This window comes from Streptomyces sp. S.PB5 (assembly GCF_030403745.1).
Lineage (GTDB): Bacteria > Actinomycetota > Actinomycetes > Streptomycetales > Streptomycetaceae > Streptomyces.
Genome location: NZ_JAQMWP010000028.1, coordinates 1 through 55594 on the forward strand (window position 1 = coordinate 1; position 55594 = coordinate 55594).

Genomic DNA, 55594 nt, shown 5'->3' on the forward strand with positions numbered 1-55594 from the left:
CGACGAACCCGCCCTGCCCACCGAACTCACCGCATAGCCTCAAAACCGAGATCACCGAGTGGCCGTCAATACACCACTTCGGCGGACGTGACCCCATGTGCGCCACTCCTCAACCGGCCTCGATGGCTGTGTCGTTGGCCTCTTGAGCCCTCTGGTGCGACCGCATCGCGGTTCGCAGAGCTTCGAGTTCGATTCGGGGAAACGGCCGGCCCCATTGGGCTTCGTAGTCTTCCTCGCCCTGCTCGTAGTCGATCCGGTCGAAGGCCCGGACGGTGGACCGTGCCAGCGTCGTGACGGTGTGGCGGCCTGACCAGAGAACTATCCCTGAGCTTTCCGGGGCTTGGGCGTCGTCGGCCAGAACTAGACGTGCATCGACCGCTGATCGGTCTCTGCGGAAGAACCACCGGTACACCTCTGGCTCCCCGTTGAACTCGGCGCGCGTTTCCTCGTCACCGAGGACGAGGCGGGCAACGGCGTAGAGGAACTCCTCGGGCGCATCGGTGATGTAGGAAGCGACGGCCTCTGCCTCACCGCGATCGTCCGACACCTTGATGTCGGCCCACCCGTGGCTGCACAGCTTCCAGGTGATCGCTAGAGACGACATCTCCCCTCCCCTGGGCGATTTTGTGGTCGTGAGCGCAGTGCTGCTGCTCTCTCAGCTGAGGAAGCGGCGAACGGCTGAACTGGGCGTTCACCTGACTCCCAGGTCTCAGCGCCCTTGGCCGCCTTCACCACTGCTCCCGGCTGTTCTTCGCTGTGTCTGGTCCGATTGTGGTGCGTCGGTCGCGTCCGGGCCTGGTGCCGTCGACTCGCCGGCTCCCCGTACAGATCAGCACGGAGACGCTCCTTGGCCGCTTCAAGGTGCCGGCCGTAGTCAGACACAGTTGGAAAGCGTGTTGGTGCGCAAAGGAGCTCGGCCCAGGACACCGCCATGAGACGGGAACTGAGACGGAAGCGCGCCCCTCAGCTTCAGGGCCTGAGCCGGTTCTCTTGAGGATCGAAGCAGATCAGCCCCATGGAGTGTGCGAGCGCCGCCGCATAGGTGGATGCCTCCTCAGCCATGCTCCACCGCGTCGGGAAGTAGATGAGCGGGCCGCGCGCTTCTCCGATCAACGGTCCCGTCGACCACGGGGAGGTGTCCTCCACGTCCTCGGTCAGGTCACACCACCGTGCCAGCAGCGCAGCGACGTATGCCGCTATGCGCTCGGTCGGTGAATGCTCCTCATCCGTGTCGACGTAGCGGTCATAGAGGTCCGTGAACGCTCGTCCGGCCGCCTTGTCGTCCGTCGGGCGCTCGCCTTCCCACACAGCCAAGTCGTAGCTCGTGCCCGGAGGCTCTCACACCGCACAGACAGGCTGGCCTTGCTGACGGAACGGGCAGGACTGGCCAGGGCGGCGCCTGCGCACGCCGAGTCTTGCGTGGCGCTCACCCGGTTGGCGGATCCTCACGAGCCCAGTCGAAGGGCATCGGCGCGTCCTGCGGGATCACCCAAGGGTGGGGGTAGGAAGCGTGACAACCGGTGCAGCGCGCGGCGAATGGACCGACCTCGGGGTTCGTGAGAACGCTGTAGTGGCTGGAGGGCTGAGCCGGAAGCATGTGCCCGTTCGCCGTCGTCTCCAAGCCGGGCCATGCCGGCGCGCATTGGCACGGGCGCTGTACCGCGAACGGGGCACCGTCAGGAGTCTTGGCTGTCCTCTTGAAGAGCTTGGCCAAGTTCTCGCTTATCGACACGGCAGTGGTCTCCCGTTCCCTGTTCCCGACTCTCGGGCCTCCAGACTGTAACCGAGGGTCGAGTTGAGTCAGTGGGCGCCGTTCTCCGGCCGAGGGATTACGCCCGCACTGGGGCACAGAGTTTGCGATCGAACCTCATCCTCATCATCCTCATCAGGTCGATCGAGGTGCACTCTCGACCGTGATGAAACGTCTGCTGAGACCTGGTCCGGCTGCCGCTGAGGTTCGACGTTGATCGGGCCGTACGCCCTTGTCGGTGTCAGCCGCTGGTGTCAGACGACCCAGGCGCCCTTGACATGAAGGGCAGTGTGGGTCAGGCCCGGGATACCAGCTCGATGGTCAACGGGGCCGCCGAGTCGAGGTCGATCGTGTCTCCGTCGTCCTCGGACAGGGCCTCGTCGGGATAGTCGGCGGGCACGACGCCCAGCATCGTGTGGGGGCGTGGAAGCCAGCCCACGTCCTGTGGAGGGTCGTAGCGGCCGATATCGATGATCCGCACCAGCGTCTCAGGTATGCCCACGAGGCAGCTGTCACCGACATGCAGATTCCACGGCTCGGGGGTGGTCTTGAACAGGCTCATGGTCCAGTCGGGGGAGTCGGGCGACACCGCGAAGGCTCGCTGGCCGTTCCACCTGAACTGAGATTCCGGATCGATCTGGGCCCATGGCCACTCGACCGAGGCGTAGGAACGAGACACGTGGGCCACTCGGGCCGGCGTCTGCGGGCAACTCACACGCAGGATGTCGCCGATCTGGAAGTCTTGATGCGGTTCGTTCTCGCCCATGTCATCCCTGTCGTCGTCCGCTCCGAGAGCTGCACGTTACCGATAGCCTCACCCACCACTCACCCCAGCTCCCATCCCGTCCGCCGTCGACCCACACACCGTGGAGCGGACGTGGTTCATGGCGTCCAGGTGGAGCGCGCCACTGTACGAACGACCTGGACGCCATGGGCCGCGTCTGCTCGGCTCTGCCTGCACCGCCGAAGGATGGCAAGCTCCGGGACGTACCGCTTCCCGGGCCGGTCGCGGATGCACTCCGGGCGCACATGAAGCGGTTCCCGCCGGTCGAGATCACCGAGGTGTGGAAGCGGGCGCTCTCTGCGGCCGGTGTCATCCCCGAACGGCAGCCAGGCGGGTCGTACGCCGAGTCTCGCGAGAACGGCATGCACGCGCTTCGGCACTTCTACGCCTCGGTGCTCCTCGACGCCGGGGAGAACATCAAGGCCCTCGCCGAGTACCTCGGCCACTCGGACCCGGGTCTGACCCTCCGCGTGTACGCACACCTCATGCCGTCCAGCCAGGAGCGCACCCGAAAAGCCGTGGCTGCCGTTTTCGAGGGCGCATACGCTCCCGTTCGCTGAGGCAGGAGGGCGAGATGTCGGACGAAGAGTCCACCGCGTACTACACGCTGCTCTGCGACGACCCGTCCCACGAGGTGGTGCTCGTCGACTGTGGGCCCCGCGAGATGGATGTGATCCTGGCGGTGCGAAAGGTGACCGGGCAGAGCTTGTGGCACAGCCGGGTCCTGGCGCGCCAAGCCCCCGTGACCCTCCTTGGGGGTCTGTCTGCGTACAGGGCCCAGTCCGCTGTCGCTGTGCTCCAGAGCGCCGGCGCCAGAGCGGAGTGGAGACAGGAGCCGGAGCCCGGAGAGCGCACGGCCCCATCGCCCTGACGGCCCGGAGACGGCCCGGAGGCAGCGAAAAGGGCAGCGAAAAGCCCCCTCCCGGCGGAGAAATCGCAGGCAGGGGGCTTTTCGGCGTCGCGTTACTTCTTCTTGCCCTGGTTCTTGACCGCCTCGATGGCCGCCGCGGCCGCCTCGGGGTCCAGGTAGGTGCCGCCCGGGTTCAGCGGCTTGAAGTTGGTGTCCAGTTCGTAGGACAGGGGGATGCCCGTGGGGATGTTCAGGCCCGCGATGTCGGCGTCGGAGATGCCGTCGAGGTGCTTGACCAGGGCGCGCAGGGAGTTGCCGTGGGCGGCGACGAGGACCGTGCGGCCTGCGAGGAGGTCGGGGACGATGCCGTCGTACCAGTACGGGAGCATGCGGATGACGACGTCCTTGAGGCACTCCGTGCGGGGGCGGAGCTCCGGCGGGATCGACGCGTAGCGCGGGTCGGCCGACTGGGAGAACTCCGTGCCGTCCTCGAGCGGGGGCGGCGGGGTGTCGTACGAGCGGCGCCACAGCATGAACTGCTCCTCGCCGAACTCGGCGAGGGTCTGGGCCTTGTCCTTGCCCTGGAGGGCGCCGTAGTGGCGCTCGTTGAGGCGCCAGCTGCGGTGGACCGGGATCCAGTGACGGTCCGCGGATTCGAGGGCCAGCTGGGCCGTGCGGATCGCGCGCTTCTGGAGGGACGTGTGGACCACGTCGGGGAGGAGGTCGGCGTCCTTCAGGAGTTCGCCACCGCGGACCGCCTCCTTCTCGCCCTTCTCGTTCAGATTGACGTCCACCCAGCCGGTGAACAGGTTCTTCGCGTTCCACTCGCTCTCGCCGTGGCGGAGGAGGATCAGCTTGTACGGTGCGTCGGCCATGCGTATGAGCGTAATCCACCCTCCTGATCGCTCGCGCCTCCGCTCGGCAGGCGGACGGTTGACCAGATCTGTTAATTGAGTGGCCCTCGGCGATGTCGGGTTTGTAAGTTGTGCCTGCCTTCAGCGACGCTTACATCTTCCGGGGGATCCACCATGTCACCAGCCACGTTGAGACGCGCCGTCCGGGAGTCCGTCTCCGGGCTCCCCCGCGAGTTCTGGTGGCTGTGGACCAGCACGCTCGTCAACCGGCTCGGCGCCTTCGTCGCCACCTTCATGGCGCTCTATCTGACCCTGGACCGCGGATACTCCGCCGCGTACGCCGGGCTCGTCGCCTCGCTCCACGGGCTCGGCGGGGTCGTCTCCTCCGTCGGGGCGGGAGTGATGACGGACCGGCTCGGGCGGCGGCCCACTCTTCTCGTCGCCCAGGCGTCCACCGCCGGCTCCGTCGCGCTGCTCGGGTTCATGCACCATCCCGTCGCGATCGCCGCCGTCGCCTTCCTCGTCGGCATGACCAGCAACGCCTCGCGGCCCGCCGTGCAGGCGATGATGGCCGACATCGTGCGGCCCGAGGACCGGGTGCGGGCCTTCTCGCTCAACTACTGGGCCATCAACCTCGGGTTCGCCATCTCCTCCATGGGCGCCGGGTTCATCGCCGAGTTCAGCTATCTCGCCGGGTTCCTCATCGAGGCCGCCATGACGGCCGTCTGCGCGGTGGTCATCTTCCTGAAGCTGCCCGAGTCGCGGCCCGAGCGCACACCCAGCGAGAAGGCGGCCCCGGAGGTCGGGCTCGGGACCGTGTTGCGCGACGGGCGGTTCATGGGCGTCGTAGGACTGTCCTTCCTCGTCGCCGTCGTCTTCCAGCAGGGGGCCGTCGGACTGCCGGTCGCCATGGGCGAGGCCGGGTTCACGGCCGCCGACTACGGCATGGCCATCGCCGTCAACGGTGTGCTGATCGTCGCGCTGCAGATCCCCGTCACCCGGTTCATCCAGCACCGCGATCCGCGCCGGCTGCTCGTCATCTCGTCCGTGCTCGCCGGATACGGCTTCGGACTGACCGCCTTCGCCGGTTCCATCGGCGTCTTCGCCCTCACCGTCTGCGTCTGGACCCTCGCCGAGATCGTCAACGCGCCCACCCAGACCAGTCTCGTCGTCCGGCTCTCCCCGACCCACGGCCGTGGCCGCTACCAGGGCATGTACACCCTGTCCTGGGCCGTCGCCTCCCTCGTCGCCCCGCTGATGTCCGGCCTGGTCATCGACCACTACGGCGCGGAGTGGCTGTGGGGGATGTGCGCGGTCGTCGGCACGGTCGCCGGCGTCGGGTACGCGGTGCTGATGCGGCGGCTCCCGGAGGAGGAACCGGCGTCCGCCGAGCCGGCCACCACCAGTACCACCACCGTCGGTACCAAGCCCGAGGTCAGCGCGGCCTGACGGCCGAACGGCGACAGGCCCTCTGCCCGCACGGAACTGCGGGCAGAGGGCCTGTCACGTGAGCAATGAGCGGTGAGCAGTGAGCAGTGAGCGCCGGGCGGAGCTCAGAAGCCCAGGGCCCTACAACAGGGCCCAGAGCCCAGGCTCAGAAGCCGACCGTCACGCCGACCTGGCTGGGCAGCGCGGCGAGCGTGCCGTCCAGGGTGCCCAGGGCCGTGGCCTTGACCGAGTCGAGCTGGGCCAGCACGTCGGCGCTGCTGAGCGTGGTGTCACCGGCGGTGACGGTGACCTGCGGCGACACACCACCGGAGACGGCATCGAGGTCGGCGTCGGAGATCTCGAGGGTCTGGACCTGGGGAGCGGAGTTCATGGGGAAACTGCCCTTCGCATGGGGTGCACAGCACAGGGGGGACCGCCCCGCGGGGACAGCTGAGAGCAGCTGACGGGGCTCGGTGCGCAGGATCAAACCACGGAGCGTGCCCGGCATCCAGTGCGGCACCGCTCGTGGCAGGGCAGTTGAGCGGGGCTGCGAGCGAACCATGGGGGAACGCACACGAATTGGGGCCGGGTTCTCTACACACCGGCACACACCGGTACACCACAGGAAACCGACAGCCGCCGGCCAGGGTCGCCCCGGTGTCCGCGAACGGGACACTTCCGCATCAACAGCCCCCGCCCGCCCCACGGTTGCGCATGCCCTGTGCAGATTCCGTCACGGATGCATCCGCGCCCCCTTCAGCACCTTGTCCACGGCGTTGCGCGGGCCGTGCACGGCGATCCCCACGAGGTCCAGCTCCGCGGTCCCCACAGCCCGTACCGCCGCCCGGTTGTCGCGGTCGTTGCCCGTCGAGAACAGGTCGCTCGTGAACACCGCGCGCGGGAGCGCACGGGACAGCACGCGCGCGTGCGCCGCCTTCAGCGTCTCCTTCGTGCCCTCGAACACCAGCACCGGCTGGCGCAGCATCGGCAGATAGGGCACACCGTCGGCGTCCTCGTACGGCTCCCCGATCACCTCGGGAGCCGCGGTGCCGAGGCCGCTGACCAGGAACGCGGTGACGTTCAGGCGCTGCCAGGTCTCCAGGTCCTCGCGCAGCAGGACGGCGATCTTCGTGTCGAAACGGATGGGTGCGTCGCTCATGCCACGAGACTGCCGGGCGGCGTACGACACCGTCTTGTACGTTCTTTGCATGGCGGCCAAACCAGCGGCCCGGCAGAGCGTCTCGGCCTGGCGCCCCGCCGTTCCGGGCGTCGTGGAGGTCTTCCACGCGCATTTCACCGGGTACGAGTATCCGATGCACGTCCATGAGGCGTGGACGCTGCTCATCGTGGACGACGGCGCCGTACGGTACGACCTCGACCGGCATGAGCACGGCACCCCGCACGACACGGTCTCCCTGCTGCCGCCGCACGTCCCGCACAACGGCTCCCCCGCCACGCCGGACGGTTTCCGCAAGCGGGTCATCTACCTCGACACCTCTCTGCTGGGCGAGGAGCTCGTCGGGTCCGCCGTCGACACCCCCGATCTGCGGGACCCGTTGCTGCGGCAGCGCGTCGGGCAGCTGCACCAGGCCCTCGGCCATGCCGGCGACGAGTTGGAGGCGGCGAGCAGACTGACGTTCATCGGGGAGCGGCTCACCGGCCTGCTGCGGCCGCACCTTGTCACCGAGGTCCCGCGCACCGATCCCGCGCTCGCCCGTCGGCTGCGGGAGTTGCTCGACGAGCGGGTGGTGGAGGGCGTCTCGCTGGAGGAGGCCGCCGCGCTCCTGCATGCCCATCCGGCGCATCTGGTACGGGCGTTCAGCACCGCGTACGGCATCGCGCCGCACCAGTACCTGAACTCCCGCCGCGTCGACCGGGCCCGGCGACTGCTGCTCGACGGGCGCCGGCCGGGAGAGGTCGCGGTGGCGGCCGGGTTCTTCGACCAGTCCCATCTCACGCGGCACTTCCGGAAGTTGGTGGGGGTCACTCCGGGACGGTTCGCGAAGTACCCGTAAGAGCGGGTATGGGCGGGGCGGTTCGCGAAGTACCCGTAAAGCGGAAGTCCCCGTAAAGCGGGTGAGGGCGGGGCGGTTCGCGATCTACCGTCGCCGGCATGGACTGGCACGCGTGGCACGACACGTACGACTCCCCCGGCTCCTGGCTCGGCCGGCGCCTCGCGCTCGTGCAGGAGCGGGTGCGGCTCGCCCTCGACGAGGCCCCGCCCGGCCCGCTCACCGCCGTCAGCCTCTGCGCGGGTCAGGGTCGGGACCTGATCGACGTACTCGTCGGTCATCCGCGGCGGGACGACGTACGGGCGCGGCTGGTGGAGCTGGACGAGCGGAACGTGGCGGCGGCCAGGGCGGCGGTGGCCGGGCTGCCCGGGGTCGAGGTCGTCGCCGGGGACGCCTCGTGGAGCGACCGGTACGTCGGTCTCGTACCGGCTGATCTTGTGCTGATCTGCGGGATCCTCGGGAATGTCACCGACGCCGATGTCGAGCGGCTGCTGGATCACTGCACGCGGCTGTGCCGTACGGGCGGGACGGTGGTGTGGACGCGGAGCCGGCACATCGAGCCGGATCTGGTGCCGCAGGTGTGTGCGTGGCTGGAGGAGCGGGGGTTCGAGCGGGTGTGGGTGTCCGACCCGGAGCTGGGGTTCGGGGTGGGGGCGCATCGGTTCGGCGGTGAGCCGCGGCCCCTGCTGCCTGGGGAGCAGATGTTCGAGTTCGTGGGGTACGACGTGCTGCGCTGAGGCTCGTCGTCACCGCTCGCGCTGCGTCAGATGCGCGAACGCGTCCAGGTTGCGGGTCGATTCGCCGCGGGAGACGCGCCACTCGTACTCCTTGCGGATGGCGCTCGCGAAGCCGAGTTCGAGGAGGGTGTTGAAGCTGCCGTCCGCCGCTTCCAGGGTCTGGCCGAGGAGGCGGTCGATCTCGTCGGGGGTGACGGCGGCGAGGGGGAGCTTCGCGGTGACGTAGACGTCGCCGAGCTGGTCGACGGCGTAACTCACGCCGTACAGCTTGAGGTTGCGCTCCAGGAGCCAGCGGTGGACGCCTTGTTCGTTCTCGTCGGGGTGGCGGATGACGAAGGCGTTGAGGGAGAGGGAGTGGCGGCCGACGAGGAGGGAGACGGTCGTCTTGAGTTTGCGGGTGCCGGGGAGCTGGACGACGTAGTTGCCGGGGGCGGGGCTCTCCCACTCCAGGTCGTTGTCCGTCAGGACGGACTCGATGACCTGTGCGGTCCTCTGCGCATCGGCCGGTGCTTCACCCATGGTGGGAGCGTACGCGACGGCGGTGCGCCTGCAGCGCGGCCGTGTAGACGTCGGCCGTCGCCGCCGCCGCGGTGTCCCAGCCGAAGTTCTGGGCGTGGCGGGCGGCGGCCTCGCCCATGCGGGGGGCGAGGTCCGGGTCGTCGGCGAGGTCGCGGAGCACGCGCGCGTAGTCGGCGGGGTTGTGGCCCCGTACGAGGAAGCCCGTCTGCTGGTCGCGGACGGCCACCGGGAGACCGCCGACCGCTGCCGCGAGGACGGGGGTGCCGGCCGCCTGGGCCTCTATCGCCACCAGGCCGAAGGACTCGCTGTAGGAGGGCATGACGAGTACGGACGCCGCCCTGAACCAGTCCGCGAGCTGGTCCTGGCCCACGGGCGGGCGGAAGCGTACGACGTCGGTGATGCCGAGCCTCGCCGCCAGCTTCTGCAGGCCCTCGGGCTTGGCGAGACCGCTGCCGCTGGGGCCGCCGACGATGGGGACGACGAGACGGGAGCGGAGTTCCGGGCGCTCGTCGAGAAGGACGGCGACGGCCCGGAGGAGGACGTCCGGGGCCTTCAGGGGCTGGATGCGGCCCGCGAAGACGGGGATCAGGGCGTCCTGAGGGAGGCCGAGGCGGGCGCGGGCGGCTGCGCGGCCGTCTGCCGGGGAGAAGCGGTCGAGGTTGACGCCGGGGTGGACGACGGCGACCTTGGCGGGGTCGGCGTGGTAGTGGCGTACGAGTTCGTCGGCCTCCTCGGCGGTGTTGGCGATGAGGCGGTCGGCGGCGTCGACGATCTGCGTCTCGCCGATGACCCGGGCGGCGGGTTCCGGGGTGTCGCCGTCGGCGAGGTTGGCGTTCTTGACCTTGGCCATGGTGTGCATGGCGTGGACCAGGGGGACGCCCCAGCGCTGGGCCGCGAGCCAGCCGACGTGGCCGGAGAGCCAGTAGTGGGAGTGGACGAGGTCGTAGTAGCCGGGGCGGTGGCCGGCCCATGCCTGCATGACACCGTGGGTGAAGGCGCAGAGCTGGGCGGGGAGGTCCTCCTTGGCGAGGCCCTCGTAGGGGCCGGCGTCGACGTGGCGGACCAGTACGCCGGGGGCCAGCTGGACGGCGGGTTCCAGGGCGGCGGTCGTGGCTCGGGTGAAGATCTCCACCTCGATACCGATGGCGGCGAGGCGCTGCGCCAGCTCGACGATGTATACGTTCATGCCGCCCGCGTCGCCGGTGCCGGGCTGGTGGAGGGGGGACGTGTGCACGGAGAGCATCGCGATCCGGCGGGGCCGGCGGTGGAGCCTGAGCCGCGGGGGCGTGGCCGGGGAGCGTCGCCCGAGCCTGCTGACGTACTGGCTCACGTGGCGGTCCTCCTTGCTGCGGGCATGCCTGACGGAGGGTGTGGGGCGCCCTCCAAGGGGGTGCAACATCGGTGGGGCGGGTTCCCATTCCGGGCGGGGTGATTTTTGCCAGAGCATTACCGGGTGTCGCTCAACTGTTCGGGGCCGGGATGCGTCCGGAGTCGACCGCCCGGAGCCAGGCTGGGACACAGGCCCGGAGCTGAATACCCGACCCGAGACCAGAAGCCCGGCCCAGGGGTGGAGGCCCGGTCCGGGGTCGGAGGATCAGCCCAGGGGCGGAGGATCAGCCCGGAGTCAGAGGCCCGGTCCGAGGGCGAGGACCAGCTGGGGGGGCGGAGGACCGACCCGAGGGCGAACCACCCCCAGGGCCAGGCCGGAACACAGGCCCGGAACCGGACACCCGGCCCAGGGCCGGAAGCCCGGACCGACGTCAGAAGCCCGGCCCGAGATCACCCCCCGGCCCCGGACCGCCCAGCCTCGGGCTGCCGCCGCATACCCTCATAGGTATGACATCCCGCGCCACCTCCCGCCCCGTGGGCACGGTCACGCGCGGGACCACCAATCCCAACCGGCTGCGGCGGATGGACCGGTGGATCGCGGCGACGCACGGCGCGGAGCTGCGGCGGGCCGGGGAGCCCGTCGCCGTCGATCTCGGGTACGGGGCCGCGCCCTGGACCGCCGTCGAGCTGCTCGCGCGGCTGCGGACCGTCGCTCCACGCGCGCGTGTCGTCGGTGTGGAGATCGAGCCCGCGCGCGTGGCGGCTGCGAAGCCGTACGAGCGGGAGGGGCTGGAGTTCCGGCACGGCGGCTTCGAGATCCCGGTGCCGCAGCGGCCGGCGCTGATCCGGGCCGCGAATGTGCTGCGCCAGTACGACGAGGGCGAGGTCGCCGAGGTCTGGGCGCGGCTGTGTGCGCGGCTCGCGCCGGGCGGGCTGCTGGTCGAGGGGACCTGCGACGAGATCGGGCGCCGGCATGTGTGGGTCGCGCTGGGGGCGGAGGGGCCACGGACCGTCACCTTCGCCACCCGGCTGGGGTCGTTGGAGCGGCCGTCGGATCTTGCTGAGCGGCTGCCCAAGGCGCTGATCCACCGGAACGTTCCCGGTGAGCCAGTGCACACCTTTCTGCGGGACTTCGACCGCGCCTGGGCCGCCGCCGCTCCCTACGCCTCGTACGGCGCCCGCCAGCGCTGGATCCGTGCGGTGCGGGACCTGCGGGGCGACTGGCCGGTCGTGGACGGGCCGGGGCGGTGGCGGCAGGGGGAAGTGACCGTGGCGTGGGGGGCGTTGGCGCCGCGCGGCTGAACTTGCCTGAGCCTCTGACCTGCCCGACCTCTTACCTGTCCGCACCCGTACCTTGCCCGCGTCCCTGACTTGCCCGTACCCCTGACCTGCCCGTACCCCTGACCTGCAGGGAACGATCTCCAAGAGTCGTTCGTCACAAAGGTGGGGAGATCGTCATGAGGCGGACCGATCAAGGGGAGGGATGTACTGCCTCTGTCGTTTTCTGTCACGACATGGCACGATCCCCCAGACGTCCGTAAGTTACTGACGGTAAATCAGCTTTGGGGGCAGAGGTATGGGTGCGGGCAAGCGCGGGCTGCTGACAGCTGCCGTGACCGTCGTCTGCGCGGTCACCGTGCTGGCGGCGCCCGGTACGGCGTTCGCGGCACCGAAGCCCACCCCGTCACCCTCGGCATCCGCCACCGCATCCGCATCCGCAACTGCCACCGCCGGGACCGACAAGGACCTTGAGGACGTACGCAAGCGGCTGGACGACCTCTATCACGCCGCCGCCGTCGCCACCGACGAGTACAACGCCGCCGAGGAAGCCGCCGACCAGCAGTCGGCCGCGATCGTGGCGTTGGCGAAGAAGATCGTCAAGGGACAGGAGCGGCTCGCCCAGTTGAAGAGGCGGGCGGGTGCGGCGGCCGCCGCCCAGTACCGCACCGGTGGACTGCCCGACGAGGCACAGCTGATGCTCAGCGACGACCCGCAGGAGTTCCTCGACGGGACGGGCCGGGTGCTGCAGGGACAGCGCGCCACCAAGGGGCTCATCGAGGAAATGACCCGCACCCAGCAGGACTTGGAGCAGTACGCCAGGGACGCCTCCGCGCAGTGGGACAAGCTGGAGGCCAATCGCAAGACCAAGGCCACCGCCAAGAAGAAGATCAAGAAGCAGATCGCCGCCGCCGAAGAGCTCGAGTCCAAGCTGGAGAAGGAGGAGAAGGAGCGGCTCGCCCGGCTGGAGCAGGAGGCCACCTACAAGGCGCAGACCGCCTGGCTGGACTCGGGAATTCTCGACGAGATCAACGGCAAGGCGTCCGCGCAGGGCAAGAAGGCCGTCGAGTACGCCACCGCACAGATCGGCCTGCCGTACGAGTGGGGCGCGGAGGGGCCGGGGTCGTTCGACTGCTCGGGGCTCACCTCGCAGGCCTGGGCCAGTGCCGGGCAGGCCATTCCGCGTACCTCGCAGCAGCAGTGGAAGCAGCTGCAGCGGGTGGACGTAAAGGACATGCGGCCCGGCGACCTCATCATCTACAACTCCGATGCCAGCCATGTCGCGATGTACATAGGCGACGGCGCGATCGTGCACGCGCCGCGGCCGGGGCGGACGGTGACGATCGCGGGGGCCGGTTCGATGAAGATCCTGGCGGTCGTGCGACCGGACGCCTGAGACGGCCATGGGCGGTTGAGACGGCCGCGGGTGATTGAGACGGTCGCGGGTGGTTGAGACCGGGGTCACGTGACGCAGGGCACCCCGGGCGTCGGATAAACCCGCCGCGGACGTGACGTTCGTCATTCCCGCACCTCGGGCGGGGTGTCCAACTGCGGTAGGGAACGCGGCATATGACAGCGGCCGCCTGCCGAGAGGGGTGCCGTACACCATTCCGCTGCGGCGCCGAGTACCGCTATGGTCCCCGTCGGTGGGTCGAGGTCCCTCGTACCCGCCATGCCCTCGGGGGGAGGGAAGGAACCCAAGACGATGCCCGTACCCGTACCGCGGCAGAGAGCGATCCCGGCCGTGGAAGGTGGTCAGGCGCAGGCCGCTACCGCAGTCGGCGGCCCTTCATCAAGGGAAGAGGCCCCGCGCAAGGACGTCACGGCCGAGAAGAACAACGGCACCCATCTGACGCTGCTGGTGATCGAGGACGATCCCGGCGGCTCCACGGTCCTGCCCGAGCTCCTCGACTCGGCCGGCAACCCCGTCCGCGTCCGCACCGCCCGCAACCTCACCGAGGCCGAGCGGCTGCTCACCGACGACGTCCACTGCATCCTGCTGGACCTCGCCCTGCCCGTCCCCGTACGCGGAGCCGCCGACGACGAGCTGGCCGTGCTCAAGCACGTCCTCGAACTCGCGCCCCGGCACGCCGTACTCGCCCTCACCGCCTCCGGCGACGCCGAGCGCGGGACGGAGGCGGTGCGCGTGGGCGCGCAGGACTATCTCTTCCGGGACGAACTGGACGGGCGGCTGCTGAGCCGGGCGATCCGGTACGCCGTCGAGAGGAAACGTTCCGACACCGCTGAGCGGCGGCTCGCCGAGAAGCGGGTGCAGGCTCAGGAGAACCGGCGGCTTGAGCGCGGGCTGCTGCCCACACCGCTGCTGGAGGGATCCCCGCTGCGGTTCGCCGCGCGATACCGGCCCGGGCGCTCGCGTGCGCTGCTCGGCGGTGACTTCTACGACGTCGTACGGACCCCGGACGGCACCGTGCACGCCATGATCGGCGACGTCTGCGGGCACGGGCCCGACGAGGCGGCGCTCGGCGTGGAGCTGCGGATCGCCTGGCGGGCGCTGACCCTCGCGGGGCTGTGCGGGGACGAGCTGCTGGGCACGTTGCAGCAGGTCCTCGAGCACGAGCGGTCCGACGAGGAGATCTTCGCGACGCTCTGCACGGTCGACATCGCGCCGGACGGGCGTCGCGCGGGGCTGTGCCTCGCCGGGCACCCGGCCCCGCTCGTGGCCCGGCCCGGACGGCCGGCCCGGCTCCTGCCGTACGACAACAACGGGCCGGCTCTCGGGCTGCTGCCCGGTGCGCGGTGGCCCCGTATGCAGGTCGACCTCGGACGGGAGTGGAGCCTGATGCTCTACACCGACGGGCTGATCGAGGGACGGATCGGCTCGGGCGGGGAGCGGCTCGGTCAGGACGGCATGGTGGAGATGATCCGCCGTCAGCTCGCCGAGGGGCTGAGCGGCGAGGCGCTGCTGCGGGCGGCCGTCAGTGAGGTACGGGAGCTGAACGGCGGCGAGCTGACGGACGACGTGGCTGTGCTGCTGCTGGACCGGCTGCCGTAGACGGACGTAGGCGGGCGTGGCCGGACATGGTCGGACGCGCTGGACCGGCTGCCGTAGCGGACGCGGTCGGGCGGGGCCGGACGTGGTCGGGCGTGGCCGCTCGTACGACGGTCAGCGGCCTCCGTTGTACGGGCCGTAGGGGCCGTCGCTGCTGGAGCCGCCCCTGCCGCCCCTGCCTCCGCCGCCGGACACCTGGCGCAGGGCCGGGCGGACGTCGACGAGGAACACGATCGACGCGACCAGGCCCGCGATCTGCAGGAAGAGCATCGGGACCAGGAGATTCACGGCGACCGCGACGCCGAGGATGATCAGCCAGAAGCCCTTGTTCTGCTTGTCGGCTGCGCGGTATGCGTCCTCGCGGAAGAGGGCGGCCATCACGAAGGCCACCACCGCGAATCCCAGCATCGCGAGGTAGATGATCCACATCAACCCCGCGAACCCCTGCATCAGCACAACGTCCACCACCTGACTCGGCTCGTCGTTACGCGGTCACCGTACCCGTAGAACGGGCCGGACACCCCAGGGGTGCCCAGCCCGTCACAGAAGTACTGCCAAGCACTGCCAAGCCCTGCGAAGTACTCGAAGTACTCGAAGTACCGCTCGCGCCGCTTACTTGGCGGGCGGCGTCGTCTTCTTGGCGGTGGTCTTCTTCGCCGGAGCCTTCTTGGCGGCGGTCTTCTTCGCCGGAGCGGCAGCCGGGGCGGCCGCGGCGGGCTCGGCCGGCTTCGGCTCCTCCTTGACCTCGACGGGCTCGGCCTTGGGCTCCACGGCCACGGCGAGCTCCTCGATCTCCTCGGCGGCCTCGCCACGCCAGGTCTTCACGGCCTGCTCGCCGTGCTCGGCGACCTTCTCGTAGGTCTCGCGAGCCTTGACGGCGTACTCGGCGGCGAAGCCGACGCTGCGCAGGGCGAGGTCCTGGGCGTTCTCACCGAGCTTCTTGAGGTCGGCGTCGATGGTGGAGCCGAGCTTCTTGATGTCGCCGTCGAGGGTCGCGATGAACTCGTTGACCTTGGCCTGGATGGTCTCCTGGGCCTCCTTGGCCTTGGCACCGGCCTCCTTGGCACGGGCCTGGGCCTTCTCCTGGACCGCCTTCGGGTCGGTGCTGCGCACGGCCTCGATCCGGGCCGGGGCCTCGGCGCGCAGCTGCTCGACGATGGCGGGGACCTTCTTGGCTTCCTGGAAGGCGAGGTCACCGGCGCCGGCGAGGAAGTAGAGCGGGGTCGGGTCGGTGACGGCCTTGCGGATGTCGTCGGTGATGGCCATGGTGATGGTCCTCCCGGGTCGCTTGCGTTTGAGGGTTTTGGGTTGAGCTGGTTCCGCGGTCAGCAGGCCTTGGGTCTCGACGTCAGGTCTCGATGCCGGGTCTCGACGTTGTGTCTCGACGTTGCCTCTCGTCCTCGCGTCTCGTCCTTGTGTCTCAACTGGCCGTCTGCTGCGGGTCGGCGTCGCTGCCGTCGGTCGTGCGGGTGCTGGGGGCGGCGGTCTTCCTGCTCTTGCGAGTACGCCGCTCGGTGGCGCTGCCCTGGGCCTCCTCGCCCGGCACGGCGGCCTCCGTGGTGTCCGGGGCCTCGGTCTCCTCGGGGTCGATCCCGAACCCGTTCTCCTTGCGGAAGGACTCGTAGATCTGGAGCAGCACCTGCTTCTGCCGCTCGTTGAGCGTGGGGTCGGCGATGATGACGGCACGCGTCTCCACCTCGTCCCGGTCACGCTCGGCGTCGAGGATGCCGGCACGGACGTACAGCGTCTCGGCGGAGATCCGCAGCGCCTTGGCGACCTGCTGCAGCACCTCCGCGCTCGGCTTGCGCAGCCCGCGCTCGATCTGGCTCAGATACGGATTGGACACCCCGGCGGCGTCGGCGAGCTGCCTGAGCGAGAGCTGGGCGTTTCGCCGCTGCTCGCGCAGGTACTCACCGAGATTGCCGACGTTGAGCGATGCCATGCCTCTACTGTGCCGCACCCTTGCTAACTATTGCAAGCAGCCGCTTGCAAAAGTGCGCCACGCCACTTGGGGGCGGGCTTGAGCCTGAGCACGACAGGTGTCGTATGCGCACGACAACCGTCGTCATCCGGATCCGGCCTCCTGGTGCAGGCACTCTCGGGACGCCCTCCACGGGTCGCTCACGCGCCAGCGCTCCTGGCGGATCACCCGGGTGTACATCTCGGTGCCGCCGCGGACGTTCTCGCACTTCCGGGAGCCCGTGACGGACGTGCACTTCCTGACCGTGTGCGGGCGCGTGACCTTGGTGGTCTTCCTGGAGACGTGGCGGACGGCGTCGCGGAGTCCGGTGACGGTGGCCGCCTCCGCCCCCGTCGGCGGTGGGGTCCTCCCATGGGTTGCCGTATTGCCCGCTTCCGCTTCCGCATGCGCCGAGCCCGGCCATGAGGGCCATCGTCAGACCGGCCACCATCAGGCGTCTCTCGCTGGACATGCCTTGTTCCCTGTCCGCCGATGTCCCAAAAAAAGACGGTCAGCGCACCTCCCACCCGCTTCTCGCGCCCCGGTCGTCATTGACAACCGCCCTCGCACCCCTCCATCATCATTCCACTAATCGAGTAGTGGAATGGTGGTGGTGATCGTGGAGTACCGCATCGACAGGCGGAGCGGGGTCCCCGCCTTCCAGCAGATCGTGCAGCAGACCAAGCAGGCCCTGCGGCTTGGCGTACTCGTGCCGGGGGACCGGCTGCCGACCGCCAAGGAGGTCGCCGAGACCAGCGCGGTCAACCCGAACACCACCCTCAAGGCGTACCGCGAGCTGGAGCGCGAGGGACTGGTCGAACCGCGACCGGGCCAGGGCACCTTCGTACGCCGCACGCTGGGCCGCCCCGAGACGGGCACCGACTCGCCGCTGTACGCAGAGCTGGTGGCGTGGATGTCGAAGGCGGCCGGGGCCGGTCTGGAGCAGGAGGACGTGGCCGCGCTGGTCGCGTCGGCGATGCAGAAGCAGTACGCCGCCGGGAACGTGGCGGCAACGGGGGCCACGACAACTAGGAGCACAGGTGAGTGAAGGTATGTACGCGGGGGAACCGGCGATCGAGGCGTACGGGCTGGGGATGCGCTACCGGCGGGGCTGGGCCTTACGGGACTGCTCCTTCCGGCTTCCTGCGGGACGGATCTGCGGCCTGGTGGGACCCAACGGGGCGGGCAAGACCACGCTGCTGAGCATCGCGGCCCATGTCCTGCAGCCGACGAACGGCTCGATCAGCCTGTTCGGTGAGGCTCCGGGCTCGGTGGAGTCCGGTCGGCGCACAGCGTTCCTTGCCCAGGAGAAGCCCTTGTTCCGCCGCTTCACCGTGGCGGAGACCCTGCGTCTGGGCCGGGAGCTGAACCCCGGCTGGGACCAGCGCGTCGCCGAGGACATCATCCGCGCGGGCAACGTGCCCTTCGACGCGAAGATCAGCGCCCTCTCCGGAGGCCAGCGCACCCGCGTCGCCATCGCCCTCGCCTTCGGCAAGCGCCCCGACCTGCTGCTGCTCGACGAGCCGATGTCGGACCTCGACCCCGTCGTGCGCCACGAGATCATGGGCACCCTGCTCGCCGAGGCCGCCGAGCGCGGCACCACCGTCCTGATGTCCACGCACGTCCTCGCCGAACTGGAGAACGTGTGCGACTACCTCGTCGTCGTCTCCGGCGGCGGAGTGCGGCTCGCCGGTGACGTGGACGAGCTGATGTCCGTGCACACCCTGGTCACCGGGGTCAAGGAGGGCGAGGGCATGCCCGCCGCCCTCGGGGACCACACCCTCGTCGAGTCCCGGACCAGCGGACGGCAGTTCACCGCGCTCATCCGCCCCGAGGGCCCGGTCACCGGCCCCTGGAACATGAACGCCCCGAACATGGAAGAACTCCTGCTCGCCTATCTCCGCTCACCCGACGCACCACCGCTGATCACCCCCACCGCCCAGGTCCACGGCCAGGGGTTCGGCACCGGGGCGGTGGCGGCATGAGCACTTTCACCCGCGGCTCGACCAGCACCTCGACCGGCTCCACGAGCGACGGCAAGAACGGGACCTTGAACGCGACCACCACACAGGCCGACCGGCGCCCCCGACTCAGCGGTATGACCTGGCTGGTCTGGCGCCAGCACCGGGCCGCGTTCTGGACGACCCTCGCCGCCACCGCGCTCTCCGTGGCCTGGATCGTCTACCAGCGCGGCCAGCTGGTCGACTACCTCGACGGCTACGGCTATCCCGGCAAGAGCCTCGACGAGGCGGGCGGCTTGCTCCAGCAGTACATCGACGCGCTCTCCTTCGTCGCCATGGGTCTCCAGGCGATACCCATCCTGCTCGGTGTCTTCCTCGGCGCCCCGCTCATCGCGGGCGACCTGGAGAACGGCACGGCCAAGCTGGTCGCCGCCCAGTCCATGAGCCGGACCCGCTGGCTCGCCACGAAGCTGGCGCTGGCCGGACTGGTGGTCGTGGTGAGCACGGGCGTGTTGTCGGCGGTGTTCGGCTGGTGGTGGAACCCCGTCAAGTCCGAGACCGCGGTCATGGACTGGACCTCGGGCGCCGCGTTCGACACGACGGGCCCGGTGCCTGTCGCCCTCACCCTCTTCTCCGTCTTCGGCGGGGTGGCGATCGGTGTGGTGCTGCGGCGCACGCTGACGGCCATGGTGGTCACCTTCGGTTTCACCGTCGTCCTCCAGCTCGTCTGGGGCTACTTCCTGCTGTCGCTCGGCAACGTCGTCACGGTCACGACGAACAAGGGCGTCATGGGCGAGAACGTGTACCCGTCGCTCCCCCAAGGCGCCTTCGAAATCGACCAGTCGTATGTCACCGGCAGCGGGGATCTGGTGGGCTGGGGCACCTGTTCGGGGTCGCAGACCGACGCGGCACGGCAGGTGTGCCTGGACAAGGCCGATGTCGTGGGCTGGTCGGTGCAGTACCTCCCGATGTCGCAGATGAACGCCATGCAGTGGTTCGGGGCGTCGATTCTGTTCGCCCTGACCGCCGGTGTCGTGGCGTTCATCTTCTTCTGGGGTCGTAAGCGGCTCATCTGAGTCCGTACGCCCCGCGCCCCTTTGCGAAGGGGCGCCTCTTTCCCCCTCTGTGTTCTTTGTCCCGTCCGCCGGGCTGCTCTGCCATGCCCGAAGGTCCAGAGAGAAAGGCATGCCTTGAATCACCGTAGGAGGCGAGCGCGTGAGGCTTCCGCCCTCGCCGTGCTCGTCGCCGCCGCCCTTGCCTCGGCCCTGCTCGGTGCCCAGGCATCCGGGGCCGCACAGTTCGACAGCGGTACGGCAGACACGGCCCGCGCCCTCGGCAAGGCCAGGACCGTCACCCTCGTCACCGGTGACCGGGTCACGCTGGACGCCACCGGACAGGTCACCGGTGTGCGGCCCGGCAAGGGTCGAAAAGGCACCGCCTTCCGAATAGCGCGGAGCGCCGACCGCACGTACGTCGTCCCGCGTGACGCCGAGCAGCTCCTCGCGAACGGCACCGCCGACCGGCGGCTGTTCGACGTGACACAGCTGGTCAAGTGGGGTTACGACGACGCGGCCCGCCCCGACCTCCCGCTGATCGTGACGTACGCCAAGGGCCGCACCCTCGCGCCGAGCGTGCTGTCCGCCGCCGGAGCCCGGGTCAGCCGGGACCTGCCCAGCGTCAACGGGGACGCGCTGAAGGCCCGTAAGTCCGAGGGCGCCGATCTGTGGGAGACGCTCACCGGCAGCGGGGGGACGGCGCGGGAGAGGTCGGCCACCGCCGACCGGGTCGAGAGGATCTGGCTCGATGGGAAGGTCGAGGCGGCCCTCGACCGGAGCACCGCGCAGATCGGCGCCCCCGAGGCCTGGGCGGCGGGGTACGACGGCACGGGCGTCAAGGTCGCCGTGCTGGACACCGGAGTCGACGGCACGCACCCGGATCTGAAGGGCCGTATCGACGCGGCGAAGAACTTCTCCGAGGCGGCGGACACGGTCGACCGGGTGGGTCACGGCACGCATGTGGCGTCCACGCTCGCGGGGTCCGGCGCGCACTCCGGAGGCACGTACAAGGGGGTCGCGCCGGGCGCCCGGCTGATCAGCGGCAAGGTGCTCGACGACGGCGGCTCCGGCGAGGAGTCCGGGGTCATCGCCGGCGCGCAGTGGGCCGTCGCGCAGGGTGCCGAGGTGGTCAACCTCAGCCTGGGCGGCCCCGACAGCCCCGGTGACGACCCCCTCGAGCAGGCGGTGAACGAGCTGTCCGCCTCCTCCGGCGCCCTCTTCGTGATCGCCGCAGGCAACGAGGGCCCGAGCGCCGGAACCGTCGGATCGCCGGGCAGCGCCGCCGCCGCGCTCACCGTCGGCGCGGTGGACCGCACCGACGCCATGGCCGAGTTCTCCAGCCGCGGCCCGACAGCGGACGGTTCCCTCAAGCCCGACCTCACCGCCCCCGGCGTCGACATCGTCGCCGCGAAGGCCGCCGAGGGCACGGAAGGCGACCCGGCCGCCGACGGCTACGTTTCGATGAGCGGTACGTCGATGGCGACCCCGCATGTCGCCGGCGCCGCCGCGATCCTCGCCCAGCGCCACCCCGACTGGACCGGTGAACGCATCAAGGCCGCGCTCACCGCCTCCGCCAAGCCCACCCCCGGCGTCTCGGCGTTCGCGCAGGGCACGGGCCGTACGGACATCGTCCGCGCCCTCGACCAGCAACTCACCACCACCCCGGCCACCGTCGGCTTCCCCACCCAGCAGTGGCCGCACACCGACGACAAGCCGGTCACCAAGACCGTCACCTACCGCAACGACGGCGACCGCCCCCTCCTCCTCGACCTGACCACCGAGGTGTACGGCGAGGACGGAAAGCCCGCCGCCGAGGGCATGTTCGAGGTCTCGCCGAAGCAGCTCACCGTCCCGGCGGGCGGTACCGCGACCGCCCAGGTCACCGCCGACAGCGGCGCGGGCACGGCCGACGGCGGCTTCGGCGGCTCGGTCACCGCGACGGACGGCGCCGGCATCACCGTACGGACCGGCATCGGCGTACAGCGCGAAGTCGAGTCGTACGACCTGACCGTCAGGCATCTCGACCTCAGGGGGAAGCCCGCCGGGCGGTCCCAGACCGGGGTGCAGGGGCTGGACAACGAGATCTGGAACGACTACTCGGACGACACGGACGGCGAGTTCACCGTGCGGCTGCCCAGGGGCCGTTACAGCCTCGAAGGCCGCATCGACACGGGCGCGACCCCGGACGCCGGGGACCTGGCCCTCCTCCTCAACCCCAAGTTCTCGCTCACCCGTGACACCACCCTCGTCATGGACGCCCGCAAGGCCGAACCGGTCCGGATCACCGTGCCGGACGCCAGGGCCAAGCACACCGACGCCACCTTCAACTACGGGTTCGACATCGACCGGAAGCAGAGCGTCGCCACGTACGAGATGGGCAGTTTCGGCAAGCTGCGCGTCGGGCAGTTCGGCGCCCGGCTGCCCGCCCGCGAGGCGTTCGCGCAGTACAACGGCACCTGGACACACGGGAGTACGAGCTACCGGCCGGCGATGAACCGTACCGGCAATCTGGCCGGCTTCACCGCGAACCTGAAGCGCTCGCAGTTCGCCAAGGTCACCATCCCCGTCGGTGAACCCGCCAAGGACAAGAAGGGATCGCTCGTCGCCGCACCCCTCACGCCGGGGGGCGGATTCTGGGCCGACTTCAACCCGACCGAGTTCTCCCTGCCCGCCACCCTCACCGACTACGTTCTGCCGGGCGTGCGGTGGCGGTACTCCCTGTGGCAGACGAGTGGCACGGACGCGGACGGCGAAACCGTGTACGACGCCGGCCAGTGGACCGCGAACCCCCGGGCGTACAGCGCGGGCAAGCGGTACACCGAACGCTTCAACACCGGCGTCTTCGGCCCGCATCTCACGGGCCCGCTGACCGGCAACGAGGACCGTCCGGGCGCGGTCCGCGTCGGTGACACCTTCATGGCGTACCTTCCGCTCTTCTCCGACGGCGCCGGGCACGTGGGCGACTCCCGTTACAGCAAGGCCAGGAGCACCCTCTACGCGGGCGGCACGAAGATCTTCGCCGCGAACACGGACCTGGCCGGCGTCTCGCACGAACTCCCCGCCGCCAAGAGCACGTACCGCCTGACGACGGACGTCTCCCGCCCCACCTCCCTCTCGTCGGTCTCCACCCGGGTCACCGCCGACTGGACCTTCACCTCCGCACACGTCACCGGTGCCGGGCAGCGGCTGCCGCTGTCGGTGGTCCGCTTCACACCCCGGCTGTCTGCGGAGAGCACAGCCAAGGCGGGTACGCGTTTCTCCGTCCCGTTCACGGTCGAGGGCGCGGCCACCGCGCGCACCGCCCGCGAGTTGGCCTTCTCCGTCTCGTACGACGACGGCCGGACCTGGCACCCGGCGAAGGCGGTCGACGGCAAGCGCCTCGACCTGCGCCATCCGGCGAAGGCGGGCACGGTCTCTCTGCGCGTGACGCTCACGGACGCGGCCGGCAACACCCTGAAGCAGACGATCCACCGGGCCTACCGGACCGTCAAGTAGGCATCTGTACCCGTGTGTTGGCTGGACGCCCGGGTCGGCTTCGGCCGGCCCGGGCGCTCTTGCCGTGAACGGGACGCGCTGACCGTCGGAGTGCTGCTGGGGCACCTGCCGGCCTCCGACGGTTTCGCCGTGCTGAGCACTGGCCCGGACCGGCCGCCGCTGCCGGACGAAGGGGGCTGGAGGGCTTTCCCCAGGAGGCGGTGGAACGGGCCGAGTGGTGGCAGCGGCACCTGACCGAGCTGCTCAAGAGCGTCCGTCCCCGCGCCGCCCGAAGTAGCCACTTTTTTGTGGGTACTTGGCGACGGGCAGCAACGGGGTGACCCTGGTGAAGGGCGGCCGGAGGGCCGTCAGATCCTGGTGAAAAGCGGGTGATGAGGCGATGCGTCATGAGGCCGACTGGGCCTCGGTGAGCTTCTCCAAACGGCGGTGGCCCCAATCGGAGAGGGGAGCCAGCGCCTCGGAGAGTTCTCGACCGAACGTGGTCAAGGAGTACGTGGTCTTCAGCGGAAGGACGTCGTGCACCTCCCGGTGCACCAGTCCGTCGGCCTCCATCTCGCGGAGCGCCTGAGTCAGCACCTTCTCGCTGAGGCCCGGCAGCCGCCGGCGCAGCTCGCCCGGGCGGTGCGGACCGGATTCCAGCAGCCAGAGCAGAGCCGTCTTCCACTTTCCGTCGATCACAGCGATCGCGGCAGTTACCCCACAGACATTCGGGTCCTGGGCACGACTGCGCGTCATTTTCGCCCCATTCATCACAGATTGCCACTATCTTCTACGGGAGTTGAGAGATGTCCTCACCCACCGAACAGTCTGCCGTCACCGTCCTCGGCTTGGGGCCGATGGGCCGGTCCCTGGCGGGCGCGTTCCTGGATGCCGGCCTGCGAACCACGGTCTGGAACCGGACGCCGGGCCGGGACCGGGAGCTGGTCGCGCGGGGCGCGGTCAGCGTCCGGTCGGCCGAGGAAGCGGTTGCCGCAAGCAGCGTGACCGTGGTCTGCGTGGTGAACTACGACGCGGTGGACACCGTTCTTCGGCGAGAGGCGGTCACCGGCGCGCTCAAGGGCCGCACGGTGGTCAATCTGACCGCCGACACGCCGGACCGGGCCCGAGGTGTCGCAGCGTGGGCGGCGGAGCACGGTGTTCGCTACCTGGACGGTGCAATCATGACCCCGACCACGACCATCGGAACTCCGGCCGCGGTGTTCATCCACAGCGGCCCGGCGGACCTCTACCGCGAGCACCAGCCCGTCCTGGAGGCGCTGGGCGGCACCCACACCCACCTCGGCGAGGAGATCGGCCGGGCGGCGGCATACGACATCGCACTGCTCGACATCTTCTGGACCGCGATGGCGGGCTATGCGCACGCCCTGGCGGTGGCGCGGGCCGAAGGCATCACCGCGCGGGAGCTGGCACCGTTCGCCAAGGGCATCGGCGACATCCTCCCGCCGATCTTCGAAGAGGCCGCGGAGGAGGCCGACAGCGGTAGCTACTCCGGTGAGGGCAACCCGATCACCTCGGCCGTATCGTCCATGGCGCACATCGTCCACACCTCCGAGGCACATGGCATCGACGCGGGCGTGATGCGCGCGGCTGAGGGCATGGCCCGCCGGGCCATCGGACGGGGTCACGGCGCCGACGGATTCATACGGATCGCCGAGCTCCTGGGCCGTCGCTGAGGAAGACCCCGCGTTTCCGGGATCGACTGAGACAGCCGAGTAGCAGCTGTCTCAGTCGATCTGCATCACCACAGGTCACAGCATCACGCCGGGCACTTCTGCCAGGAACGGACAAGGGCGGCTGGTAGAGCCGCTGTTGTCAGTGGCATCGGTGAGAATCTGGCGTATGACTGCGACTGCCGCCGACTACATGTGGTTCGAGGACGACTTCCCCGAGCTCGCGGAGGCGTATTGCTTCACCTTGGTTCACGGGGTGTCGCCCGCGGAGGTGCTGGACCGTCTCCAGGGGCGGGAAGAACCCGCACGGGCAGGGGCGGAGCAGATAGTCGAGGCCGCGTTCGCTCTGCTGGCCTCCGACGCCACCCGGCAGCTGATCGCCATGACGGCCGTCGGGGACTGGACGCTGCTGATCGAACCCAACGGCTACCTCGGCGTCACGGAAGAAAGGGCCCTGGCGGCCTCCGCCGGCACCAGCTGGGTCTCGCACTTCGTCAACATCAACGGCGTCGACTCGTTTCTGTGGGTCGAGAACGGGACGAAGCGCCTGTTCTTCGAGCCCGGAGTCCCAGACCACCGGTGGGGCACCACCCCCGATGAACTCCTGGAGGCCATGCACCGCATCGGCTTCCAGTTCCCGGAGGAGACCCCCGACACCGACGAGAACGTGTCCGAAGCAGCCGCATTCGCACTGGCCGAGCACCTGACCGGGGTTCGCATCACCCCGGAGCTCCTCCGCACCACGACCTTCACCTGCGCCAGCGCAAGGATCGGGTGACCGGTGCTCGGCGGAACCCGGGAAGCCGACGCCGATACCCCCCGCAGCGAGGTGAACACCGCTCTCCGTCTGCCCGCCGGCTCGATCATCATCAACAGCCCACTCCCGTAAGCCAGTTCGGCATACTCGGCGAAATGACATCGATGGACCCGTTGGAACCGCCGGACCCGCTGGATTCGTTGGCCTCGTTGGCCTCGTCAGCTTCGTTGGATTCGCTGAACCCCTTCCGCGACGAGGCCCGTAGCCGTGAGCTGCCGGAGGATGAGGTCGAGCGGTGGCTCGGTACCGTCCGGCGGTGCGCGACGCTGAGCCCCGCCGGCAGGACGGCCCCCGCCGGGCCGGTGGCCGGGCGGATCGGCGGGCTGCCGCCGATGCCCGAGGGGGAGGACGTTCCGGAGCTGCCGTTCCTCGCCCTGGTCGACCTCGCGGCGATCCCGCCGGGTGCGACGGACCTGCCGCTGCCGAAGGACGGCACGCTGCTGTTCTTCGCGGACACGGAGGACCCGTGGGGCGACGACGACTGGGCCCGGCTCGTCCACGTCCCGGCCGGCACGCCCGTCTCCGAACGCGCCCCGGACGGGGACTGGGAGTCGGAGGCCCTCCCGGCCCAGGACCTGTATCTGACGACCGAGCTCTCGCTGCCCAACCGCGGCGAGGACACCGAGGAGTTCCCGCACGGCATGGCACTGGGCTCGGTGTGGTGGGAGACCTCCGACAAGGTCCAGACGGGCGGTCCGGTACAGATCGGCGGCTATCCCTGGGTCTGGAACTCCAACCCTGTCACCGAGCACGACCACGGGCCCGGCGACTGGGTACTCCTCGCGGAGATCGGCGGCGAGGACCTGACCGAAGGTGAACTGGGCATCGCCTACTGGGTGATCCGCCGGGGCGACCTGTCCGCCGGCCGCTTCGACCGGGTGCGGGCCTGCTTCGATCAGGTGTGATGGGGGGGGGGTGGGGTGGGGTGACTTGGTCCAGCGGGACAGCGGGACAGCGGGGACGGCGACTTGGTCCGGCGGACCCCCACCACGCCCCACCCCGGGCCACCTCGGGCCACCTCGGGCCACCAAACAACTGCATAGGATCCCCGACATGCCCCTCCGCCCCGCCCACGTGAACATCAAGGCCCTCAACGCCTCCACGCTCGGCCGCTTCTGGGCGGAAGCCCTGGGCTGGAGTGCCTACAGCGCAGGTGCGACCACGTACGTCGGTCCCGCCGGCGGTCTCGTCTGGCCGGACCCGGTCGCCCTCGGTATCGACATCGTCCCCGTACCGGACCCCAAGACGGCGACGAAGAACCGTATGCACCTCGACCTCGCCACCACCTCCGCGGCCCACCAGTCGGAGTTGGTCGCCCGCCTGAAGTCCCTCGGTGCGGAACCCGCCGACGTCGGCCAGGGCGACGACGTGCTGTTCACGGTGCTCGCCGACCCGGAGGGCAACGAGTTCTGCGTACTGGAACCGCGTGAGATCCACCAGGACACCGGCCCGGTCGCCTTCGTGGTGATCGACTGCACGGATCCGTATGCCATGGCCCGGTTCTGGGGCGAGGCCCTGGACTGGCCCCTGCACGAAGTGAACGACGACCACGCGCTGTTCCGCTCCCCGAAGGGTGTCGGCCCGTATCTCGAGTTCCTCCGCACGCCCGACGTGAAGACCGTCCCGGACCGCATCCACCTCGACCTGCTGCCGTACCCCGCCGACAACAAGGAAGCGGAGAAGCGAGCGGCGAAGGAGGCCGAGGTGGAGCGCCTGCGTGCCCTCGGCGCCGTCGATCTCGACGTCGGCCAGGGAGACGTCCCGTGGACCTCTCTGACCGACCCGGAGGGCCACGAGTTCTGCGTCCTCGCCCTGCCCTGACGGGGAGCGCGCCACCGTGAAAAGCGGTGGACAGGGAGCACGCCGTCGGAAGACTGGCCGCATGAACGAATCCGATCCCAAGGACGTCGTCCACCTCTACCTCCAGAACGCCCGCGACGCGCTGCTCTGGAAGCTGGAAGGCCTCTCCGAGTACGACATCCGCCGCCCGCTCACCCCCACCGGCACCAACCTGCTCGGGCTGGTGAAGCACACGGCCGGTGTGGAGTTGGGGTATCTCGGCGACACCTTCGGACGCCCGTCCGGCGAACTCCTCCCCTGGCTCGACAAGGACGCCGAGCTCAACGCGGACATGTGGGCCACCGCCGACGAGTCCCGCGAGGAGATCGTGGGCCTCTACCGCCGGGCCTGGGCGCACGCGGACGCGACGATCGCGGCGCTGCCCCTGGACACGGTCGGCAAGGTCCCCTGGTGGCCGGACGGCAAGGACGACGTCACCCTGCACCACGCCGCCGTACGCGTCATCGCCGACACCCATCGCCACGCGGGCCACGCCGACATCCTGCGCGAACTCCTGGACGGCGCCGTGGGGATGAACGACGGCAACAGCAGCCTGCCTTCGGACGATCCGGCCTGGTGGGAGAAGTACCGGGGGCAGCTGGAGGAGGCGGCACGGGAGGCCGACGAGAAGTGGGCCTGATCCCCGGCCCACCGGGACCACCACCCACTCGGCCCCCCGGATCACAGAAGTTCCGAACCACCACCGAGCCATTCCCGTACGACCATGAAGTCCGCGTCGGTGAGCCCGTACCGGTGATCGACCCGGTGGAGCAGGGCCGGTGCGGGATGGTGGGCCGCCACCCAGGCCCGGTCGACGGCCCCGATCTCGTCATCCACCCAGACGAAGGGCCGCCCGGCCGCCCATTCGACGAGGGACCGCGTCTTCCAGTGCCGGACGCCCTCCTCGTCGGGCGGCGGGTCCGGCCAGTCCACCGTCGGCAGCGGGGGCAACCCCAGCCAGGGCGCGAGAAGGTCGTTGGCATCCTCCGTCGTCCAGGTCGTGGCCCAGACGAGCACACAGCCCAGCGCGGCAAGCCGCCCGCCCAGCCCGGGGTCGGCACGGGCCAGCAGGGGATGGCCGGCGGCCACCGGGCCCTCCGGGCCCTCGTACAGCGGATACGGCCGCGAGGACCCGAACGGCAGGATCGTCCCGTCGATGTCGAGAAAGAGAAGCATCGGCAGACAGCATGCACCGAATATTCGATGGCGCCGGTCATGACCACCCGGCTACCCTCCCTCCCATGACTGCCGGGTTTGCGGCCGCGCGCCGCGTAACGGTTGGGTACCCGGCCTCCGAGTGAGGCCGGTGCGGGCCAGAGGCCCGCCGCTTTCTCTTCGCCTTCGCCATCGACGACGTACGCGACGAAGAGAAAGAAGAAAGTTGCCCAACGAATTCAATCAACCGGTCATCGACGAGTTCCGCGCCAACAACGGTCGCGTCGGCGGCATGTTCGAGGGTGCCCGGCTGCTCCTGCTGACCACCACCGGCGCCCGTACCGGCACCCCGCACACCACTCCCCTCGGCTACCTCCCCGACGGCGGCGACCGCGTCCTGGTCATCGCCTCTGCGGGCGGATCGACCAGGCATCCCGACTGGTACCGCAACGTCCTCGCGCATCCTCGAGTGACTGTGGAGTCAGGTGCGTTCACCTATGAGGCGAAGGCCGTCGTCCTGGAGGGCGAGGAGCGGGAGCGGTCGTTCGCGCGGGCGGTGGAGGCGGAACCGGGATGGGCGGAGTACCAGGAGAAGGCCGGGGACAGGGTCATCCCCGTGGTCGCGCTGTACGAGATCGCGACGCCCGGCCCGCCGAACATCCGGGCCGGCTCCATCGGCGAGGGCCTCAAGCTCATCCACGACAACTTCCGCTACGAACTCGCCCTGATCCGCAAGGAGATGGGAGAGGGGATGAGAGAGGGGACGAGAAAGGGCAGCGGCAGCCCGGACACCCTCGGAGCCCAACTCCGCGTCAACTGCCTCACGTTCTGCCAGGGCCTGCACAACCACCACACCGGCGAGGAGGCGGGCCTGTTCCGCATCCTCGCAGAACGCCACCCCGAAGCCACCCCCGCCCTTGCGCGTCTGCGCGAGGAGCACGAGCGGATCGCCGCGTTGGTGGAGGAGTTGAAACAGGTGGTGTGGACGGCGGGCGAACCGGCCGCGGCCCAGGCGGAGGTCGAGCGGCTGACGGCCGAGCTGGAGGCCCATCTCACCTACGAGGAGGAGCAGTTGATCCCGCTGCTCGACGGCTAGCCACGCCGCCCCCGCCCCTGCCCCCGTCCGCGTGCCCATGCCCGTGCTCAGAACGGCAACGGCCGCCCGTGCACCACTTCCAACCCCGACACCGCCCGCGTGAGCACCACGTACAGCCGGTGCATCCCCCGCTCCTCCGCCTCGGCGATCGCCGCGGGCTCGACGGCCACGACATGGTCGTACTCGAGCCCTTTGGCCAGCGTCGCCGGCACGAGGGTCACGCGGGCCCCCAGATCGTCGGGTCCGGCAACGTCAAGTCCCGCCGCGTGGAGGGCTGTTCGCACCCAGGACACGTCCGCGTCGGCAGCGATCACCCCCACGGACCCCTCCCGCTCAAGCGCATCCCGTACGGCGGCCACGACCGCACGGAGCAAGTCGTCACTCCCGGCCTCCCGAACCCTCAACTCCCCGTCCCTGCGCAGGGATCGGGAGGCCGGTACGTCGACATCAAGCAGCCCCAGCAGCCGATTGGCGACCCCTACGACGGCCTCGGGCACCCGGAATCCGGTGGTCAGCGGCACGATCGCGGCGTCCGGCCGCCCGAGGTGCGCCAGTTGCTCACCCCAGGTCCGCGCCGCCCACGGTGTGGTGCCCTGCGCGAGATCCCCCAGCACGGTCAACGACCCGAACGCGGCCCGGCGGGCGATAGCCCGGCACTCCATAGGGGACAGGTCCTGCGCCTCATCGACAACAACATGCCCGTACCCCTCGGGGTGCTCGATGAGCCCCCCGACCTCATCGAGCAGAACGAGATCGGCGGCCGACCACCGAGCCGACTTCCACGACCGAGGCGGCCTGTTCCAGAGCACCGCCTTCTGCTCGTCGGCGTCCAGCACCCCGTCGGCGGCGGCCGCCAACGCCACTGGGTTGGTGAGGAGTTCGGCGACAACCTCCTCAGGCCGGACCCGAGGCCACACAGCATCGACGTACGCACTGATCGCCCGAGCCCGCTCGATCCGCCGTACCCAGGAGTTCGGCACCGGCCCCTCCCGCCGTTCGGCCTGCGCCCGCACACAGGCCACGACCCGCGCCCGGACCCGCTCCCGCCCGACTCCGTAAGGCGGCTCCTCCGCCCGCACCCCCGCCACGATCCGCACCAACTCCCCGACCGGCACCCGCCACCGATACGCCCCGTCGGGAACGACCAACCCCTCGCCCTCACCAAGGCACACCCTGGCGTACAGCGCCCGCCGCAGCACCTCGGACATCCGCACGTCGTGCTTGATACGGGCGGCCCACTCGCCGTCCTCCCCCGTGACCGACTGCCGGGCGATCTCCTCCTGAAGCGTCGACTGCCGCACGCCGGTCTCGCCGAGGGCGGGCAGCACCTGCGAGATGTACGTCAGGAAGGTGCGGTTGGGGCCGAGGATCAGCATGCCGCCGCGGCGGATGCGCTGCGGGTGGGTGTAGAGCAGGTAGGCGGCCCGGTGCAGCCCGACGGCGGTCTTCCCGGTCCCGGGGGCGCCCTGCACACACACCGAGACGCGGAGATCACCTCGTACGAGGTCGTCCTGCTCGGGTTGGATGGTCGCGGCGATGTCCCGCATGGGCCCGAGGCGGGGCCGCTCGATCTCCCGCAGCACGATGTCGCTGCCGGCCCGGTCATCCCCCTCCGCGAGGTGCTCGTCCTCCAGCCCGGTGAGGTCGGCGGAGTCCCCCGTGCTCCCCGGCGCCCACCCGAACCTCCGCCGCACGGCGACACCCTGCGGGTCGCGCGCGCTGGCCTGGTAGAAGGCGCGCGAGACGGGGGCGCGCCAGTCGACGACGAGGGGCGGGGCGGCGGGGTGCTCGCTGATCCGGAGCCGCCCGATGTGGAGCGTCTGCTCCTCCGTGGCGGAGTCCAGCCGCCCGAAGAACAACGGCCCCTCGGGCAACTCCCGCATCTCCTTGGCCCGGCTGCGCAGCTGAAACCCGAGCACTTCGGCGTCGGCACCGGAGGCGGAGACGTCCTCGCCGGTGACGACCTGTTCCTGGGCGCCTTCGACCATGGCGGCGAGGGCGGCGCGGCAGGTGTCGTGGTGGGCGCGTTCGAGGTGGAGGGCGTGGTGGAGCGCGGGGTGGGAGGCAGGGTCGGTCGACGTCATAGGACCGAGGGTACCCAAAAACGTAACCAAGTTAAATTTATTACCGAGCCTCAGGGAGCGACTGCCCCTCAGACACGGCTGGCCTCAGGCACGGCTAGGAATACCGCGGGAGCGCCGCCTCCAAGAGATCGAAGGCCCGCTCGGCGTCGCCCAGCGCCTCCGCCCGCACCTCATCCAGCGCTCCCCCCGCGCTCATCCGCCGCCAGTTCTCCTGAGCGAGGATGCGCCGTACGGCAACGATCTGCCCGGCGGCCAGACGCGCGTCCAGGTCACCACCGAGCACCGCGGCGAGCGCCTCCTCCGAGCGCTCCAGATGGGCGTACAGCCGGGCGACCAGGGCGGGAGTCCCGTAGAGAAGCTCGTAGAACGCGCGCACAGCGGGATGGTCGTTGACCCCGGTAATGGGATCCCCCCGCTCAACCCCTTCCAGGAAATCCCGCCGAAGCGCCTCCAACGGCGCCCCCCGCCCCTCCCGCACCACCCGCGCGGCCTCGTCCTCGTGATCGGCGATGCGGTGCAGGACCAGGTCTTCCTTGGCCGGGAAGTAGCGGAAGAGGGTGGGCTTGGAGATCTCGGCGGCGGCGGCGATCTCGGCCACCGACACGGCGTCGTAGCCCTTCTCCAGGAACAGACCGATCGCGATCTCGGAGACGGTCTCGTACATCCGCTGTTTTTTGCGCTGGCGCAGGCCGGGGGTGGTCATGGGGTGAGGGTACGGGGACCGCGCTTCACGAGCGTGCGAGCGAGATAGGGGTTCCTGATCCGGCCCAGGGGCATGCCTAGAGACGCCGTCGCCGCCCTCAAAGTCATCGAGTAGGAGTCGAGAGCCCTACGAACGTTGGGGGCGTCCAGGCTGGCGCCCGTCATCAGGCGGTCCAGATCGATGTACGCCGAGCGAACGATCTCGATCCAGCGGTAGACACCCCAGTCGCGCCGCCAGTCCTTGGTGTACTCGGGGTCCAGACGGAGAGCCCAGCGGTGGAACATGCGGTCGCGGATCTCCGGCCGGGTAGGTGTGAGATGCATGTGCCGGACCAGGTCGTACAGCGGGTCGCCGACGACAGCCATCTCCCAGTCGATGATGGTCAGGGCCTGCTTGTCCGGGCGGCGCACCAGGTTCCACGGGTTGAGGTCGCCGTGCAGCAGGGCCGGTTTGCGGTGACCCACCTGGTGCCGAGCAAGGATCTGCCGGAGCCGCTCGGCATCCGGTAGTCCGACGAGCCGGGCGAGCTGCTGGGACTCCTTTGGCAACTCGCTTACCAGAAGCACCAGTTGTTCACTCAGCGTGGCATAGAAGGACCCCTCCTCCGCAGCCGGGTCCAGCTCGTCGTAGTCCACCTGTGTCAGGGCGCGCAGCTGGTCGACGAGCGCATTCGCCTCGTGCGGCAGCAGGCCCTGCACGGGGTGGCTGGGCGGCTCGTCCGGGTCGGGCGACCCCTCGTAGGTGTGAATGGCGAACGGCTCACCCTGATAGCTCGTGCCCAGGGCCAGGAACCGAGGCACCGCCACAACCACCTGCGACTGTTCGATGGTGCGCAGCACGGCGTGCTCACTGAGGAATCCGCGCTCACGTCGGTCGACGTTCGGCACCTTGCGCCGCACCACCACGGGGAAGTCGACGCCAGGAACGTGGACGATGGTGTTCAGGTGGCCTGTGCCCTTGAGTACCCGGCTGGCCGGCGCCGCGCCTTCAGCGCGCAGCGCCTCGTTTACGGCCGCATGGGGAAAGTCGGGATGCTCCGGGAAGCGGGGATCCCGTGACCACTGGTCGATCTTGGCGATCAGGCCGCGACCGCCGTTCCTCGCCGCCAGCCACCTGAAGAGGATCCGCTCGATCTCCTGCTGGTCCGGAACACTGGCGAGTCCGAGCGGGCCCGCAGCCGTCGCAAGCGCACGGGCCACCTCCCGCGTGGCCTCGTCCAGGGTCTTCTGGTCAGGCGAGTTCTGCAGGGACTGCGCCGCCCGCATCACATCCGGGTAGACCGACTGCGCCCGCTCGAAAGCGATGTAGTGCGGCAGGTCCGTAGTCAGGCCGGACACCGCCGCCGGGCGAACCTGGCGCATGGCGGATGCCCAGGCGTCGATGACCTCGTCCCATTGGTAGGACGGGTATTGCATGCGCACCAGGTGAGTGGCGAGATCGTGCAGAGGATCGCCGTACGTCGCCAGTTCCCAGTCGACGCAGATGAGTGGCGGATCACCGGCGTACGACATGATCAGGTTGTCGCGATGCAGATCGGCGTGGAGCAGACTGAACGGCCGACGGGACATGGGTGGCACCCGCTCCGCCAGTCGCAGCAGGGCATCCTCCGGAATGCCCAGAGCAGCGAACAGGCCGCCGAAGGCAGCCCAATTGGGCTGCCGGATCTGTCGGTCCGCCATCATCGCGAGCGTTCGCAGGAACCCCTGGCTGTCCGTGTGATTGCCGGGCCAGTCTGACGGCAGGTCCGGCAACGCCCCCCTGCGCACCTGGGTCATCTGGGCGAGCAGGCCCGCCAGCGCACGAACGATCATGGTGTCGACGGGCTTACCGTTACTGCACACCTTGGAGAGGGGCACACCCTCCACGTAGCTGTGGATCGCGAAAGTGTCGCCCTTATACAGGCACTGCGGGACGTGGGGAAGTACACCCTGGATGGTATGGAGGATCTCCGCCTCGTCCGCCCAGGTCCGGATCACCACCGGCAGCGCCTCGGTACGCCGGACTCGAACGGTCACTTGGGTCCCGGCATCGCGCCCGACCAACCGGGCCACCTGGTCCGGCAGCGGCAGTACGAAGTTCTTGTTGTGATGGCCGCTGGCCGCCTGCCCCTCCTCCTCAGCCAGGCTCACGAACGCCCCGACCGTGCGCTCCCCGAGAGAGGTACTTGGGAGAGGCGGTGCGCCCACGGGCCACACTCCGGATCATTCGCGCGAGAGACGACGGGCACGGCAACACTAATTGCCAGTTCTAACAGGCACGACCAGAGCCCGGCTGGAGTAGCCATAACGAGTGGTTTTGCCACGTTTACGTTCGTCGGGTCGTGCGAGATTGGCTCTTTGCCACGTCCATACGCGCGGAACAGAGCGATTGCTCAGCGGTGCGGGAATGTTAGCGCACCGAACCATGCGTCTCGGTCACCGTTCGGGCTCTATTCGGAGAGATTGGTCCAGACCGAGTTGAACCAGGCCTGCATGCTGCCCACGAAGACGGACCCCGGTGAGTACGCGTCCTCGTCCTTCACATGGTGTGTCATCGTCGCACTGACCCCCAGGACGTCCAGCGCGGTGACCACCTCGCCGTCAGCCAACTCGATCTGACGCTCAATCACGTTGTACATGCCGTGGAGCGCTTCGACGCCGTTCATGAGGTAGAGCTTGAACGGGGGGACCATTGGAGTGTGCCGGATCTCGAGATCAACGATTGGCACCAGTCCCTGGGTCCGTAGATCATTGAACGACCCGCGCAGCGAAGCGGTATGCCGACGACTCATGGCCCGCAGCCGCTCCTGCAGACGCTGATCTTCCTTGTCACCCTTCACCCTCGGGTACGGCAGCGGCACCCCGGCGTCTGGCAGCAGCAGCCGCAGAGCGATGCGTTCCGGGGTGATCTCACGGGCATAGATGCGCTCCACCTGGAAATACAGGTGCGCTTGAAGCGATTCCGACGTCAACGTGTAGACGTCCATGGTGACTTCGCGCGCCTCGAAGGCCGAACTGATGACACGTCGCAGGTCAACTCCGCGTCGCAACCCGGCCACCGTTGGCGCCGACGACTGAACAGGCGGGACCTTGAGCACCCGGGAGCCACTCCCCTGACGCGAAAGGATCAGCTCCTCCTCGGCCAGGTCCCGCAGCGCTCGCTGAATGGTGTCCCGCGAGACTCCGAACTCCGTAACGAGCTCCCGTTGCGGCGGCAGGTAGGACGACAACGGATACGTCCCATCGGCGATCCGGGTGCGCAGCGCCTGGGCCACCCGCTGGAACTCCTTGGCACCGCTGCCACTGCTCTCCCGCGCGTCCACCCTTTGACCGTACCGCCTGCCGTCCACTGGCAAACCAATCTCCAGCCAATCCTGTCACCTGACTGGCCAGTTGGTTAAGGGATCAGTCAGACCGGGCAAGCCACCCACAAGTAACTAGCCCAATTGGGCGGGTAGTTGAGAGCTTCTCCGTAGGCGGTAGATGGGGGCGGTCATGGTCGTGGTTCAACTGCTGGTCACAGTTCTCCTCCCGAGTCTGGACCAGTTATTCCAGTCGAGGTTCGGAGCACTCGGCGTGCTGTGCCTCTTCCTCCTGGGGGTAGGCCTCAGGGCACGCAACACGGCATGTCTGTCCGCAGGCGCCGTGGTCTTCGCCCTGCTGATGTTGCAGGCCTGAGCCCCGTCAGTAGCCGCTCAGCAGCACGGTCCGCACGTCGTCCAGTGAGTTCACCACCACTTCGGCGCCCGCGTCCCGCAACAGCTTCTCCTTGCGCGCGTTACGCGCGTAGCCGAGGAACGGAACCCCCGCGCTCCGGGCGGCCTCATAGTCGGTATCGCTGTCGCCGATCATCAAGGCGGACGAAGGGGCCGCGCCCATCGCGTTCAGGGCGCGGTTCAGGCAGTGGGGGTCGGGCTTGAGGCGGTGGAGATCCTGGGTGCGGCCGTAGATATGGGGGGTGAAGCAGGATGTCAGACCCCGGGAGGAAAGGTATCTGCGGACGACCCGGGGAGAGTTGTTCGTCGCGATCGCCAGCCGCGAACCGACCGCCGTCCAGGTGCGTATGAGCGGGTCCGCGTACGCCGTCGGCATCGCCGAGGACGCAGCGTGGAGTTCCTCCTGGGTGAGACGTTCCTCCAGCTCCGCGACGAGGTCGCTGCCGGGGTGGCGGAGATCGACGGCGCGCAGGACGACGTGGGGGTCGAGGGACTCCCGTTCGTCCTCCGTCACCAGGCCGTGCAGGCCCCGGCTCTCCAGCCACTCGACCAGTTCCCTCGCCACGCGTTCCGCCGAGTGCCCGGCGAACAGGCGGCAGATCGGCCCGTCGAAGTCCCACAGGACGACTCGGGCGCGGCTGATCAGTTCGCTGAGTTCCTCGAGTTCTGCTGTCACCGCTTCAGTCTGCGTCGTATCAGAGGTCACTAGGAGAGTGTCAGGTCCGTCGTGATGGTTTCCCAGAGGGCGTCGAACCACTTCTGGGATTCCTCGACGAAGGCCTCGTCGCGCTGGCTGGCCGTCTTGACGAAGGAGAAGAGGACGGACTGGGAGCCGAGGGCGTCGTACATCTCCAGGGTCTGGCTCTCGTACTCCTCCTCGCGCTTCTCGAGCATGTAGTAGCCGAGGAGCACTTCCTCCCCGTTGAGCAGGTACATCTTCACGGGTGGGGTGAAGGGGAGGGCGCGGAAGGTGACGCGGACGTCGATGCCGTGGGTGCCGCGGACGGCGTTGAGGTTGTACTTCAGTACGTGGGCCTGGGCGTTGCGCATCTCCAGCCAGCGCTGGTGGACCGGGTCCGCCTCGCCGCCGCCGTCGACCAGGACGGGGAAGGCCAGGTTGATGTCCCGGCCCGGAAGCAGGACGCGGAAGTCGATCGATTCGGGGCGCAGCCTGCCCTCGTGGATGCGGCGCAGGGAGTCGCCGAGTGCCACCATCAGCGTCTCGGAGGTGTGGCAGACCACGTCCACGCGTACGTGCTCCGCCGCGAAGGCCTCCGCCATCCGCGGTGCCAACCCCACCATCGTCGGCTGCGGAGCCCCCCGCACCGGCGCCGGCTCCGCGATCCGCGGTGGGCTCCCCTTGCTCACGTTACTGAGCAGACCGTCCTCCTGCAGTGCCCGCAGGGCCTGGCGGACGGTGCCGCGTTCCACGCCGAACTCCTCCGCCAGCTCGGCCTGGGTGGGCAGGCGGTCTCCCGCCTTGAGGTCTCCGACGCGGATGCGTTCCCGCAGGATCTCGGCGATCTCCTGGGGCGAGAGCTTTCTGCTGCCGTTCACTGCCACGTTCTCCGCCAAGTTCTCCACCACGGTCTTCGCCACGGTCTTCGCCAGGTTCTCCGCCACGGTCTTCGTTACCTTCCCCTGGTCACGACCAAACGCTACAACTCCCATCCATCTATCGGGAGTTGTTTGTAAGTTGTTTCCGAGCATGGACCAAGTGGGTACAACTCAAGCAGAGTTGGTTGCCAACTTGGTCCAGTTGGCGGAAGTTTTGCCTCCTCATCGCCCAGCACCAGAGCCCGACCCCCAGCGTCCGACCGCCCCGGGCGCCCGCCTCAAGTCTCAAGGGGGAACCACCAATGCCTGCTCTCTACCTCCTCTCCGCCATCTTCGTCGTCGGCGTCGAGCAGACCCTCCAGTGGAAGTACGGCGCCGCCGGCATCCTCGGTCTGCTGCTGCTCAGCATCGGCATCAGGGCCAAGAGCCCGGCGATGAGCTCCGTCGGGGCCGTGATGCTGGCCCTCCTCGTCGCGGGGCCCGCCCTATGAGGAAACGGCGTCGCCCGGATCCGCCACTGTGGGAGACCTTCAGATCGTGAGCGTCAGCTCCGAACTGATCGTCTCCCACAGTGCGTTGAACCACAGGTGGGACTGCTCGACAAAGGTCGTGTCCCGCAGCCCGGCGCCCTGGTCGAAGGCGAACAGCATCGACTGGGTGCCCTCGGCGTCGTACATCTGCAGGTACTCGTGGTCGATCTGCTCCTCGCGCTTGGTGAGGGTGTAGTACGCGAAGAGCGCCTCGGTGTTGTTGAGCAGGTACAGCTTCACGGGCGGGGTGAAGGGCAGGGCGCGGAAGGTGACCTGTACGTCGATGCCGTGCGTGGAGCGCAGTGCCTGCAGATTGTGGCGCAGTACGTGTCCCTGGGCGTTGCGCTGGGCCAGCCAGCGGCGTTGCAGCCGGCCGTCCATCGAGGGGTCGACCGGGGCCGGGAAGGCGAGGTCGATGTCCCGGCTCGGCAGCAGGATGCGTACGTCGATCTTGGCCGGTTTCAGCCGTCCGGCGTGAATCTGGCGCAGCGGTTCGCCGAGGGCGAGGTTGAAGGAGACCGAGGTCAGACAGAGGGCGTCGATCTCCACGTGCGGGGCCGCGAAAGCGGCGGCGATACGCGGGGCGAGGGCCACCATCGTGGGCAGCGGCGGGGCTCCGGGGCCGGTCAGCGCCCTGCCGAGGTCAGGGGCGACGGTGGCGGGGCTGCCCTTGGACACGTTGGTGAGCAGATGCTCGGACTGCAGGATGCGCAGGGCCTGCCGGACCGCCCCGCGCTCCACACCGAACTCGCTGGCCAGCCTGGCCTGAGTGGGCATGCGCTGACCCGGCCGCAGCTCACCGGACCGGATCCGGGAACGCAGCTCGTCGGCCACCTCACGATGTGACGTGTGTGGCCGCTGTGACCTCTCCCGTCCATTGACGGAGGCGTGTTTCGGGTCCACAACCAAACACTACAACTTCCCGCCATCTTTGGGCAGTTAAGGAGAAGGTGGTTATGAGACGTCTCCAAGCGGAGATAACTACGGTGAAGTTGGCCACCAACTTGCAGAACATGGTCAAACTTCAAAGGGGTTGGTGCCACCAAGCCAAGTCATTCGTCTTGCTTCAACCAGGGGGGATCGTCATGCCGCTCGCCATCGCCATCGCCGCCCTCGCCATCGGATTCGAGCAGCTCATCCAGTGGAAATGGGGGCCGATGGGCATCATCGCCTTCATCCTTCTCACCGTCGGCATCAAGGCAAAGAGCACCATGGTCGGCGGCATCGGAGCGGCGATCCTCGTGATGCTGCTCGCCCAGTCCGGCTGACGGACCGCCCAAGTCCGTTCAGCCCAGCCGGCCGGGCTCTCTTCCGGAGGGGAGCCGAGAGCCCGGTCGGTCGGTACAGCCACAACTCCACACCGACAACTGAAGACCGCCGTCGCACAGCCACAACTCAACATCGGCAAGACAGAGCACAGCTACGGATACACGGATACACGGATACAGAGCAACAGCTACGGATTCGTCCCCTGTCACCGACGGGAAGGAGCCTCAGAACACGCCCGGGCACCGAGGCCGCCCGGACGTACGCAGCAGGGCGTCGACCACACGGGCGGCGCCCGCTCGTTCGTTCGCCTTGGCCCCGGCCACGCGCTTCACCCGGCCGGTGTCGTCCCGGCCGGCCTCGCCCCCGGCCGGTGTCGAAGGCGCCGGGATTCAGATCAACAGGTCGTCCACCTGCGCCTCCCCCTCCCGGTATCGCCGCGCGATCTCGCCGCTGCACTCGTCCGTCGTCTCCTGCAGCCGCTGCCGGCGCCGGGAGACCTGCTGCTCGTACCGCACGAGCCGCCCCATCGCGGTGCTCAGCTCCACATCCGTACGGGCCTGGAGGTCCGAGAGCTCCACCTCGGCGAGCATCTCGGCGGCGAGGCGGCGGTACTCCTCGTTGTGGGGGGTGCCGAGGGTGACATGGCGGGCGGAGGAGCGCTGGCGGGCCGGGGCGTCCGTGAGGATCTCCGGGAGCCGCTCGACCACCGAACCCTCCCCCGCGGGCGACCTGCGGGCCAGTTCCGCGCGGAGGATGTCGATACGGCCCTGCAGCAGCCGCCGTACATAGCTGAGGTCCGCCTCGTCGCGCTGGGCGTCCCGGCGCAGGGTGCGCAGCTCGGGCAGGCTCAGCGAGGACAGGTCGTGCTCGGGCGGGTCCGCGGGCAGCCGCGGTTCCTCCGTGCGCTGCGTGGGCGGCCGGACGGCAGCCCCAGGAGGCTGCTGCCCGGTACTCGGTGTGCTCATGTGCCTCTACCGTCCCCTCGACCGGCGTGTGTGAGCATCGTGCCACCCCAAGTGGCCGCTATGTGACCGAGTGCCCCCGATCGGCCCCAGATGGGGGGTTAAGGATCAAAAACAATCCCGAGGAAAGGTCACTTCGCGGCGACCGGCATGATGGTTCCATGCGCGCAGTGGTACAGAGGGTCGACGGCGCGAGTGTCGTCGTCGAGGGTGAGACCGTCGGAGAGATCGTCGGCGAAGGGCTCTGCGTCCTCGTCGGGGTCACCCACGAGGACACCAAGGAGAAGGCCGCCCAACTCGCCCGCAAACTCTGGTCGATCCGCATGCTGCACGACGAGAAGTCCTGCAGCGACATCGACGCGCCGCTCCTCGTCATCAGCCAGTTCACGCTCTACGGCGATGCGCGCAAGGGGCGCCGGCCCACGTGGAACGCCGCCGCTCCCGGCGATGTCGCCGAGCCGCTGGTCGACGAGGTCGTCGCCCAGCTTCGCGCTCTCGGTGCGACTGTGGCCACGGGCCGCTTCGGCGCCCAGATGCGGGTGTCCCTGACGAATGACGGCCCGTTCACGGTCCTGCTGGAGATCTGAACCACCGGCCCGGACAACACCGCATCCCTGACGGGTTGAGGGGAAGGTGCTTGTTCCTTGTTTATGAGTAGGGACCAAGTGGGGACAACTCAGTAGAGTTGGCAGTCCAATTGGTCGACATGACCGCTCAGCCACCCGGCAGTCTTCTCCCTGTCAGCCCAGGTGAGCCAGGTTCTCGGGGCAGCGGACACCGACTCGCGGGGCTCGTGACAGCGAGCCCCCTCGACATCGGCGGGCCCTGCCGGGGTGGTCATCCCGGCAGGGTCTTCGTCGTACGTTCCGTACCGCAGGCGGGGGAGCACCGCCCCCTGCGTTCTCCGGCCTCAAATCCCGTACATCTGGGGCGTGTTGACTGGCCGCGCCAATGGGCATCTCTCGGAGCACAGAACATCACGGAGTATGCGGCTGTCACCGCGTCGTCCGTGATTCGCCGAACACCTGGGCTGACGTGATCGACAAAGGGAGAAGCGGCATGACACACCACCCGTCCGCAGGGCCGGATCCAGGCAAGTCTCCGGGGACTCAACCGCAGGCCGGCGGCCTCGACATCGCACGGATTCCGCTGCCGAACGCGGTCACGGCGGTCATCATCGTGGTCGCGGCGCTGGCTGCCGGCATCACCGTGCTGATCGTGATGCCGGGGGTGCTGGAGGCACTCGGCAGCGCCGTGACGATCACTGGTGGGGGCTTCACGCTCGCGGCAAAGATCGCGGTGCCACGCTGACGCCCGCCTCGCCTACGGCTCGACCACGACCTCCTGCGCCGCCGCCGTCGTGTCCGCCAGCAGCGCCGCCTCCACCGGCACGTTCCGCTTCACCAGGGCGAGGGCGACCGGGCCGAGCTCGTGGTGGCGTACCGATGTCGTGATGAAGCCGATCTTGCGGCCGTCGGGGCCGTCGTCCGCGAGGCGGATGTCGGTGCCGGCGGGGGGCAGGTGCACCTCGCTGCCGTCCAGGTGGAGGAAGACCAGCCGCCTCGGCGGCTTGCCCAGGTTCTGGACGCGGGCGACCGTCTCCTGGCCCCGGTAGCAGCCCTTCTGGAGGTGAACGGCCGTTCCGATCCAGCCCAGTTCGTGCGGGATGGTGCGGTGGTCGGTCTCGAAGCCTAGGCGGGGGCGGTGGTGTTCGACGCGCAGCGCCTCGTAGGCCAGCAGGCCGGCCGCCGGGCCCGCCTTCTCGGCGTACGACTCCAGGTCGGCGCGCGGGAGGAACAGGTCGCGGCCGTACGACGTCTCGCGTACGACGACGCCCTCCGGCACCTCGGTGATCGAACCCGCCGGGAGGTGGACGACCGCGATGTCCGCCGTGCGGTCGGCGACCTCGACGCGGTAGAAGAACTTCATCGACTCCAGGTACGCGATCAGCGCCTCCTGGGTGCCGGGCTCGACATGGGCCCAGACCGTCACGCCGTCGTCGACCAGGTACAGGGCGTGCTCGATGTGGCCGTTGGCGGAGAGGATCAGTGCCTCGGTGGCCTCGCCGGCGGGCAGCTCGGAGACATGCTGGGTGAGCAGCAGATGCAGCCAGCTGAGGCGGTCCTCGCCGGTGACGGTGAGAACGCCACGGTGCGAGAGGTCCACGAAGCCGGTGCCGTCGGCGAGGGCGCGCTGTTCGCGGAACAGCTCGCCGTAGTGGGCGGCGACGCCTTCGTCCACGCCCTCGGCGGGGACGGCGCCGGGCAGGGACAGCAGAGGGCTCTTCATATGCCTAAGCCTACGACTCGGTAGTTGAAGCCTTGAGGGAAGCTTTCCTGGAGCAGTCCTCGCAGCGGCCGAAGATCGCGAAGTGCTTCATGTCCGTCTCGAACCCGAAGGCCGAGCGCAGCTTCGCGGTGAACTCCGCCGCCACCTGGACGTCCGCCTCGATGACGTTCTCGCAGTCCCGGCAGACCAGGTGGATGTGGTGGTGGCGGTCCGCCAGGTGGTACGTCGGCGCCCCGTGCCCCAGATGGGCATGGCTGACCAGGCCGAGCTCCTCCAGGAGCTCCAGCGTCCGGTAGACCGTGGAAATGTTGACCCCCGACGCCGTCTTCTTCACTTCCGTGAGGATGGCGTCGGGGGTCGCGTGCTCAAGGGTGTCCACGGCTTCGAGCACAAGTTGCCGCTGCGGGGTCAGCCGGTAGCCGCGCTGCCGCAGATCACTCTTCCAGTCGGTGCTCACCACACCCGGAAGTCTAGAACTACTTGAAGAAAGCGATCCCGTCGTCCGGCATGTCGTCGGGCAGGGCCTTCGCCCAGCGCTCGACGTCCTCCGGGGTGACGACCTTCTTCAGGTGCGCGGACATGTAGGGGCGCAGCTCGACCTCGGGGGTCTGCTTCTCGCCGACCCACATCAGATCGCTGTTGACATAGCCGTACAGGCGCTTGCCGCCGGTGTACGGGCCCGAGGCCGCGGTACGCGCGACGGCGTCCGTGACCAGGTCGATCTGCGGCTTCTGCTTGGCGAGCTCGCCGTACCAGATCTCGACGACGCCGTCGTCGCGGACCATCGTGATCTCGACCTTGCGGTCGGCGTCGACGCGCCAGAAGCCGTGCTCGGACTCCAGCGGACGGACCTTGTTCCCGTCGTTGTCCAGGACCCAGGTGTGGGACTGGTACTCCAGGAAGTCCCGGCCGTCGTGGGAGAAGGTGACCTCCTGCCCGAAGTTGCACTTCTCGGAGCCGGGGAAGTCGTGCACGCCCGCGCCGGCCCAGTTGCCGAGCAGGAAGACGAGCGGGACGAGGTCCTTGTGGAGGTCGGACGGGATCTCGATCATGAGAGGCAGTTCCTAGACGTGGGTCAGCGCTGGCCCTGGTACAGCTTCTTCACCGTCAGCCCGGCGAAGGCGAGGACGCCGACGCAGACCAGGACGAGCAGAGCTTCGAAGAAGTACTCAAGCACTTGGTGCTCCTACGTTGAGCGAGTGTTGGGTTCCCCCCTCTGGGGGGAGGTGCACGGGCCGGGCCCCAGCTTAGTCGGCCGGGGCCCGGTCTTCTCCGCGAGGTACGCCTCAGCGCCCCCGTCGCTCAGCCGAGCAGCTGGCTCTGCAGCGTCACCGTCTGCTGGAAGGGGACGGCTGCGGCGGTGCCTTTGCGGGACTGGATGACGAGGGCGACCACGTCACCGGCGGCGAGGTAGGCGTGCCGGACCTGTTCGGTGCCGTACGGCTTGTCCTCGACGTGGACGGCGCGCTCGATGTTCTCGACCGCTGCCCCGACCGGGAAGTCCGGGTCCAGCTGGGAGCTGTCGGTGCCGCGCACGTTGTACAGGGCGTCGTCGGACCCCGAGAATCGCTGCCAGATCCGGTCCGCGATCTCAGCCGTGTCGAACTGGAGCAGATAGACGCGGGTGTGCGTGCCGTCGTCGGTCTTCCAGCCGCGGGCCGCGATGTGCCGCAGCCCGTGGTCCGTGAGCTTCTGCGCCATCTCGGCCCGGTCCTCCGGGTCCTTGTACTCCGCGAGGTAGTCCTTCGTCGCCAGCCAGCCGTCCTTCCCGTCGAGCGCCTTGTCGGCCGTCGCGCCCTCGGGTGCGGGCAGCAGGAGCTTGCGCAGGTCGGCGTGGTGAGTACCGGCCGTGTTCTCCTCGGCGAAGGGCGCCGGGCTGCCGGACGGCAGCGGCGGCTTGACGATCTCCGGGTACTCCCAGCGCCCGTCCGACTCGGTCGCGAGTCCCGGTACGTCCGTCCGCTCCATCCGCGTGATGCCGTACGCCGTCCCCGCGCCGGCGACGGCGAAGACCACGACGGCGGCGGTCCAGCGCAGGACGGCCCGCAGGACCCGTCGGTCCTTCGGCGCCGGAGGGTCCGAAAGGACCGAGGCCTGCGGGGGCGCCACGGGCACGGGCGGCACCACGAGGGGCTGCGGCTCGGCCTGCTGCGCCGGTTGTGCCTGCTCGCTGGCTTGCGCCTGCTCGCTCGCTGGTGTCTGCGCGCTCGCTTGCGTCTCCTCGGTCCGCTGCGTCGGTTGCGTCTGCTCGGTCATACGGCCTCCCCCGGCTCTGCGATGCGGTCGAGCTGCTCGGCGAGAAGCGCCGCGATCGACTTGGTGTCGAGTGACTTGACGCCGTCGGCGGTGGCGCTGATCAGGATGTCGCCCTGGTAGGCGGAGCAGAACATCATGTCGAGGTCCTCGTCGGCGTCCTTGGGCGGCAGGAAGCACTCGGCGTTCTCGAAGCCCTTGATCTCCGGGCCCTTGCGGAAGACGTCCAGGGCGGCGAGGAAGGTGTTCTGGGACGTCGAGATGTCCTTGGCGGCGGCCCTCTTCTCCATCCGGGACAGCGTGATGCTGACCACGGAGACGCCCTGCCCGCTGGCGTTGCTGCCCGTGGAGTTGATGTAGCTGCGCATCGCCATGCCGGTGATGCGCTGCTTGTCGATCCGCTTCTCCAGCTCCTTGCGCTGGGTGCGGGGCAGACCGCTCAGCGACTCCTTGCGCAGGGCGGTCGCCTGGGCACCGCTGAGTTCGGCGTCGGAACCGAACTCGGCGAGGTCCGGGCCCCGGTTCCAGCCGTCGGTCCCGTACGGCACGAGGACCCCGGCCAGCCCCTTGGCGGTGGCCGCCTTCTCCTCGTCCGCCTCGGCCGCCTCGGCCGCCTTCGGGAACTTCCAGACCGGTGCACCGGCGTCCCGGTCGGCGTCGTCCACGGTCACGACGGTGAAGCCGACACCGGCCACGACGGCACCGGCCAGCAGCACGGACCCGGCGATCGCGGCGACACGACCACGGCGGACGGGCTTCTTGGCGGGCTGAGCGGGACCCTCGTCCGGGACGGGGCTCTGGAGGACTTCGGGAGCGGAAAGGACCTCGGGGGTTTCAGGAACCGCCGCGCTCTCAGGAACCGCCGCGCTCTCGGGAATCTCGCTCACAGCCGCTCCATCTGCCGCTCGGCCAGGTCCATGATCTTCTTCTTGCTGATCGGCTTGGTGTCGTAGACCCAGACCTCCACGGCGATGTCACCGCGCCAGGCGTGCGCCTCCGCGCCATAGAGCGGCAGATAGCCGGGCTCGGTGTCGGCCTTGTTGTGGACGTACGCCATCCCGTCCTCGGTGCCGGGAACGACCCAGCTGTCCGTGTCGTCCTCGTCCTCCGCCCAGTACTGCGCGTCGCTCGCCGCGCGCTCGGCCGCGACGTCCTCCTCCTGGCGGTACTGGATCAACCGGATCGACACCGTGAGATTGCCGCTCTCCTCCCAGCCGGTGACGGCCGCGCGGCGGAACTCGTCGTGGACGAGGTCGCCGAACGCGGCGCCCGGCTTGTCGAAGGCGTCGGCGTAGGCGGCCACGCCCATCCAGCCGTCGTCGTCACCCAGCCAGTCGGCCTTCTTCGCCCCGCGCGGCTTCTTCAGCAGCAGCTTGCGCAGATCGCCGTCCGTCTTCACCCGCCGGTCCTGCGCGGCGGACAGCGGCTCGGTCTCGCCCTCGGCCTGCTTGACGACGGGCTGGGACAGCGGCGGCAGCTTGGTGGGCTCGCGGTCGGCCTGGACGACGAAGCCGGTGCAGGTGCCGGCGACCGCGCCGAGCACGGCGGCCGCCGCGATGAGGAGTGTCGTACGGCCACGGCGGCGCGGACGTCGTACGGCCGGGGTTACGGCCGGAGCTTCTTCGGGTGCTCCGGTCGCCTCCGGAGCTACCGGTACTTCAGGTACTTCAGGTACTTCCGAGACTTCCAAGACGTCCCCCCACAGAACGTGAAGCGCGCATTCCGTATGCGCGCACAGGAGACTCATGGCCAACGATCTGAGTTGTAGCCGTGTTGATTACGATTCGGGCATGGCGAAGAAGCTCGTGATCAAGGTGACGGCGGGGGCCGATGCCCCCGAGCGCTGCTCCCAGGCGTTCACGGTGGCGGCGGTGGCCGTCGCCAGCGGGGTCGACGTCTCCCTGTGGCTGACCGGGGAGTCCGCCTGGTTCGCCCTCCCGGGCCGCGCCGCCGAGTTCGAACTCCCGCACGCCGCCCCGCTCCCCGACCTCCTCGACTCGATCCTCGCCGGCGGCACGCTGACGCTCTGCACCCAGTGCGCGGCCCGCCGGGAGATCACGGAGAAGGACGTCATCGAGGGCGTACGGATCGCGGGCGCGCAGGTCTTCGTACAGGAAGCGCTGGGGGACGAGACCCAGGCCCTCGTCTACTGACGCCGTTTCTTTCCGTCGAGCTCGTCCCACCAGTCGTCGGACTTCGGGTCGCCGGACGGGTCGTCCCACCAGCGGTCCTCCGGGCCTCGCCGGTTGGCGACCATCGCGGCGACCGGGGGGATCAGCATGGCGACCACGCACATGCCCACGGCCACCGGGATCGACCAGAGGCGTACGACTCCCCAGGCCAGGACGAACAGGGCGATGCAGGTGCCCATCATGGCGAAGTACGTGTGACGCCGCCGTGCGTACATGCCTCCAGGGTAGGTCCGTGTCCGCGCATGCCGAAGGGCCGCACCCCGGGGGGGTACGGCCCTTCGACAGCGACAGCGGGTGCCTCAGACGGCGATCGCGACCTCGGCCAGGCCGCCCTGCTGCGCGACGACCGTGCGGTCGGCGGTGCCGCCGGGGACCAGGGCGCGGACGGTCCAGGTGCCCTCGGCCGCGTAGAAGCGGAACTGGCCCGTGGCGGAGGTGGGGACCTCCGCGGTGAACTCGCCCGTCGAGTCCAGGAGGCGGACGTAGCCCACCACCGGCTCGCCGTCGCGGGTCACCTGGCCCTGGATGGTGGTCTCACCGGGCTTGATCGTCGAGGCGTCCGGGCCGCCGGCCTTCGCTCCACACATGTCTTTCTCCAGATTCAGAAGGGTCTGACCGGAAGGAAGGCCGGTCGGGGTGGGACTTGGGTCTGCTTACTTGTTGGCGCCGAGCTCGATCGGGACGCCGACGAGGCTGCCGTACTCGGTCCAGGAGCCGTCGTAGTTCTTGACGTTCTCGACACCGAGCAGCTCGTGCAGGACGAACCAGGTCAGGGCCGAGCGCTCACCGATGCGGCAGTAGGCGATGGTGTCCTTGGCGAGGTCGACCTGCTCCTCGGCGTAGAGCTCCTTGAGCTCGTCGTCCGACTTGAAGGTGCCGTCGTCGTTGGCGTTCTTCGACCACGGGATGTTGCGGGCGGACGGGACGTGGCCCGGGCGCTGCGACTGCTCCTGCGGCAGGTGGGCGGGCGCGAGCAGCTTGCCGCTGAACTCGTCGGGGGAACGGACGTCCACCAGGTTCTGGCTGCCGATCGCGGCGACCACGTCGTCACGGAAGGCGCGGATCGAGGTGTCCTGGGCCTTGGCCTTGTAGTCGGTCGTGGGGCGCTCGGGCACCTCCTCGACCAGCTCGCGGGCGTCGAGTTCCCACTTCTTGCGACCGCCGTCGAGGAGCTTGACGCTCTCGTGGCCGTACAGCTTGAAGTACCAGTAGGCGTACGACGCGAACCAGTTGTTGTTGCCGCCGTAGAGGATCACCAGGGTGTCGTTGGCGATGCCCTTCGCCGACAGGAGCTTCTCGAAGCCCTCCTGGTCGATGAAGTCACGGCGGACCGGGTCCTGCAGGTCCTTCGTCCAGTCGATCCGGATCGCGTTCTTGATGTGGTTCTTCTCGTAGGCGGACGTGTCTTCGTCCACCTCCACGATCGCGATGTTCGGGTTGTCGAGGTTGGCCTCGACCCAGTCGGCGTCGACCAGGACGTCGCTGCGGCTCATGCTCTTTCTCCTCCGGGGCAGTTGCGGCGGGGCGTACGAGTGTGAGGGTGCGCGGCCCGGGCATGCGGTAGCCGGCGCACGGATGCCCTGGGATGCAGGGCGAGGGGATGCGGACGCTCGGGGCTTCCGCTCAGAAAGGGCGACAGAGCATGGCGGCAACGCGGCACAGGTCCACTGCCCGCCGCTTTGTGAGATCCGCCTGTCGCTTCATAGTGGTCGATCGTAGGGACGGACAGCCGGGCATGTCACCGGTGTGTCGTATTTTGAGATGCGATCGTCCGGGATGTGGGATCAGATCGGCTCCCGGGCCGCGTTCGCACGGGTTTCGGGCTCCGGTGGCCGTCGTCACAGCTGGGGTTCGGACGGGTCGTCTCGCTCCTCGGACACTCCTTGTCCGCCGAACGCCGTCCTTCCGGGGCCGCCGACCGCCGTCCTACCCGGCCAGCTCGACGTTCGAACCCTTCACCCCGACCTCTACACCGTTCTCCGCCGCCTCGACCTTGTCGAGCTGCACGCCGCCGGGCAGATCGTCGATCTTCTGCTCGAAGTCGGTGATCGACCGCACCTGTCCCTCCGCGACCTCGACGACCAGGTTCGGCAGGTTGTCCGCGTGCACCTTCACGGTGTCGCCGTCGACGGTGACCGTGCTGAGCACGGGGTACGTCGTCGACCTGCCCAGCGCAGTGATCTTGAGGTTCGCCTTGATCTTGCCGTTGCCGCCGTCGGCGAGGCCGACGATCTGCGCGGTGACCCCGGGGAAGATCTGCGTCGGTTCGGACTTCGCGGCCTTCAGGAGCTCGTCGTACGCGATGGTCGCGGTGCCGGTCGCGGTGGCGGCGGTCGCGGAGCTGTAGTCGCCGGAGAAGGCGACGCCCCTGAAGTTCGCCCTGATGTCGTCGATGCGGATCCTGCCGTTGTCCGTGCCGGTGGCGGCCTCGTAGTCCTTGATGACCACCTCGGTGTCGTCGAGCTCTCCAGAGGCGACCTGGGTGAGGAACGGGAAGCCCTTGATCGACACGTCGGGGGTGGAGGCGAGGTTCTCGGTGGTCCGGAGCTTGTCCGCGACCTCGTCCTCGGCGAGGTTGACCGCTATGCGGTCGGCGATCACGAAGAGGCCGCCGAGGATGACGGCGATGATCAGCAGTATTCGCAGTGCGCGCATGCTTTGGTGTTCCCCCACCTCGGCGGTCTACGTCCGGTTGTCACGGTAACCCTGGGCGGGGCGTCGACCGGGAGTTTGTCGATCAGCTGTGACAGGGAGGGGCCGGGGTGAGGGCTGAGGCCGGGTAGGTCGCCGGGCGAGTGGCTGACGCCGGGTGGGTCGCCGGGGTGGGGGCCGACGCCGGGTGGGTCGCGCAGCCCGGCGCTTACGGGGTGTCTCCCCCAGAGGGGGGACCCCCAGCGCCCACCCGTGCCGCCCTAGGCGGCACGAATGCCCGCAGGCTGGGTAGGGGGAGCGAGATGGCGGCAGCCCACCGGCTGGACGGGCGCGCGAAGCCGCGGGTGGGCGGCAAGCCGCAGGCTGGGGTGGACGGATGAAACCGCAGGCCGGCTGGCAGGCAAGCCGCACGCTCGCTGGGCGCGCGAAGCCGCAAGCCGGGCGAGCAGAAGCCACAAGCCCGCCAGCAGGCAAGCCGCAAACTGGGCGAGCGGAAGCCACAAGCTGGCCGACAGGCAAGCCGCAACCGGGCGAGCGGGCGAAACCACAGGCAGGCCAACAAGCAAGCCGCACGCTCGGCAGGCGCACGAAGCCGCAGGCCGGGGCAGCGAGTGAAGCCGCAAGCTGGCCGGGCGAAACCACAGGCAGGACAGCAGGCAAGCCGCACGCTCGGCAGGCGCGCCAAGCCTCAGGCCGGGCAGCGAGTGAAGCCGCAAGCTGGTCAGGCACGCCAACCGCAGACCGGCCGACAGGCAAGCCGCAAGCCGGGCAGGCGGATGAAGCCGCAGACCGACAGGCTGGGAAGCCGTGAGCCCCGGCCGTCCCCTAACCCAGCGCCCTGCCCAGCACGTACACCGCCGGTGCCGCCGCCGCCAGTGGTAGGGCCACGCCCGCCGTGAAGTGGACGAAGCGGGACGGGTAGTCGTAGCTGGCGACGCGGTGGCCGATCAGGGCGCACATTCCGGCCGTCGCGCCCAGCAGCGCGCCCTCCGCGCCCAGGTCCGTCATGCCGCCGACCGCGATGCCCGCGCCCGCCGCGGCCAGCAGGGAGACCACGACCGACGCGGGGGTGGGCAGCGGCAGTGCGCGGGCCAGGACCGCCACCGCGACCGATGCCGCGCCGACCGTCACCGCGTCGGCGGCCGCGGCGAGGTAGCCGGAGGCGACGATCGCCAGGGCCGCCGAGGCGACCGTGGCCATGAGGCCGTACATGCGGGTGTCGGGGTCGGCGTGGGAACGGAGCTGGAGGACCAGGGAGAGCAGGACCCAGACGCCGAGGGTGCCGAGGATCGCGGACGGGGCCCGGTCGGAGGCCAGCAGGGCCGCGTCGGAGACCAGCGCGCCCAGGAATGCCAGCGCGATGCCCTGCCGGGCCGGCCACATGCCGTTCAGCCGGAACCAGCCGGCCGCCGTGACGGCCTGGAGGAGGACGAGCGGCACCAGGAGCGCGTACGAGCCGATGGCCGCCGTACCGGCGAGGAGCAGGCCGAGGAGGGCGGTGAGCGCGGCGGGCTGCATGCCGGGCTCGATGATCGGGGAGCGGCCTTCGAGGCGGGCGCGCTGGGCGTCGGTGACACGGGCGTTGCCGCCGAGGGTGGCGGGGCCGTAGTCACCGGACGACACCTCCGGCGCGGGAGCCGGCGCCGCCGCCGGTTCCGCGTACGCCGCCGGCTCGTAGCCCTGCTGCGGCAGATACGAGGTCTCCGCGGCCGGCGCGACCGGTGCCTGGAGCTGGGTCTCCCAGGTCTGGCCCTGCCACTGCTGCGTGTACTGCTGGGCGGCGTGCGGGTCCTCGTAACCCTGCTGCTGCCCGGGCCAGGCCTGGTGCGGCTGCTGAGGCGGCTGCGGCTGCTGCCAGTAGGGGTCGTACCCCTGCTGGTACTGCTGCTGCCCCTCGTACGGCTGGTTGGTCATCGTCACCCTCCTGCGAACGGCGGGAGCACCTCGACCGTGCCGCCGTCGGCCAGCCGTACCGTCTCATGTCCGCGGGTGCCCACGGGGTCACCGTCGATGAGGAACGAGCATCGCTGCAGGACGCGCGTGAGTTCGCCGGGGTGTCGCCCGCGCACCGCGTCGAGCGCCTCGGCGAGCGTGTCCGCGTCGTACGCCTCCTCGGCGACGCCGGCCGCGGACTTGGCGGCGGCCCAGTAGCGCACCGTGACCTTGGACATCCGGTTCCCGGTTCCTCTATCGATCGGCTGTGTACACGGTCAGGCTAGCCGCCCTGACCGACAGCCCAGTCCCCGATGCGCCGCAGCAGCTCGTCGGGGGCCGCGTTCTCCGCGTGGCCCATGCCGGGCTCCAGCCAGAGTTCGCCGTGGTCACCGGCGGCGTCGGCGAGCATGCGGGGGTGGTCGAGGGGGAAGTAGCCGTCCCGGTCGCCGTGCACGATCAGCAGGGGGGTGGGGGCGATGCGGGGGACGGCCTCGACCGGGGAGAGCGGGACCGGGTTCCAGTCCCGGTGGTGGATCCTCGTCCGCAGGCCGTAGCGGCCCACCAGGCGGCCCTCGGGGCGGGTTATCAGCCAGTGAACCCTTCGCATAGGGGCCGTGCCGCGGTAGTACCAGCGGGCCGGTGCACTCACCGAAACCACCGCGTCCGAGTGCGCTTCCGTGCGCCCCTCGCGCCCCGAGCCGTCCGCCGCCCCTGCCGCCCCTTCCGGTGTCCCCTCCGGCCGGTACAGGGCCCCGTGCCGCAGCACCACAGAACCGCCCATGGAGAAGCCGACGGTCACCACGCGCGCGTGCCCGAGCGAGCGGGCCCACTCCACCGCGGCCGCCAGATCGAGCACCTCGCGGTCGCCCACCGTGGAGCGGCCGCCGGAGGCTCCGTGACCGCGGAAGGAGAACGTGACCACGCCGCCGTACTGCGTGAACGCCTCCGCCACCCGGCGAACATGAGGGCGATCCGCGTCGCCGGTGAAACCGTGCGCGACGACGAACGCGAGATCACGGGAAGGTGGCGCGGAGGCGTCGGGCGCCGGGCCGGCCGGTTCGTATACGAAGGCCGGCGGATCGTATACGGAATCGATCGTCACACCGTCGTTGGTGTGCAGAAACGTCCGTATAGGTGTGCCTCTGTTCGTCTCAGAGTGCGGAATCGTGGTGGATCGCACCACACGACCTGCCGGATCAATGCGCATGTGGGCTATTCTCCTGAACAGAGGACTCGGGCAACGCAGCCCCCGGGTCCTTTTGTGCTTTCGGGTCACCTGTATACGAAAGATTCGAGAGCTACGACCTCGCCGGGACCGAGGAGGAACCAGCCGTATGAGTTCTCTGCTGCTCCTGACCAATGCCCTCCAGCCGTCGACGGAGGTGCTGCCCGCTCTCGGCCTGCTTCTGCACAACGTGCGGGTCGCTCCGGCCGAAGGCCCCGCCCTCGTCGACACCCCTGGTGCCGACGTCATCCTGATCGACGGCCGCCGCGATCTGCCGCAGGTCCGCAGCCTGTGCCAGCTGCTGCGCTCCACCGGTCCGGGCTGTCCGCTCATCCTCGTCGTCACCGAGGGCGGCCTCGCCGCCGTCACCGCCGACTGGGGCATCGACGACGTCCTCCTCGACACCGCAGGCCCCGCGGAGGTCGAGGCGCGGCTCCGGCTCGCCATGGGCCGGCAGCAGATCGTCAACGACGACTCCCCCATGGAGATCCGCAACGGCGACCTCTCGGTCGACGAGGCGACCTACAGCGCCAAGCTCAAGGGCCGGGTCCTCGACCTGACCTTCAAGGAGTTCGAGCTCCTCAAGTACCTCGCCCAGCACCCGGGCCGCGTCTTCACGCGCGCGCAGCTGCTGCAGGAGGTCTGGGGGTACGACTACTTCGGTGGCACCCGGACCGTGGACGTGCACGTACGACGGCTGCGCGCCAAGCTCGGACCCGAGCACGAGTCGCTGATCGGAACCGTCCGGAACGTCGGTTATCGATTCGTTACCCCCGAGAAGGGTGAGCGGGTCCCCGACGAGGCAAAGCCCAAGAACGCCCAGCCAAAGGCGGAGGATGCGGACGAGACGGCCGTCCTGGACGCCGCCGAGGTCAGTGCGGACGTATAAGCGGACACCGGGAACGCTCGGGCCGGGCACAGGGAACCGACAGGGAAGCTCCCTCACGCCCTGCCCAGAGCGGGTCCATCCGCGTAGACTCCGCGCGTGGCCAAGGTAACCAGGGATGACGTGGCGCGGCTGGCGGGGACGTCCACCGCTGTCGTCAGCTATGTCATCAACAACGGACCCCGGCCGGTCGCCCCGGCCACGCGCGAGCGCGTTCTCGCCGCGATCAAGGAACTGGGCTACCGGCCCGACCGGGTCGCCCAGGCGATGGCGTCCCGCCGCACGGATCTCATAGGCCTGATCGTGCCGGACGCGCGCCAGCCCTTCTTCGGGGAGATGGCGCACGCGGTCGAACAGGCCGCGTCCGAGCGCGGAAAGATGGTGCTCGTCGGGAACTCCGACTACATCGGCGAGCGCGAGGTCCACTATCTGCGGGCGTTCCTGGGGATGCGGGTCTCCGGACTGATCCTCGTGTCCCACGCGCTGAACGACAACGCGGCCGCCGAGATCGAGGCCTGGGACGCGCGCGTCGTGCTGCTGCACGAACGCCCCGAGGCCATCGACGACGTCGCCGTCGTCACGGACGACCTCGGCGGCGCCGAGCTCGCCGTCCGCCACCTCCTCGACCACGGCCACGCCTATGTCGCCTGTATGGGCGGCACCGCCGAGACGCCTTCCGTCGGCGACCCGGTCTCCGACCACGTCGAGGGCTGGCGGCGCGTGATGGAGCAGGCGGGGATCTCCACCGAGGGGCGGCTGTACGAGGCGCCCTACAACCGGTACGACGCCTACCGGGTCGCCCTTGAGGTGCTGTCCGGTCCCGACCGGCCGACCGCGTTCTTCTGCTCCACCGACGACCAGGCCATCGGCCTGCTGCGGGCGGCGCGCGAGCTTCGTATCGACGTGCCGGGTGAGCTGGCCGTCATCGGCTTCGACGACATCAAGGAAGCCGCGCTGGCGGACCCGCCGATGACAACGATCGCATCGGACCGGCCCGCGATGGCCCGGGAGGCGGTGGACCTGGTGCTCGACGACGGGCTTCGCGTCGCGGGTTCGCGCAGGGAGCGCCTGAAGGTCTTCCCGTCGCGTCTGGTCGTACGCCGCTCCTGCGGCTGCGAATAGGCCCTGAACGGGGTTCGCGGTCCGTTTATGAAATCCGCCTGAGAGCCTCCTGACCCTTGCCAGTACCGGCTTTATATCGGGCAAACGAGGTTCTGGCAGCGTTCTCAGGGAGCACTCAGGAAGCTCTCATGGTCGGGCGACAAGCTCTTTTCCATGACCGAGAGCTTCCGCCGCGACGGCGAGTACGAGCAGCACGCTTCCTCCCCCGTGAACCCGGAGTGGCCGCCCCCGCCGACGCAGCCGCCCGCCCAGCCCGTGACCGTCGAGCCGGGAACCACGGTGTGGCCGGCGCAGACCCAGGTCGCCGGCGGAGACGGCAACGGCGGCGGTACCGCTCTCCTGACCGCGCCCCCCGCAGAGCCAGCGCCCGCGCCGAAGAAGCGCGCCCGGGGTCCACTTGCCCTCCTCGCCGCCGTGGCGATCGTGGCCGCGGCGATCGGCGGCGGTACGGCGTACGGCATCCAGGAGCTGACCGGCAGCGACACGGTCGCCTCCAGCAGCACCAGCACGAATGTGATCCCGTCCGCCGCCAAGGGCACGGTGTCCGGCGTGGCCAAGGCGGTCAGCCCGAGCATCGTCGAGATCAACGCCACCTCGAACGCCGGTGAGTCCACCGGCTCCGGCGTGATCATCACCGGTGAC

At 69.4% G+C, this 55594-nt stretch carries 59 protein-coding genes and 1 pseudogene (1 of these 60 cut by a window edge); 26 read left to right on the top strand and 34 right to left on the bottom strand.

The window, feature by feature from the left end:
• Positions 1-109: 109 nt before the first annotated feature.
• The 3 genes from PH203_RS43990 to PH203_RS44000 all read right to left on the bottom strand — a co-directional run bounded on the left by PH203_RS43990 (position 110) and on the right by PH203_RS44000 (position 2516).
• Complete coding sequence (locus PH203_RS43990) at positions 110-604, bottom strand: hypothetical protein (protein ID WP_289927958.1); 495 nt, start codon at positions 602-604, stop codon at positions 110-112.
• A 365-nt stretch (positions 605-969) separates the two neighbouring features.
• Entirely contained in the window at positions 970-1308 is a 339-nt protein-coding gene (locus PH203_RS43995) for a hypothetical protein (protein WP_289927959.1), read from the bottom strand.
• A 737-nt stretch (positions 1309-2045) separates the two neighbouring features.
• Positions 2046-2516 carry a hypothetical protein gene (locus PH203_RS44000; RefSeq protein WP_289927960.1) on the bottom strand — a complete coding sequence of 157 codons (471 nt, stop codon included), beginning with the start codon at positions 2514-2516 and terminating at the stop codon, positions 2046-2048.
• 182 nt (positions 2517-2698) lie between these two features.
• On the opposite strand from PH203_RS44000, the pseudogene PH203_RS44005 reads away from it, so the two are divergent.
• A pseudogene (locus PH203_RS44005) lies at positions 2699-3094 on the top strand (tyrosine-type recombinase/integrase); the annotation flags it as partial.
• A 14-nt stretch (positions 3095-3108) separates the two neighbouring features.
• On the top strand, positions 3109-3405 hold the full coding sequence (locus PH203_RS44010) for a ribosomal protein L7/L12 (protein ID WP_289927961.1): 297 nt from the start codon (positions 3109-3111) through the stop codon (positions 3403-3405).
• A gap of 92 nt (positions 3406-3497) precedes the next feature.
• Here the strand turns inward: PH203_RS44010 and PH203_RS44015 are convergent, their stop codons facing one another.
• Entirely contained in the window at positions 3498-4259 is a 762-nt protein-coding gene (locus PH203_RS44015) for a phosphoglyceromutase (protein WP_289927963.1), read from the bottom strand.
• A gap of 153 nt (positions 4260-4412) precedes the next feature.
• Here PH203_RS44015 and PH203_RS44020 point away from each other — a divergent pair, with 153 nt between their 5' ends.
• The gene (locus PH203_RS44020) at positions 4413-5687 is read left to right on the top strand and encodes an MFS transporter (RefSeq protein WP_289927965.1); all 1275 of its coding nucleotides are present in this window, start codon (positions 4413-4415) and stop codon (positions 5685-5687) included.
• A gap of 145 nt (positions 5688-5832) precedes the next feature.
• On the opposite strand, the gene PH203_RS44025 is transcribed toward PH203_RS44020, so the two are convergent.
• Entirely contained in the window at positions 5833-6057 is a 225-nt protein-coding gene (locus tag PH203_RS44025; protein WP_289927967.1) for a hypothetical protein, read from the bottom strand.
• 342 nt (positions 6058-6399) lie between these two features.
• Positions 6400-6825, bottom strand: a complete 426-nt coding sequence (locus PH203_RS44030; protein ID WP_289927968.1) for a DUF2000 domain-containing protein — start codon at positions 6823-6825, stop codon at positions 6400-6402.
• 49 nt (positions 6826-6874) lie between these two features.
• Here PH203_RS44030 and PH203_RS44035 point away from each other — a divergent pair, with 49 nt between their 5' ends.
• Complete coding sequence (locus tag PH203_RS44035) at positions 6875-7681, top strand: AraC family transcriptional regulator (RefSeq protein ID WP_289927970.1); 807 nt, start codon at positions 6875-6877, stop codon at positions 7679-7681.
• A gap of 98 nt (positions 7682-7779) precedes the next feature.
• Positions 7780-8415, top strand: a complete 636-nt coding sequence (locus tag PH203_RS44040) for an SAM-dependent methyltransferase (RefSeq protein WP_289927972.1) — start codon at positions 7780-7782, stop codon at positions 8413-8415.
• Between the two features lie 9 nt (positions 8416-8424).
• Here the strand turns inward: PH203_RS44040 and PH203_RS44045 are convergent, their stop codons facing one another.
• Entirely contained in the window at positions 8425-8934 is a 510-nt protein-coding gene (locus tag PH203_RS44045) for a YbjN domain-containing protein (protein ID WP_289927973.1), read from the bottom strand.
• Positions 8927-10264 (bottom strand): D-inositol-3-phosphate glycosyltransferase, encoded by a 1338-nt coding sequence (mshA, locus tag PH203_RS44050; RefSeq protein WP_289927974.1) that lies wholly within the window; start codon positions 10262-10264, stop codon positions 8927-8929. The genes PH203_RS44045 and mshA overlap by 8 nt, the downstream gene beginning before the upstream one ends.
• 506 nt (positions 10265-10770) lie before the next feature.
• Here mshA and PH203_RS44055 point away from each other — a divergent pair.
• From PH203_RS44055 to PH203_RS44065, 3 genes are all read left to right on the top strand, one after another.
• The gene (locus tag PH203_RS44055) at positions 10771-11565 is read left to right on the top strand and encodes a class I SAM-dependent methyltransferase (RefSeq protein ID WP_289927976.1); all 795 of its coding nucleotides are present in this window, start codon (positions 10771-10773) and stop codon (positions 11563-11565) included.
• 274 nt (positions 11566-11839) lie between these two features.
• A complete protein-coding gene (locus PH203_RS44060; protein ID WP_289927977.1) occupies positions 11840-12937 on the top strand; it encodes a C40 family peptidase in 1098 nt (365 codons plus the stop codon).
• A 309-nt stretch (positions 12938-13246) separates the two neighbouring features.
• The gene (locus PH203_RS44065) at positions 13247-14554 is read left to right on the top strand and encodes a response regulator (protein WP_289927978.1); all 1308 of its coding nucleotides are present in this window, start codon (positions 13247-13249) and stop codon (positions 14552-14554) included.
• Between the two features lie 111 nt (positions 14555-14665).
• Here PH203_RS44065 and PH203_RS44070 read toward each other — a convergent pair whose 3' ends face one another.
• The 3 genes from PH203_RS44070 to PH203_RS44080 form a co-directional block, all read right to left on the bottom strand.
• On the bottom strand, positions 14666-15007 hold the full coding sequence (locus PH203_RS44070) for a DUF2516 family protein (RefSeq protein ID WP_289928129.1): 342 nt from the start codon (positions 15005-15007) through the stop codon (positions 14666-14668).
• A 156-nt stretch (positions 15008-15163) separates the two neighbouring features.
• Positions 15164-15817: a hypothetical protein gene (locus PH203_RS44075; RefSeq protein ID WP_289927980.1), complete on the bottom strand. Its 654-nt coding sequence runs from the start codon at positions 15815-15817 to the stop codon at positions 15164-15166.
• Between the two features lie 154 nt (positions 15818-15971).
• Positions 15972-16493 (bottom strand): helix-turn-helix domain-containing protein, encoded by a 522-nt coding sequence (locus PH203_RS44080; protein ID WP_289927983.1) that lies wholly within the window; start codon positions 16491-16493, stop codon positions 15972-15974.
• A 622-nt stretch (positions 16494-17115) separates the two neighbouring features.
• Here PH203_RS44080 and PH203_RS44085 point away from each other — a divergent pair.
• From PH203_RS44085 to PH203_RS44100, 4 genes are all read left to right on the top strand, one after another.
• Positions 17116-17559 (top strand): GntR family transcriptional regulator, encoded by a 444-nt coding sequence (locus PH203_RS44085; protein ID WP_289927985.1) that lies wholly within the window; start codon positions 17116-17118, stop codon positions 17557-17559.
• Between the two features lie 4 nt (positions 17560-17563).
• Positions 17564-18496 (top strand): ABC transporter ATP-binding protein, encoded by a 933-nt coding sequence (locus PH203_RS44090; RefSeq protein ID WP_289928130.1) that lies wholly within the window; start codon positions 17564-17566, stop codon positions 18494-18496.
• Positions 18493-19548, top strand: coding sequence for an ABC transporter permease subunit (locus tag PH203_RS44095; RefSeq protein ID WP_289927987.1), 1056 nt, complete (start codon positions 18493-18495; stop codon positions 19546-19548). The genes PH203_RS44090 and PH203_RS44095 overlap by 4 nt, the downstream gene beginning before the upstream one ends.
• Before the next feature lie 114 nt (positions 19549-19662).
• Positions 19663-23022, top strand: a complete 3360-nt coding sequence (locus tag PH203_RS44100; protein ID WP_289927989.1) for a S8 family serine peptidase — start codon at positions 19663-19665, stop codon at positions 23020-23022.
• Between the two features lie 384 nt (positions 23023-23406).
• On the opposite strand, the gene PH203_RS44105 is transcribed toward PH203_RS44100, so the two are convergent.
• Positions 23407-23757, bottom strand: a complete 351-nt coding sequence (locus tag PH203_RS44105) for a helix-turn-helix domain-containing protein (RefSeq protein WP_289927990.1) — start codon at positions 23755-23757, stop codon at positions 23407-23409.
• 50 nt (positions 23758-23807) lie between these two features.
• On the opposite strand from PH203_RS44105, the gene PH203_RS44110 reads away from it, so the two are divergent.
• The 5 genes from PH203_RS44110 to PH203_RS44130 all read left to right on the top strand — a co-directional run bounded on the left by PH203_RS44110 (position 23808) and on the right by PH203_RS44130 (position 27988).
• Positions 23808-24695, top strand: a complete 888-nt coding sequence (locus tag PH203_RS44110) for an NAD(P)-binding domain-containing protein (protein WP_289927992.1) — start codon at positions 23808-23810, stop codon at positions 24693-24695.
• Positions 24696-24861: 166 nt separating this feature from the next.
• Entirely contained in the window at positions 24862-25470 is a 609-nt protein-coding gene (locus PH203_RS44115; protein ID WP_289927993.1) for a DUF6461 domain-containing protein, read from the top strand.
• 134 nt (positions 25471-25604) lie between these two features.
• Complete coding sequence (locus tag PH203_RS44120; protein ID WP_289927994.1) at positions 25605-26414, top strand: DUF1963 domain-containing protein; 810 nt, start codon at positions 25605-25607, stop codon at positions 26412-26414.
• A gap of 148 nt (positions 26415-26562) precedes the next feature.
• Positions 26563-27330: a VOC family protein gene (locus tag PH203_RS44125; RefSeq protein ID WP_289927996.1), complete on the top strand. Its 768-nt coding sequence runs from the start codon at positions 26563-26565 to the stop codon at positions 27328-27330.
• 61 nt (positions 27331-27391) lie between these two features.
• Positions 27392-27988 (top strand): DinB family protein, encoded by a 597-nt coding sequence (locus PH203_RS44130; RefSeq protein WP_289927997.1) that lies wholly within the window; start codon positions 27392-27394, stop codon positions 27986-27988.
• 41 nt (positions 27989-28029) lie between these two features.
• On the opposite strand, the gene PH203_RS44135 is transcribed toward PH203_RS44130, so the two are convergent.
• Positions 28030-28524 (bottom strand): HAD domain-containing protein, encoded by a 495-nt coding sequence (locus PH203_RS44135; RefSeq protein WP_289927999.1) that lies wholly within the window; start codon positions 28522-28524, stop codon positions 28030-28032.
• Between the two features lie 205 nt (positions 28525-28729).
• Here PH203_RS44135 and PH203_RS44140 point away from each other — a divergent pair, with 205 nt between their 5' ends.
• On the top strand, positions 28730-29599 hold the full coding sequence (locus PH203_RS44140; RefSeq protein WP_289928000.1) for a nitroreductase/quinone reductase family protein: 870 nt from the start codon (positions 28730-28732) through the stop codon (positions 29597-29599).
• Positions 29600-29646: 47 nt separating this feature from the next.
• Here PH203_RS44140 and PH203_RS44145 read toward each other — a convergent pair whose 3' ends face one another.
• The 6 genes from PH203_RS44145 to PH203_RS44170 all read right to left on the bottom strand — a co-directional run bounded on the left by PH203_RS44145 (position 29647) and on the right by PH203_RS44170 (position 37637).
• Positions 29647-31683, bottom strand: coding sequence for an AAA family ATPase (locus PH203_RS44145; protein WP_289928002.1), 2037 nt, complete (start codon positions 31681-31683; stop codon positions 29647-29649).
• 94 nt (positions 31684-31777) lie between these two features.
• Positions 31778-32386, bottom strand: coding sequence for a TetR family transcriptional regulator (locus PH203_RS44150; protein ID WP_289928004.1), 609 nt, complete (start codon positions 32384-32386; stop codon positions 31778-31780).
• Positions 32383-34515 carry an aminoglycoside phosphotransferase family protein gene (locus PH203_RS44155; protein ID WP_354671317.1) on the bottom strand — a complete coding sequence of 711 codons (2133 nt, stop codon included), beginning with the start codon at positions 34513-34515 and terminating at the stop codon, positions 32383-32385. Before PH203_RS44155 ends, PH203_RS44150 begins: the two co-directional genes overlap by 4 nt.
• 299 nt (positions 34516-34814) lie before the next feature.
• Positions 34815-35687 carry a GntR family transcriptional regulator gene (locus tag PH203_RS44160; protein WP_289928009.1) on the bottom strand — a complete coding sequence of 291 codons (873 nt, stop codon included), beginning with the start codon at positions 35685-35687 and terminating at the stop codon, positions 34815-34817.
• 361 nt (positions 35688-36048) lie between these two features.
• Positions 36049-36786 (bottom strand): HAD family hydrolase, encoded by a 738-nt coding sequence (locus PH203_RS44165; protein ID WP_289928011.1) that lies wholly within the window; start codon positions 36784-36786, stop codon positions 36049-36051.
• Positions 36786-37637, bottom strand: a complete 852-nt coding sequence (locus PH203_RS44170; RefSeq protein ID WP_289928131.1) for a winged helix-turn-helix domain-containing protein — start codon at positions 37635-37637, stop codon at positions 36786-36788. The genes PH203_RS44165 and PH203_RS44170 overlap by 1 nt, the downstream gene beginning before the upstream one ends.
• Before the next feature lie 302 nt (positions 37638-37939).
• Between PH203_RS44170 and PH203_RS44175 the strand changes: the two genes are divergently transcribed.
• Complete coding sequence (locus tag PH203_RS44175; protein WP_289928014.1) at positions 37940-38128, top strand: hypothetical protein; 189 nt, start codon at positions 37940-37942, stop codon at positions 38126-38128.
• 39 nt (positions 38129-38167) lie between these two features.
• Here PH203_RS44175 and PH203_RS44180 read toward each other — a convergent pair whose 3' ends face one another.
• A complete protein-coding gene (locus PH203_RS44180) occupies positions 38168-39076 on the bottom strand; it encodes a GntR family transcriptional regulator (protein ID WP_289928016.1) in 909 nt (302 codons plus the stop codon).
• A gap of 176 nt (positions 39077-39252) precedes the next feature.
• On the opposite strand from PH203_RS44180, the gene PH203_RS44185 reads away from it, so the two are divergent.
• Positions 39253-39435: a hypothetical protein gene (locus PH203_RS44185; RefSeq protein WP_266825338.1), complete on the top strand. Its 183-nt coding sequence runs from the start codon at positions 39253-39255 to the stop codon at positions 39433-39435.
• A 390-nt stretch (positions 39436-39825) separates the two neighbouring features.
• Here the strand turns inward: PH203_RS44185 and PH203_RS44190 are convergent, their stop codons facing one another.
• Positions 39826-40401, bottom strand: a complete 576-nt coding sequence (locus PH203_RS44190; protein WP_289928020.1) for an aerial mycelium formation protein — start codon at positions 40399-40401, stop codon at positions 39826-39828.
• A 158-nt stretch (positions 40402-40559) separates the two neighbouring features.
• Here PH203_RS44190 and dtd point away from each other — a divergent pair, with 158 nt between their 5' ends.
• Both dtd and PH203_RS44200 read left to right on the top strand, forming a co-directional pair.
• Positions 40560-40985: a D-aminoacyl-tRNA deacylase gene (gene dtd, locus PH203_RS44195; RefSeq protein WP_289928021.1), complete on the top strand. Its 426-nt coding sequence runs from the start codon at positions 40560-40562 to the stop codon at positions 40983-40985.
• A 448-nt stretch (positions 40986-41433) separates the two neighbouring features.
• Positions 41434-41709 (top strand): hypothetical protein, encoded by a 276-nt coding sequence (locus tag PH203_RS44200; RefSeq protein ID WP_289928023.1) that lies wholly within the window; start codon positions 41434-41436, stop codon positions 41707-41709.
• Positions 41710-41721: 12 nt separating this feature from the next.
• Here the strand turns inward: PH203_RS44200 and PH203_RS44205 are convergent, their stop codons facing one another.
• From PH203_RS44205 to PH203_RS44230, 6 genes are all read right to left on the bottom strand, one after another.
• Positions 41722-42687 carry a folate-binding protein gene (locus PH203_RS44205; RefSeq protein ID WP_289928025.1) on the bottom strand — a complete coding sequence of 322 codons (966 nt, stop codon included), beginning with the start codon at positions 42685-42687 and terminating at the stop codon, positions 41722-41724.
• Positions 42688-42697: 10 nt separating this feature from the next.
• The gene (locus PH203_RS44210; RefSeq protein ID WP_289928027.1) at positions 42698-43147 is read right to left on the bottom strand and encodes a transcriptional repressor; all 450 of its coding nucleotides are present in this window, start codon (positions 43145-43147) and stop codon (positions 42698-42700) included.
• A gap of 16 nt (positions 43148-43163) precedes the next feature.
• The gene (locus PH203_RS44215; protein ID WP_289928029.1) at positions 43164-43739 is read right to left on the bottom strand and encodes an FABP family protein; all 576 of its coding nucleotides are present in this window, start codon (positions 43737-43739) and stop codon (positions 43164-43166) included.
• A gap of 250 nt (positions 43740-43989) precedes the next feature.
• Complete coding sequence (locus PH203_RS44220; protein ID WP_289928031.1) at positions 43990-44943, bottom strand: hypothetical protein; 954 nt, start codon at positions 44941-44943, stop codon at positions 43990-43992.
• On the bottom strand, positions 44940-45827 hold the full coding sequence (locus tag PH203_RS44225; protein ID WP_289928032.1) for a hypothetical protein: 888 nt from the start codon (positions 45825-45827) through the stop codon (positions 44940-44942). Before PH203_RS44225 ends, PH203_RS44220 begins: the two co-directional genes overlap by 4 nt.
• Positions 45824-46630, bottom strand: coding sequence for a hypothetical protein (locus tag PH203_RS44230; RefSeq protein WP_289928033.1), 807 nt, complete (start codon positions 46628-46630; stop codon positions 45824-45826). Before PH203_RS44230 ends, PH203_RS44225 begins: the two co-directional genes overlap by 4 nt.
• A 100-nt stretch (positions 46631-46730) precedes the next feature.
• Between PH203_RS44230 and PH203_RS44235 the strand changes: the two genes are divergently transcribed.
• On the top strand, positions 46731-47093 hold the full coding sequence (locus tag PH203_RS44235) for a DsrE family protein (RefSeq protein WP_289928034.1): 363 nt from the start codon (positions 46731-46733) through the stop codon (positions 47091-47093).
• Here the strand turns inward: PH203_RS44235 and PH203_RS44240 are convergent.
• From PH203_RS44240 to PH203_RS44270, 7 genes are all read right to left on the bottom strand, one after another.
• The gene (locus PH203_RS44240; RefSeq protein WP_289928036.1) at positions 47087-47347 is read right to left on the bottom strand and encodes a DUF3099 domain-containing protein; all 261 of its coding nucleotides are present in this window, start codon (positions 47345-47347) and stop codon (positions 47087-47089) included. The two genes, PH203_RS44235 and PH203_RS44240, sit on opposite strands and share 7 nt — an antisense overlap.
• Positions 47348-47431: 84 nt before the next feature.
• Complete coding sequence (locus PH203_RS44245; protein ID WP_007382995.1) at positions 47432-47719, bottom strand: DUF1416 domain-containing protein; 288 nt, start codon at positions 47717-47719, stop codon at positions 47432-47434.
• A gap of 66 nt (positions 47720-47785) precedes the next feature.
• Positions 47786-48625 (bottom strand): sulfurtransferase, encoded by an 840-nt coding sequence (locus PH203_RS44250; protein ID WP_289928040.1) that lies wholly within the window; start codon positions 48623-48625, stop codon positions 47786-47788.
• A 433-nt stretch (positions 48626-49058) separates the two neighbouring features.
• Entirely contained in the window at positions 49059-49787 is a 729-nt protein-coding gene (locus tag PH203_RS44255; RefSeq protein WP_289928042.1) for a DUF2993 domain-containing protein, read from the bottom strand.
• Positions 49788-50609: 822 nt separating this feature from the next.
• Positions 50610-51698, bottom strand: a complete 1089-nt coding sequence (locus PH203_RS44260; protein WP_289928044.1) for a hypothetical protein — start codon at positions 51696-51698, stop codon at positions 50610-50612.
• A 2-nt stretch (positions 51699-51700) separates the two neighbouring features.
• Positions 51701-51955, bottom strand: coding sequence for a MoaD/ThiS family protein (locus PH203_RS44265; protein WP_289928045.1), 255 nt, complete (start codon positions 51953-51955; stop codon positions 51701-51703).
• 44 nt (positions 51956-51999) lie between these two features.
• Entirely contained in the window at positions 52000-52926 is a 927-nt protein-coding gene (locus PH203_RS44270) for an alpha/beta fold hydrolase (RefSeq protein ID WP_289928046.1), read from the bottom strand.
• Between the two features lie 127 nt (positions 52927-53053).
• Here PH203_RS44270 and PH203_RS44275 point away from each other — a divergent pair, with 127 nt between their 5' ends.
• From PH203_RS44275 to PH203_RS44285, 3 genes are all read left to right on the top strand, one after another.
• A complete protein-coding gene (locus PH203_RS44275; protein ID WP_289928047.1) occupies positions 53054-53833 on the top strand; it encodes a response regulator transcription factor in 780 nt (259 codons plus the stop codon).
• A 96-nt stretch (positions 53834-53929) separates the two neighbouring features.
• Complete coding sequence (locus tag PH203_RS44280) at positions 53930-54952, top strand: LacI family DNA-binding transcriptional regulator (RefSeq protein WP_289928048.1); 1023 nt, start codon at positions 53930-53932, stop codon at positions 54950-54952.
• 153 nt (positions 54953-55105) lie between these two features.
• Positions 55106-55594, top strand: partial view of a trypsin-like peptidase domain-containing protein gene (locus PH203_RS44285; protein WP_289928051.1) — the beginning only. It continues 597 nt past the right edge of the window; the window shows 489 of its 1086 coding nt (coding positions 1-489); it begins with the start codon at positions 55106-55108; the stop codon falls past the right edge of the window.

Bases quoted from the DNA above. Each gene is read 5' to 3' on its own strand.
- PH203_RS43990 (WP_289927958.1), bottom strand. From the start codon at position 604: ATGTCGTCTCTAGCGATCACCTGGAAGCTGTGCAGCCACGGGTGGGCC.
- PH203_RS44000 (WP_289927960.1), bottom strand. From the start codon at position 2,516: ATGGGCGAGAACGAACCGCATCAAGACTTCCAGATCGGCGACATCCTG.
- PH203_RS44010 (WP_289927961.1), top strand. From the start codon at position 3,109: ATGTCGGACGAAGAGTCCACCGCGTACTACACGCTGCTCTGCGACGAC.
- PH203_RS44015 (WP_289927963.1), bottom strand. From the start codon at position 4,259: ATGGCCGACGCACCGTACAAGCTGATCCTCCTCCGCCACGGCGAGAGC.
- PH203_RS44020 (WP_289927965.1), top strand. From the start codon at position 4,413: ATGTCACCAGCCACGTTGAGACGCGCCGTCCGGGAGTCCGTCTCCGGG.
- PH203_RS44025 (WP_289927967.1), bottom strand. From the start codon at position 6,057: ATGAACTCCGCTCCCCAGGTCCAGACCCTCGAGATCTCCGACGCCGAC.
- PH203_RS44030 (WP_289927968.1), bottom strand. From the start codon at position 6,825: ATGAGCGACGCACCCATCCGTTTCGACACGAAGATCGCCGTCCTGCTG.
- PH203_RS44035 (WP_289927970.1), top strand. From the start codon at position 6,875: ATGGCGGCCAAACCAGCGGCCCGGCAGAGCGTCTCGGCCTGGCGCCCC.
- PH203_RS44040 (WP_289927972.1), top strand. From the start codon at position 7,780: ATGGACTGGCACGCGTGGCACGACACGTACGACTCCCCCGGCTCCTGG.
- PH203_RS44045 (WP_289927973.1), bottom strand. From the start codon at position 8,934: ATGGGTGAAGCACCGGCCGATGCGCAGAGGACCGCACAGGTCATCGAG.
- PH203_RS44055 (WP_289927976.1), top strand. From the start codon at position 10,771: ATGACATCCCGCGCCACCTCCCGCCCCGTGGGCACGGTCACGCGCGGG.
- PH203_RS44060 (WP_289927977.1), top strand. From the start codon at position 11,840: ATGGGTGCGGGCAAGCGCGGGCTGCTGACAGCTGCCGTGACCGTCGTC.
- PH203_RS44065 (WP_289927978.1), top strand. From the start codon at position 13,247: ATGCCCGTACCCGTACCGCGGCAGAGAGCGATCCCGGCCGTGGAAGGT.
- PH203_RS44075 (WP_289927980.1), bottom strand. From the start codon at position 15,817: ATGGCCATCACCGACGACATCCGCAAGGCCGTCACCGACCCGACCCCG.
- PH203_RS44080 (WP_289927983.1), bottom strand. From the start codon at position 16,493: ATGGCATCGCTCAACGTCGGCAATCTCGGTGAGTACCTGCGCGAGCAG.
- PH203_RS44085 (WP_289927985.1), top strand. From the start codon at position 17,116: ATGGTGGTGGTGATCGTGGAGTACCGCATCGACAGGCGGAGCGGGGTC.
- PH203_RS44090 (WP_289928130.1), top strand. From the start codon at position 17,564: ATGTACGCGGGGGAACCGGCGATCGAGGCGTACGGGCTGGGGATGCGC.
- PH203_RS44095 (WP_289927987.1), top strand. From the start codon at position 18,493: ATGAGCACTTTCACCCGCGGCTCGACCAGCACCTCGACCGGCTCCACG.
- PH203_RS44105 (WP_289927990.1), bottom strand. From the start codon at position 23,757: ATGACGCGCAGTCGTGCCCAGGACCCGAATGTCTGTGGGGTAACTGCC.
- PH203_RS44110 (WP_289927992.1), top strand. From the start codon at position 23,808: ATGTCCTCACCCACCGAACAGTCTGCCGTCACCGTCCTCGGCTTGGGG.
- PH203_RS44115 (WP_289927993.1), top strand. From the start codon at position 24,862: ATGACTGCGACTGCCGCCGACTACATGTGGTTCGAGGACGACTTCCCC.
- PH203_RS44120 (WP_289927994.1), top strand. From the start codon at position 25,605: ATGACATCGATGGACCCGTTGGAACCGCCGGACCCGCTGGATTCGTTG.
- PH203_RS44125 (WP_289927996.1), top strand. From the start codon at position 26,563: ATGCCCCTCCGCCCCGCCCACGTGAACATCAAGGCCCTCAACGCCTCC.
- PH203_RS44130 (WP_289927997.1), top strand. From the start codon at position 27,392: ATGAACGAATCCGATCCCAAGGACGTCGTCCACCTCTACCTCCAGAAC.
- PH203_RS44135 (WP_289927999.1), bottom strand. From the start codon at position 28,524: ATGCTTCTCTTTCTCGACATCGACGGGACGATCCTGCCGTTCGGGTCC.
- PH203_RS44145 (WP_289928002.1), bottom strand. From the start codon at position 31,683: ATGACGTCGACCGACCCTGCCTCCCACCCCGCGCTCCACCACGCCCTC.
- PH203_RS44150 (WP_289928004.1), bottom strand. From the start codon at position 32,386: ATGACCACCCCCGGCCTGCGCCAGCGCAAAAAACAGCGGATGTACGAG.
- PH203_RS44175 (WP_289928014.1), top strand. From the start codon at position 37,940: ATGCCTGCTCTCTACCTCCTCTCCGCCATCTTCGTCGTCGGCGTCGAG.
- PH203_RS44185 (WP_266825338.1), top strand. From the start codon at position 39,253: ATGCCGCTCGCCATCGCCATCGCCGCCCTCGCCATCGGATTCGAGCAG.
- PH203_RS44190 (WP_289928020.1), bottom strand. From the start codon at position 40,401: ATGAGCACACCGAGTACCGGGCAGCAGCCTCCTGGGGCTGCCGTCCGG.
- dtd (WP_289928021.1), top strand. From the start codon at position 40,560: ATGCGCGCAGTGGTACAGAGGGTCGACGGCGCGAGTGTCGTCGTCGAG.
- PH203_RS44205 (WP_289928025.1), bottom strand. From the start codon at position 42,687: ATGAAGAGCCCTCTGCTGTCCCTGCCCGGCGCCGTCCCCGCCGAGGGC.
- PH203_RS44215 (WP_289928029.1), bottom strand. From the start codon at position 43,739: ATGATCGAGATCCCGTCCGACCTCCACAAGGACCTCGTCCCGCTCGTC.
- PH203_RS44220 (WP_289928031.1), bottom strand. From the start codon at position 44,943: ATGACCGAGCAGACGCAACCGACGCAGCGGACCGAGGAGACGCAAGCG.
- PH203_RS44235 (WP_289928034.1), top strand. From the start codon at position 46,731: ATGGCGAAGAAGCTCGTGATCAAGGTGACGGCGGGGGCCGATGCCCCC.
- PH203_RS44240 (WP_289928036.1), bottom strand. From the start codon at position 47,347: ATGTACGCACGGCGGCGTCACACGTACTTCGCCATGATGGGCACCTGC.
- PH203_RS44245 (WP_007382995.1), bottom strand. From the start codon at position 47,719: ATGTGTGGAGCGAAGGCCGGCGGCCCGGACGCCTCGACGATCAAGCCC.
- PH203_RS44250 (WP_289928040.1), bottom strand. From the start codon at position 48,625: ATGAGCCGCAGCGACGTCCTGGTCGACGCCGACTGGGTCGAGGCCAAC.
- PH203_RS44255 (WP_289928042.1), bottom strand. From the start codon at position 49,787: ATGCGCGCACTGCGAATACTGCTGATCATCGCCGTCATCCTCGGCGGC.
- PH203_RS44260 (WP_289928044.1), bottom strand. From the start codon at position 51,698: ATGACCAACCAGCCGTACGAGGGGCAGCAGCAGTACCAGCAGGGGTAC.
- PH203_RS44265 (WP_289928045.1), bottom strand. From the start codon at position 51,955: ATGTCCAAGGTCACGGTGCGCTACTGGGCCGCCGCCAAGTCCGCGGCC.
- PH203_RS44270 (WP_289928046.1), bottom strand. From the start codon at position 52,926: ATGCGCATTGATCCGGCAGGTCGTGTGGTGCGATCCACCACGATTCCG.
- PH203_RS44275 (WP_289928047.1), top strand. From the start codon at position 53,054: ATGAGTTCTCTGCTGCTCCTGACCAATGCCCTCCAGCCGTCGACGGAG.